Source organism: uncultured Rikenella sp. (genome assembly GCF_947628055.1).
GTDB lineage: Bacteria > Bacteroidota > Bacteroidia > Bacteroidales > Rikenellaceae > Rikenella.
Genome location: NZ_CANQYJ010000004.1, coordinates 1 through 43,649, shown reverse-complemented (window position 1 = coordinate 43,649; position 43,649 = coordinate 1). Strand labels below are relative to the sequence as shown.

The window sequence follows — 43,649 nt, the reverse complement described above, 5'->3', positions numbered from 1 at the left end:
CTCAAGAGATGCGTTAGCATCTCAAAAAGTTTGGCTTCGCCTTCCTCCTGGCGCCTCGGCCATTCGAGCAAGCTCGACGGCACTCGGCTGCTGCGTCGGTTTTCTGGTTCTCTTTGTTCACAAAGAGAACAGTACCCTCAAACATAGGGTAGTGATTAAACGAGCGGATAAACGCGAGGGGTGGGCTGCATGATGCAGCCCACCCCTCGCGAACAGAGCGGAAAAACGACTATTTATTGAAATAGCGGTTATACAACCCCTCGAAACCCTTGCCATGCCGCGCCTCATCCTTGCACATTTCGTGCACCGTATCGTGGATAGCATCCAGCCCCAGCTCCTTGGCCCGCGCAGCGATCCGTTTCTTGTCCTCGCAAGCCCCCGCTTCCGCCTCCATGCGCGCCTTGACATTCGTTTTCGTGTCCCAGACCACCTCGCCCAGCAACTCGCAGAACTTCGCCGCATGTTCAGCCTCTTCCCAGGCATAGCGTTTGAACGCCTCCGCAATTTCCGGATACCCCTCACGATCCGCCTGGCGGCTCATCGCCAGATACATCCCCACCTCGGTACATTCGCCCGCGAAGTGCGCCTTCAATCCCTCAAGCACCTCCGAATCGACCCCCTTCGCCACACCGATCACATGCTCGTCGACGAACGTAAGCCCCCCCTTCTGTTCGACATACTCCTTGAATTTTTCCTTCGGCTGTTTGCACTGCGGGCAGAAATCGGGAGCCTCCTCCCCTTCGTAAATGTAACCGCAGACCGTGCAGATGAATTTCTTTTTCATAACGTGTTGTTTTATGGATTGGGTTTGTAAAAAAGTCGATTATTTTTCCCGTTTGCCGGCGCAAGAGGCACATATACCTTTATAATATATTTGTGCACACTCCGCCGCATGCCCTCCCTCCGGCAGCGGCAGCACCGGAGGCGAGGCGAAAAACACATCGTGCAGCGCACCGCATTTCGTGCAGAAGAAATGGCCGTGCACGCTCGTATCCCCGTCGAAACGCGAGCCCCTCGGGTCGATCGCGATATGCGCCGCCGCCCCCTGCGACACGAACAGATTCAGCGTATTGTAAACCGTGGTCTTCGACAACGTCGGAATGTCCGGCACCAAAGCCTCGAAAACCTCCTCCGCCGTCGGATGCGTCCTGTGCGTAAGCAGGTAATCCATTATAGCGATCCGCTGCACTGACGGCCGGATACCGTGGCTGTGAAGTAATTCTCTTGTATTTGCAGGGGTTTGCAACGCTATTTGTAATAATTACATATTTGGATCGAATGCAAAGATAAAGAGCCGTTTCGGAATTTGCAAACTTTTCGCGATTTTTCTCAGCCTTCTTCCGTCACAGACGCCCGACGAGGCCCGGAAAAAAATTTGTGTAATCCGAAAAAGGGAAATACCTTTGTTAATAGAAAAACAGCGCCGTTTCCTTCTGGTATTTACGGAAAAGGAACCGCCTGCGCGCGCCGCACCCCCATTATTATTTCCCGTACCAATCAGGCTTGCAAAATACCAATCATTCAAAACCATCAAAACTTATGAGTAAACTCTGGAGCTCTTCCATCGGGAAGAAATTAGTAATGAGCCTCTCGGGGCTTTTCCTGATCGTCTTCCTGCTCGTCCATCTGGCGGCCAACCTCTTTTACTACGGCGGTCCGGAGGCTTACAACGCCATGTGCGCCTTCATGGACACCAATCCGTTCATCAAAATCATGGTGCCGGTGCTGGCCTTGGGGTTTGTCATCCATATCGCCTGGGCGACCGTCATCACACTGAAAAACCAGACCGCGCGGCCGGTGAAGTACAAAGTGCAGGACTTGGGCAAATCCTCCACATGGGAATCGCGGAACATGTATGTGCTGGGGATTATCATACTCGGCATGCTGGCGTGGCACCTGACCCACTTCTGGGCAGAAATGCAGCTCCAGCACTTCATCGGCGGCGAAGCGACGGACAGTCCGTATGAACTGTTGGTGCAGACGTTCGCCAATCCGGTGATCGCAGTGCTGTACATCATCTGGGTCATCGCGCTGTGGTTCCACCTGCGGCACGGATTCTGGAGCGCCTTCCAGACCATCGGGCTGGACAACCAGATCTGGATCCGGCGGTGGCAGTGCGCGGCACGGGTCTACGCCTTTATCGTGGCAGCCGGCTTCATCTCGATTCCGGTATCGGTGCTGTTGATCCGCTGCTTCGGGAAGTAAGGATGCGGCGCATTGCGGCGATCAAACCATTCGAATTCACACTTAATTCCGACTGAAAGATATGAGCATACTCGATTCCAAAATCCCCGAAGGGCCGCTGGCCCTGAAGTGGAGCAAACATAAAGCAGAAATCAAAGTCGTCAGCCCGGCCAACAAGCGCAAGTTAGACGTGATCGTCGTCGGGACGGGGCTCGCGGGGGCATCGGCGGCGGCATCATTGGGCGAGCTGGGGTATAATGTCAAGGTATTCTGCATCAGCGACTCGCCCCGGCGCGCACACTCCATTGCGGCGCAAGGAGGGATCAACGCGGCGAAAAACTACCAGAACGACAACGACTCGGTCTACCGCCTCTTTTATGACACCATCAAAGGGGGGGACTACCGGGCGCGGGAAGCCAACGTCTATCGGCTGGCGGAAGTCTCCAACGCCATTATCGACCAGTGCGTGGCGCAGGGGGTTCCTTTCGCGCGCGACTACGGCGGACTGCTCGACAACCGCTCGTTCGGGGGGGCGCAGGTTTCCAGAACATTCTATGCCCGCGGTCAAACCGGGCAGCAGTTGCTGCTGGGGGCCTATGCGGCCTTGAACCGGCAGATACAGAAAGGATCGGTAAAATCGTACCCGCGGCATGAGATGTTGGACGTGGTGCTGATCGACGGCAAGGCGCGCGGGATCATTACCCGGAACTTGGTGACGGGCGAGATCGAACGGCACGGAGCACATGCCGTGCTGATCTGTTCGGGAGGGTACGGGAATGTCTTCTTCCTCTCCACGAATGCCATGAACTCCAACGGGTCGGCGGCTTGGCAGTGCTACAAGAAAGGGGCGATGTTCGCCAATCCGTGCTTTACGCAGATCCACCCGACCTGCATTCCGAAACACGGGGAACAGCAGTCGAAACTGACCTTGATGTCGGAATCGCTGCGGAACGACGGACGTATCTGGGTGCCGAAGAAGAAGGAGGATGTCGAAGCGGTGCGCTCGGGGGCGAAGAAACCGTCGCAGATTCCGGAAGAAGACCGGGATTACTACCTGGAACGCAGGTATCCGGCGTTCGGGAACTTGGTGCCGCGCGACGTGGCTTCGCGGGCGGCGAAGGAACGCTGCGATGCGGGCTATGGGGTGAATGAGACGGGCCTGGCGGTATTCCTGGACTTCTCGTCGGCGATCGCGCGGTTGGGCAAGGAAGTCATTGCACAGCGGTACGGAAACCTGTTCCAGATGTACGAGAAGATCGTCGATGTCAATCCGTACGAAGAGCCGATGATGATCTACCCGGCGGTACACTATACGATGGGGGGCATCTGGGTCGATTACAACCTGATGACGACCATCCCGGGGCTGTATGCCTTAGGGGAGGCGAACTTCTCGGATCACGGGGCGAATCGGTTAGGGGCTTCGGCGCTGATGCAGGGCTTGGCGGACGGCTATTTCGTCATTCCGTACACGCTGGGGGACTACCTCTCGCATGACATCCAGACGCCGAAGATCGATACGAACCACCCGGCGTTCGAGGAGGCGGAAAAGGCGGTGATCGACAAGATCAACCGGCTGTTCGCGATCAAGGGAACGCGTTCGGTGGACGATCTGCACCGGGAGCTGGGGAATATCATGTGGGAGTATGTGGGGATGGGGCGTACGAAAGAGAGCCTCGAAAAGGCGATCGTCGAAATCCAACGGCTGCGGAAGGAGTTCTGGTCGAATGTGCGGGTGCCGGGCAAGGAGGGCGAGTTCAATCAGGAGATCGAAAAGGCGCTCCGCGTGGCGGACTTCCTGGAAATGGGCGAACTGATGGCGCGCGATGCGCTGAACCGCAATGAGTCGTGCGGGGGCCATTTCCGCGAGGAGTTCCAAACGCCGGAGGGCGAGGCGCTGCGCGATGACGACCATTATGCTTATGTGGCGGTCTGGGAGTACAAGGGCCCGGATGCGGAACCGGAATTGCATAAGGAGGAGTTGCATTTCGATACGGTGCACCTGGCTCAACGCAACTACAAAGACTAATTCCGATAACGTTTTAACTGTTTAATCGTTCGTTTATTTTCTACCTTATGTTTGAGGGTACTGTTCTCTTTGTGAACAAAGAGAACCAGAAAAACTTTTTGAGATGCTTCGCATCTCTTGAGCCTGCCGGATACCCTTTTCTTTGATTTGTCGGGGTGCGGGGAATCGGGCCGATATAATGAGGTTCGTACCTAATCGGCCCGATTTCCGCGCCCCGAACCAAACGCAATGCAAGAGGACTGCGGAGCCTAAGGAGTAGCGTAGCTTCACAAAGTTTCTTTGGTCCTTTCTGTTCACAGAAAGAACAGTCACTCACAGTAGGGTACAGAATAAACGAACAGAAAAAAAGATAGAGCTTTATGAATTTGAAGTTAAAGATATGGCGTCAGAAAGACGCCCACGACAAAGGTCATTTTGAAGAATACCACGTCGAAAACGTATCGGAAGGGAGTTCATTCCTCGAGATGCTCGACATTCTGAACAACGACCTCATTCACTCAGGGAAAGAACCCATCGCCTTCGACCATGACTGCCGCGAAGGGATTTGCGGGATGTGCTCCCTATTCATCGACGGGAGAGCACACGGGCCCGACGACGACATCACCACCTGCCAGCTGCATATGCGCAAGTTCAAGGACGGGGATACCATCACCATCGAACCGTGGCGGTCGAAAGCATTCCCCGTGATCAAAGACTTGGTCGTGGATCGGTCGGCCTATGACAAGATTTTGCAAGCCGGAGGATATATCTCGGTGAATACCGGCGGAGTTCCGGACGCCAACGCCATTCCGATTCCGAAGAAAGACGCCGACGAATCGATGGACGCAGCGGCTTGTATCGGTTGTGGGGCATGCGTGGCGACTTGCAAGAACGGGTCCGCCATGCTCTTCGTGGCAGCACGGGTAAGCTCGCTCGCCTTGCTGCCGCAAGGGAAAGTCGAAGCGGCAAGACGTGCCAAAGCGATGGTAGCCAAGATGGACGAACTCGGCTTCGGCGGATGCACCAACACGGGAGCCTGCGAAGCCGAATGTCCGAAAGGGATCTCGATCGCCCATATCGCCAGACTCAACCGCGAGTTCCTGTGCGCGAAACTGAAAGACTAATCTTCTCGGCAGGGGGGCCAGTCCTTCCCTGCTGCTTCCTAACTGATTTCGATAATAAAGCCGTTCCCCCGTTTTTCGGCGGGAACGGCCTCTTTTTTGCAGGTCTCTCACCCGCCGGGCCGCTCGGCAGTTGAAAATAGGCACAGGAATATTAACTTTACGCAAATTAATCTCTCCGAATGAAGACGAAAATACTGCTTTCCCTGACAGCATTCGCCTTGCTGCTGGCCGGATGCAAAAAAGATACGGCCCCCCAGGAGCCCGCCAGCTCCGACATACCGAACGGAACCATTCCCATCGTATTCCACGTACTGTACGAAAACCCGGCCGATCCGATACAAAACCCGGACGCCTCGGTTTTCCGGAAGCGGATCGGACAGATTAACGAATTTTATGCCGCCACATTATTCCCGAATGCCGGGAGCCGGAAAGTGCAGGTTACCTTTACTCTGGCTACACACGATCCGACAGGCCGGCTGTTGGACGAGCCGGGAGTCAACCGCGTCGGGTATGCAGGCTCGGCCAATATGAGCGCCAGCGAATTTCTGAGCGCCAAAAGAACCCTGCAGGCCCGCGACAAAGCCATTCTGTGGGATCCCAACCGATACGTCAACGTCTGGCTGTTCGGGTTTCTGGTCTCGTCCGATCCCGAACAGGACGAAAACAACGTGACCGGCATTTCCTACCTCCCGTATTGTACCACGGCCCATCCGTTGGACTTGCTGGTCAAATGGGACGGCGCTATTACGCAGCAGCCGTATTACATGCATGGAATCACCCTCAACAACCGTTATTTTCTTCCGCATACGAGTGGGGGGAACCTTTTGGACGACGAAGGCATGTTCACCTTCTGCCATGAGATGGGGCATTATTTAGGATTGCGCCACGCATTCAGCGAGCCGAAAGAAGGGGAGGGCGACTGCGACAATCCGGACAACGCCAGCGACGACGGATGCAGCGACACCCCGAAATACGACCGGAAGACCTATCAGGCCTCATTCTATGCCGGCACACTTCCTTATGACCGCTATTATCGCCAGCCGTGCGACGGCGGAGAACTGTGCCTGTCGACCAATGTGATGGACTACTATTACAGCCTGCGTACGAACCTGACAGCCCAGCAGCAGGCCCGGATCGAACATGTGATGGCCTACAGCCCGTGGATTCCGCGAAGCAAAGCCGCCACCAAAGCCCTGCTCGAAAACTTCACCGGCGAAATTACCGACGAGCGGCCCGAACCGATCCTGATGTACTGACCGCCGGCAGCGAACCGAACCCCGACTTCTTCAAACCGATATGTTCAACGCGAAAAGACAAGCCGTCGCCGCACTGTCATTCCTATGCGCCGCAGCCGTTTCTTCCGTCCGGGCGCAGGAAATCGTCGCACCGGCGGGCGGAACATGGAGATGGGAGATCGGTGCGGACGGAACCGCACAGCGGTTGATCTTCGCAGGCGACGGCAGCCGGGAGACCGACACGATCCCGTTCATTATTCGGGAAAAATACCGGGGGCCGTCGTTCTATCTGAAAGATCCTGCGAACGGAGTGGACACCACCGCAGCATGGAACCTCGCGGGGCCGGGGCTGTATCGTTCCGTACCGATCGAAGGGATCGTTTGTACATTGCAGTACCGTGCCGATACGGAGAATCCGACACTGCGGGTCACCTTGAAAAACGAAGGCCGCGCGCCGGTGCAGCCGGAAAAGGCGGGGCTGCGTTTGGGGCTGGACGCCTATATGGATCGCTGGCCGGACTGGTTCGGCCAATATTTCCCGACCCTGTTGCGGTGCGAAAAGACCCACTTCTGGGGCTATTTCCAGGCACCGGGGGCGGGGCGCCCGCTGCTGGGGATCGCGTCGCCGCAGCCGGTGGCCTCGTGGAGCACGGACTTCTCTTTGGGCTATCGAGATCCGGCGCCGCACTGGTTCTGGGGGCACCGCATCGAGTCAGTGAACCTCGATCTGCTGAATGCGCAGCCGCTGCCGGAGAGGCATCCGCAAAACCTGTGGCAATTGAAGCCCGGAGAGGCCAGAACGTGGGACATCGTACTCTTTCCGGTGGCGGAACCGGACGACCTGGAGTTGAAAGTATGCGATATAGCGCAGGCGCCGACGCTTTCGTTTGAAAAGACCTCCTACCGGCCCGACGAAAAAGTTCAGATCGAACTTTACTCCCCATCGGCCAGCGAGCGGCCGAAAGTGACGGTGCGCCGGAGTTCGGACGGGAAAGAGATCGCGGTCTATGCGCGGTATATGGGGCGGGGACAGTTCGTGTCGGACCCGTTCTACCTGCCGCAGCCGGGGCTGTACACGGTGCGGGCGACAGTGGGGGATCGATGTGCGGAAGGGATTCTGAGCGCCTTGCATCCGTGGTCGTGGTACATGCAGCGCGGGCGCGAAGCCGCGTTGAGGCACCGCCAGAAAGCATCGTCGCATGTCGAAAGCTGGATGGGCTTTTACACCGCATTCCTCACGGCGCGCGAGTTCCCGGACGATTCGCTCGATGCAGCCTTGACAGAGCGGTTCGAGCTGCTCTTCGGCCTGCTGCACGATACGGTGAAGATGGAACCGCGCTATTTCCGCTCGCGGATTCAGAATACGGCGGGGACGATCGGCATCCTGTCCGACAAATACGAAGCGTATGGAGATATTCTCGACTTGGAGCGGGCGGCGCGGCTGGCCGACTGGCTGACCCGCACCTCGCAGCGCGAGGACGGGGCGTACTGCAATCGCGGAACGATCTATACGAGCGTCATTTATATCGCCAAAAGCGTGTTGGAACTGGCGGAAATCGAACGGCGGCTGGCGGCTTCGTCGCCGGATTCGGTACGGTGGCGGGAAAGGTACGAGCGGCACTACGCATCAGCCGCCCGGGCAGTGGATCAATTGGTGGCGGCGAGGGGTAATTTCCAGACCGAAGGCGAACATACGTTCGAGGACGGGATGATCTCGTGCTCGGCACTGCAGATGGGACTGATGGCGCTGTGGCAGAGCGACACCGCGGAACGGGCGCGTTATACGCAGGCGATGCTGGAGGTGCTGGACAGCCACGACTGCCTCGCGCAGCTGCGAGTGCCGGATGCGCGCAGGCGTGGGGGCACCATGCGGTTTTGGGAGGCGCAATACGATGTGCAGATGCTGCCGAACATGTTCAACTCGCCGCACGGCTGGAGCGCGTGGCGGGGCTATGCGACCTATTACGCCTATTTGCTGACGGGCGAGGAGCGGTGGCTGCGGGAGACATTCAACGCGATGGGAGCGTTCGCCAATCTGGTGGATCCGGAGACCGGGGACTTGTCGTGGGCGTTCATCTCGGATCCGTATGTGGCGGCGGAGCAGGTCTGCGGGCCGGACACGACGGTGACATTCGAGACTCCTACGTTCGGGAATCCGCATCCGAGACTTTATCCGACGCGCCGTTTCGTGATCGGGGAGCAGTATGTGCCGATGGTGAGCGGCTGGCAGCCGGTCAATACGCAGGACAACGACGTGCACGAGGTGTTCAAGCTGATTGCGGAAGCGGCCCTGAATCATGCCTTTGTCATCGTACGTGCGGACGGGACAGCGGCGGGCTACAACTGCGAAGTGATGCGCAGAGGAAAGAAGAACCTGATCGTGGTGCCATCGGAGCCGCAGATCCGGGCGGTGCATTTCAACGTGCCGGAACCGATGGAGGCGACGGTGGAGTTCTCTTCGGGCACGGTCGAAAGGCAGGTGGGGCCGATGCAGTGGCTCGAGGAATCATTATAATTTATACCCGCGAGGCGCCTTCCTTTTTACGAACGCGATTATAATTGTACTTTTCTTCTCTTTCGAGTTCGGCTCTGCGCCCTCGGCCGTTTTTCACGGCCGGGGGGCGGCGCGAGCCGAAAAATCGGGACAAGGGATGGCTGGTACGATAAAGTATATAATCGCGTTTACGAAAAGGGGCGTGCAGATTTTGAATGTGTCGCCGTTATCCTGCCGACCTTGCGGTTGAATACGGCATGCCAGAAGCCAAGACGTGTCCGGAGCCCTTAGCCCCGGTCAGAACGCCCGGCCCACTACATAGGCCGCATAGGCCTCCAACGCCCGCCGCACCGGCGAATCGGGATAAGGAGCCAGCAAAGCCGCCGCCTCCCGGTGATAACCTTCCATCACCTGCACCGAATAAGCCACCCCGCTGCTATGCCCCACGAAATCGCGCAGCCATTCCACAGAATCCGTGCGTTCAGCGGCGCGCCGCAGGTGTTCCAGCACCTTGCGCCGCTCGCCCGCCGGAATCTCGTCCAAAGCATGGATCAGCGGCAGCGTCATCTTCCGCTCTCTTAAATCATTGCACGACACCTTCCCCGTTTTAAGCCGGCTCCCGTCCTCCGCGAAGCCGAAATCCAGCAGGTCGTCCTTGATCTGGAACGCCAGCCCTAACAACTCCCCGAACCGGTACATATTCCGCACCTGCGGCGCATCGGCATCGTCCCCGAACGCCGGGAGGGCGCCGCATTCCGCCGCCGAAGCGATCAGCGCCGCCGTTTTGTGCCGGATAATATCCGTATACGCCGCTTCCGTCGTATCCATCAACCGCGCATGTTCCATCTGCATCAACTCCCCGTCCACAATCAACTCGATCGCCCGCGTAGTCGAGCGGATCGCTCCGAAACTTCCCGTCCGGGAAGCCTGCGCCAGCCCTTTCGAAAACAGGTAGTCTCCCACCAACACCGCCGATTTCGATCTCAGCAGCGTCCCCGGCGTCCACTGCCCCCGCCGCACATAAGCCTCGTCGATCACATCGTCGTGCACCAGCGTCGACCAGTGGATCATCTCGACCAGCACCGCCGCCGACTGTACTTTCGGGTCTGCCGCGCTCCCGTGCAGCGCCGCTGTCAGCAGCGTCAGCAGCGGGCGCATCTGTTTCCCGCCGCTGTGCAGAATGTCCCGCGTGATCGGCCGCATGAAAGGCTGTTCCGAAACCGTCGCCTCCCTCAGCAACCTTCGGAACGTCTCGAATTCCGCTGCTACGGGAGCTGTTATATCGTCTAAATTCGCCATAGACCCCTGTTATTCCCTGAGTTTGGAGTCGATCACGATCGTCACCGGCCCGTCGTTTACGAGCGCCACCTGCATGTCCGCCCCGAACCGCCCCGTCGGCACCGGGCGCCCGATCTCTGTCGAGAGTTGTTCCGTAAACGATTCGTATAAAGGGATGGCCGCTTCCGGCCGGGCCGCCGCAATAAACGAAGGGCGGTTCCCTTTCCGCGTGGAGGCCTGCAGCGTGAACTGGCTCACCACCAACGCCTCGCCTCCCGCCTCGACTACCGAACGGTTCATCGCCTGAGCCTCGTCGGCAAAGATGCGCATTCGTGCGATCTTGGCCGCCAACCAGCGTGCGTCTTCTTCGGCGTCATCGACCGAAACGCCTAACAATACCAGCAAACCTCGGCCGATCTCCGCCACCGGAACTCCTCCGACAGCCACCGAGGCTTTCGATACCCGTTGAACCACCGCCCGCATAACTCGTTGTATTCGGCTAAAAATTCGACACGGCTCTAAAAAACGCCGCCCCTACGATTCGATAATGACCAATTCCACCCCCAACATCGAAGCGAGGTCGGAAATAAATTCCATGTACCGCATATCCGCCTGCGGCGACATGCTGCCCAGACAGATTTTGGACGGATGCAGCGCGTCGATGCAGTCCTCGATGGCCGCCCGCACTAACCGCATTCCCTCCACCGAAAAGACCGAGTGTCCGAAAGCCGCCGTAAAGGCCCGGTTTTCGGACAATAGCTCGAGAGTGGGTATGATTTCGACATGGCTTCGTTTCGCCGCTGCCGCCACCTGTTGCAGCTGTCGGATCGTGTAGTATCCGTCGGTCGGGTAGAGGCGCGCCGCCGAACCCGCTATTTCCAGCGAAGGACTTTCCATGCGCCAATGGTCCGTACTCACCAAAATGAGATAAACTTCCTTCGAGCGTCCGCCCAACCGTTTGACCACCGTTTCTAAGTCGCCGACCGACCTCAAACTTCCAGCCGCGTCCGTCATGGCATCGTGATCCCGAGACGTTGTGCGCGCCCCCCAGTCGGTCGCGATTCCGCCCGGTATATACCTGTCGCCCGAGGCTTCCCGAACCACCCTGCCTTTCAATATCCCTACCGCATGCCGCAAGGCATTCCCGCTGGTAAAAGCCACCGTGATCCGCCGGGTCTTGACGCTGATCTGCCACGCGTCGTTCCCTGCCGCCCCCTCGATCGCGTTCACTTTGACGAAAGTGATGCGGTTGCGGGCCTTGTTATAGGCATTGGACGCCGCTACGCCCTGTGTGCGGAGCCATTTGGCGAAATCGGCAGCTGTATTGCGATGCTCGAAATCGGAGGTGACGAAGACGCTCTTGTCCAGCATGAACTTTTGCCGGGTCTGCACCGACTGCCTCGGCTTGTGTGCCTCGGCATCGTTTTTCTGCTGCTGGGCGGCGACGGAACCGGAACTTAACAGGATCACCGCGCAGAAAGCTGTGCGTAGCGCCTGCCGCACCGAAAATCCGAGGCGCATATTTTTCGGAAAAATCATCTCCAAAGATAAACAAAAATTCTACCTTTATCATTCCATTCCTATCGAGCCGCAAGATGAAAAAGGTCGTTATCATCCCTACTTACAACGAGATCGAGAATATCGAAGCGATGATCGAAAAGGTGTTTTCGCTCCCCGAAGCATTCGACATGCTGGTGATCGACGACGGTTCGCCGGACGGTACGGCGGAGGTGGTGCGGCGGGCGATGGCGCGGGAGTATGCCGGGCGGCTCCACATGATCGAGCGCAGCGGCAAGCAGGGGTTAGGGACGGCGTATATCACGGGTTTCCAGTGGGCTTTGCAGCAGGGGTATGATTATATTTTCGAGATGGACTGCGATTTTTCGCACGATCCGGACGATCTGGTGCGGCTTTATAGGGCTTGCCGCGAGGGGGGAGCTGACGTGGCGATCGGCTCGCGGTATGTGACGGGGGTAAATGTCATCAACTGGCCGATCGGGAGGGTGATCATGTCGTACTATGCTTCGGCGTATGTGCGGCGGGTGCTGGGGATACCGGTGCGGGACTGCACGGCGGGTTTCGTCTGTTTCCGCGCGGAGGTGCTGCGCACGATCGATATCGGGAGGATTCGCATGAGGGGGTATGGATTCCAGATCGAGATGAAGTATTCGGCGTGGAAGCTGGGATTCCGGATTACGGAGGTGCCGATTATTTTTACCGATCGGACGCGGGGCTGTTCGAAGATGAGCAGCGGCATCTTCGGCGAGGCGTTCTGGGGTGTGTTGCGTATGCGTTTCCGCAAAATACGGCGGGCGGCGGGGCGATAGATTTGTATTTTTCGACCTGGAGTTCCGTTGAGGTTTTGAATGAAAGCGCAACCCACAAGGGCCGGTTCGAGCGCCGGTTGCCGAGTTTTTAGAGTAGAGACCACCCACGGGGAATATAGCACCGGTCCGAACCGAAAAACGGTTGATAAAGAATGCCGCTACAATCCAGATATAAATGGGGCTGAGATTCCATCTGCGTTGATGGGAGTTCGCCGTAAGATCAGTCGGTGTTGCAATACTTCAAGCAGAACATTTGTTACAACCGTTTTTACAATCCTAAAGAAAGCAGGTCGGAAGTCTATTGGATACTTCCGACCTGCTTTTTGTCTGCACCTATCTACTGACAATGCTGTCAATCCGTGAAATTTCTTTGACAGCCATGAAATTATTTTGCTTCTGCGATGATCGCAATCAAGTTGGATTACGGCAGTATATTCGATTGGCAAATGTATCCGAACGGACAAACCGTATCTGCGGATGAGGGTAGGCAGTCGGGATACGAAAATTCCGACGAATCTGGATGTCTGCCCCTGTCTGTGTGACAAACGGAAAAACGAAAGCGGGTTATCAATCCAGATGATTGATAACCCGCTTGCATGGAGGTCGGTAGCAGATTTGAACTGCTGTACGAGGTTTTGCAGACCTCTGCCTAACCACTCGGCCAACCGACCCGACGTAGTGTCAGTGCAAAGATAGCCTTTTTTCCCGAAAACGCAATATTCCGGAAAATATCCCCGGCTGTCGCATTCAAAAAACGATGATTGTCTGTGGCGATTAGATGTTTTATGGTAGGTTTATTTAACACTGTTCTGTATGGAACCGTACCTTTTAATTTCGCTATGCTCGTTTTGCCTCCGGCTTCCTCGCCGCTCTCAGGGTAGAGGCGGCCCGGTTCGAGTGCCGAGCGGCACCCCGCGCGCGACAGCTGGAGAAGGAAATCGTTCAAAAGCAGCTTGCGCTTTTGAACAAGATTTCCGCCAGCGCGCGGACAAAGAATGTTCATCCCGGCACGCGGGCAAAGAATGATTCTATATAGTACCGGGTCGCCGCCAGCGGAAAGAGCAACGAGCACCGTCGAAGTTGCTCGCGCCGCGCGGGGTGGCGGCGACTCGCGCGACCGAGGGGCGCGGTTTACTTGGACTCCAACAGGAAAACGGTCAAAGCTAACGGGGTTGGGGGTAGAGCGGCCAATAAAACCACAAACGACTGGGGCTCGAGTGCCCAGTGGCCCCAGGCTGTCGCCCGGGATGGCTCCGGCCAGATATAGAGAGATCACAGCCGAGGTATTTTTCTGAGCGCGAAAGCATCCCCGGGAATGTCGTGTTTTACCTTGAGAAAGCCGGGCAGAACGACCGGCTTTCGACAAGGTGAAACCGATTCCCGGTGACTTCTTTGCTTCCTTTGACCTGCGGTCTTCCTCACGCTACCTCGGCATAGCCCGCAAGCAGCCTCTGCCCTCGGAACGCTGCTCGGTTGTGAACAAAAGGAACCAGAAAAACTTTCCTTTTCTCGTTTCAAACCGACGCTCTTTTCTTTAAGAAAACCTTTTCTTCGCAGCCCTCATGCCGGGCCGGCACTTACTTTTGGTATGCCCCAAAAGTAAGCAAAAGCGCATCAAAGGGGGGACACCCCCCTTTGCCATCCCCCCGACAAATCTAAAGTGCAAGCGAAAGCGCTTCCGGGAATGTCGCGTTTTGCCTTGAGAAAGCCGGGCTGAACGACTGGCTTTCGACAAGGCGAAACCGATTCCCGGTGACTTCTTTGCTTCCTTTGACCTGCGGTCTTCCTCGCGCTGCCTCGGCATAGCCCGCAAGCGGTCTCTGCACTCGGTACGCCGCTCGGTTCTTGGTCACCCAAGAAAGGAAGTGCCCCGCGGCATGAGCGATAAGAAATGCCTACTTTTTAATCGTATAATAAAAATTCTGCGTGTTCGACCTCGCGCGCCCTAAGGCAGAGCAAACTCCCGGTCAGAGTGCCCGGCGGCACCGCAGAGGTCGGCGGTTCTAAAGGATCGCAATATGAAGAGCGATCTATTCCCCGGCCCAAAGAAAGCTTGATGCAAGAGGACTGCGGAGCGTAAGGATTGGGTAATTACAGCCCGGAAAGCCCTTATGGGGCCTTTCTTTCAAGAAAGCGACAGTCCCATACGGCACAGTGCTAAATAAACATAGGATTATTTAAAAGTCATGATGAAAACCGAGCCAGAGCCTTCCGCCGCCGGCCGGTACTTGAGCGTGCCCCCGTGCAGACGCATGATCTGGCGCGAGAGACTCAGCCCCACACCCGACCCGCCCGTTTTGGTCGTGAAAAACGGGATGAAAATATGCTCCGCCACCTCCGGCGGGATACTCGGCCCATTGTTCGCCACCGTCAGGATCACCTGCTCGCGGCTGTCGATCGTGGCCGTGAAATCGATCCGCGGATCGACCGTGTCGAGCGTCGCTTCGATTGCATTCTTGAGCAGATTGATCGCCACTTGGGACACTAACCCCCGGTCGGCATACAAAATCAAGTCGTCCGGCTCCACCGAAAGCCGTATCTCTACCCGTCGCGCCCCCTCGGGTATCGTCGCCAAAGCCAGCGACCGAAGGCCCTCCATAAATTCCCGAACGTAGAACAGCGTCGGCTGCGGCGCCGGCAGCCGGGTGAACTTCCGGTACGACTCGACGAACGAGATCAACCCTTTGGCCGTCCGACCGATGGTCTCCAGTCCCTGCCGGATCAGTCCGTCGTCTTCGTCTTTTACCCGTTCGACCAGCGAATCGCTGATCGACGTGATCGGATTGATCGAATTCATGATCTCGTGGGTCAGCACCCGGATCAACCGGGTCCACGATTCGATTTCACGATCCGACAGCTCGTTTTCGATGTCCGTCAGGGCCAGAATCTTCAACCGCTCGCCGCGGCGCACGATCGAAGAGGCGTGGACAGAGAAGGTGACCGAACCGCGTTCGTCGCTGCACTCCAGCTGGCGGCTTTCTCCCGCTCCGATGTCGCGCATCAGGGCCGGGAACCGCTCGTCGATCCGCGCCAGCTGCGCGACATGGGTGAACGGTTCGATCCCTAAGAGCCGGATCGCTTCGCGGTTGGTCTGCATCACGTTGCCCCGCTCGTTGACGATGACGATCCCCGTCGTGACACTCTCGAGAATCAGTTGGAAATATTTCTCCTGTTCGATCGTCTCGTCGCGGGCTTTGGCGAGCAGGTCGCGGATCCGGTTCAGAGAGGCATTGACCAGCGTGTCGTGCCGCCCCGGAGTGTGTTCGGTGAACTTGAACGAATAGTCGCCGTTCTCGATGGAGCTGAACATGAACATCAGCTTGCGGACGTTCCTGCGGTTGAAGCGGAGCACCTCCATGACGGAGCCGGCCGACACAGCCGCTGTGAAAAAGGCGAAGGCGTACCAATCGTACAGAATGAACAGCACGGTCGCCCCCGCTCCGGCCGCCACGAGCAGCAGGAGCGCCAGCAATCGGAATGTCACCGGGGCATAGAACATCGTTGCGGATCGTTACAGGTTGTATTTCTTGATCTTGTTGTAGAGGGTCTGGCGCGTGACGCCGAGCTGCGCGGCGACGGCCGACAGATTGCCTTCGTGGCGGTGCATGGCATCGGCGATCATCGTGCGCTCCATCTCTTCGAGGGTCGAAACGGCGATGGCGGGCTTGCTGTCGTTCGCTTCGCGCCGCGAGATCAACAGTTCGTCGGCCGTAATCCGGTCGCTGTCGGCCATGATGACCGCTTTTTCGACCGTATGCTGCAATTCGCGGATATTGCCCGCCCAATCGTGACCGAGCATCTTGGCCTGCGCGTCGTTGTCGAAATCGGCGCAGGGCTTCCCGTATTTGGCGGCGTAGCGTTTCAGGAAAATCTGCGCCAGCGGCACGATGTCTTCGGTACGCTGCGAGAGCGGCGGAAGCTCGATGTGGATGGTGTTGATGCGGTAGAGGAGGTCTTCGCGGAATTCACCCGCGGCTACCATGCGGTTCAGGTCGCGGTTGGTGGCCGAGATGAGCCGGATGTCCACCGGAATGGGGCTGTTGCTCCCCACCCGGACGATACTCCGGCTCTGTATCGCCGTGAGCAGTTTGGCCTGCTGGTGGTAGGGGAGGTTTCCGATTTCGTCGAGGAACAGGGTGCCGTTCGACGCGGCCTCGAATTTGCCGGCCCGGTCGGTGCGGGCGTCGGTGAAGGCTCCTTTGACGTGGCCGAAGAGTTCGCTTTCAAACAGGCTCTCCGGAATGGCTCCCAGGTCGACGGTGACGATCAATTCGTCTTTCCGCCCCGAAAGCCGGTGTATTTCGCGGGCGAGCATCTCTTTGCCGGTTCCGTTTTCGCCGGTGATGAGGATGTTGGCGTCGGTGTCGGCCACTTTCTCGACGAGGGTGCGCAGCCGCTGCATGGCGGGAGATGTCCCCCAGAACATGGAACTCTCGGATGTCCTTTCGGGCGAGAAGGAGCGTTTGATGTCGCCGAGCTGTTTGGCTTCCGAACGCGATTTGCGCAGGGCCAGTGCGGCCTGGAGCGTGGCGACGAGTTTGGCGTTGTTCCACGGCTTGACGACGAAGTCGGCGGCGCCGCGCTGCATGGCTTTCACGGCGAGGTCGATGTCGGCGTAGGCGGTGAAGAGCACGACTTCGATCGAGGGATCGGCTTTCTTGACTTCCGACAACCAGTACAGCCCTTCGTTGCCGCTGTTGATGCCGGAGCTGAAGTTCATGTCGAGCAGCAGTACGTCGGCTTTCACTTCGCGCAGGGTGCTGAGCAGCCGGTTGGGGCTGCCGAGGGTCACTACTTTCTCGAATATGCCGTTCAACAGTATCTCGATGGCGGTCAACATGCTCCGGTTGTCGTCCACAACGACAATAGTCCCTTCTTTCTTCATCTTTATCCTTTTTAACTGTTCGGTTGATCACTACCCTATGTTTGAGGATACTGTTCTTTTTGTGAACAAAAAGAACCAAAAAAACTTTTTGAGATGCTTGCGCATCTCTTGAGCCTGCCGGATACCCTTGTCTTTGCTTTGTCGGGGTGCGGGGAATCGGGCCGATATGATGAGGTTCAGCCCTTAATCGGCCCGATTCCCGCGCCCCGAACCAATGCAAAGAAAGAGGACTGCGGAGCCTAAGGAGTAGCGTAGCTTCACAAAAGTCTTTTGGGTACCTTTTCTTCAGAAAAGGTACGGTTCCATCCAGTAGGGTACAGAATAACCGAACGGTTCAACGGATAAAGGTATAACAATATTGTCAAGAAAATAGACAGTCGTGTCAAAAAAATAGACAATACGTCAGATACAATAGAAAAATAAATATTTGGGAATCAGAACTTTATCTGCTTTGGCACATCCATTGGTCGGAAAAAACAGGTAACGAATCCATTTATATATAGGGCAGAAATACAATCAACGATGAAAAGACCGATCACATTCGCGATTACAGCCACCCTGGCCATCCTCGGGGCACAGGCCCGGCAGGCCGATACCGCACGGATATGGGACCTGCAGGAGTGCATGCGCTACGCCATAGAAAACAGCCCCCGCGCCGTCCGGCAGCAGCTCGCCAGCGCCAACCTCAAAGCCTCGTACCACGAAGCCATCCTTCAGCACCTGCCCTCCCTGAGCGGCAGCGTCAGTGTTTCGACCGGATTCGGGCGCAACGTCGACCCCGCGACCAACATCTACACCACAGTCAACACCCTCAACAACAATTACGGTCTGAGTGCAGGGATCACCATCTTCAACGGGCTGCAGCTCGTCAACAACACCCGCGCGAGTAAAATCGCGAAACTCCGCGGCGACGAAGTGCAGCGACAAGTGGAAGACAACATCTCGATAGAAACCCTGAACGCCTATTTCAATTACAGCTACACCCTCGGCACACAGACCCTGGCCCGCGAACAGTTGGAAGCCTCGCGCGAGAACCTGCGCCAGGGCCGCCGGATGATGGCCCTCGGCCTCAAAGGAGCCGCAGACGTGGCCCAGTTGGAAGCGACGCTGGCCGCAGACGAATACAACCTCACCCGAGTCGAAAACAATGTGAAGACGATGGAGCTCAAACTCAAAGAAGTGATGAACTATCCGCCGGAAGAGCCCATCGCGATCGACACCGCCCAGCGGATCGCCATTCCGGCCCCCGAAACGGCCGGAGTGGCCGGGGTGGTGGACGCGGCGATGGCCACCCTGCCCGACACGCGGATGTCGATGATGGACGTGCGGCTCGCCAAACTCAACCTGTCCACAGCCAAAGCGCGCCTTTTTCCCATCCTGTCCGCCTCCGCCGGGATCGGAACCAACTATTACAAAAACCTCAGGCAGGAAGGCACGCCCTTCTCGAAACAGTTCAAGAACAACCTTTCCAAATCGGTGTCGGCCAGCCTGAGCATCCCGGTTTTCGGCGGATGGAGCCGGCAGACGAACATCGTCCGGATGCGGAACAACCTGCGCAGCAGCGAGCAGGTCCATATCGAGACCCTGCGCAAGGTGGCCATCGAAGTGGAGCAGGCGGTGCTCGACCTGAACGGAGCCTACTCCGAACGGCTACTGGCCGAAAAGCAGGTGCACGCCCGGCTGCTGGCCTACCGGGTGGCGCAGCGCAAATACCAGGAAGGGCTGCTCAGTGCGCTCGATCTTCAGACGACCGCCAACCAGCTGCTCGAAGCTCGGGCGACCCTGCTCCGTGCCGAACTGACCTGGCAGGTCAAACGCAAGTTAGTGGACTACTACAAAGGGATTCCCCTGCTTGCGGAATAGCTGTCGAGCCGGGTGCCGGCCGGGAACCGCAGCGCATCGGCCCGACCGCCCCGACGGGCAACGGACAGAATAACGAAAACAAAAACAACAGGATACAAGATCATGGACAGAGTTTTAGAAAAGAAAAAGGGTCTGCAAAAAAAACACATTCCTTATGTGGCGGGCGGCATAGCGCTGCTGCTGATCGTAGGTTGGCTGATCTTCGGCGACCACAGCTCGTCGCTGAAGGTGGACAGCCGCACGGTGACGATCGAAACGGCGCGCAAAGGGCAGTTCAACGATTTTGTACGGGTGCCCGGGAGCGTGCTGCCGATTACGACAGTGCAGGTCAGTCCGCTCGAAAGCGGCAATGTGGACGTCAAGGTAGTCGAAGAGGGGGCGATGGTCAAAAAAGGCGATGTGATCGTCCGGCTGACCAACCCGCAGCTGAACATGCAGATCCTCACCAGCGAGGCCGACTTAGCCGAAAAGGAAAACCTGCTGCGCAACACCCGCGTGAGCATGGAGCAGGAGAAACTGAACCTGCAAAAGGAGCGGCTCCAGCTGGAAATGGAAGTGACACGCAAAAAACGCAGGTACGACCAGTACGCGGCTTTGCACGAAGAAAAGCTGATCTCGGACGAGGAGTACCAGCAGGCCAAAGAGGATTACGAGCTGGTTATCAAACAGAAAAAGCTGGTCTTCGAGCGTCAGGAGCAGGATTCGATCTTCCGGAGCCTCCAGGTGGTCAATATGGAGATCAGCCTCGAAAGCATGAAGAAAAACATGGAGCTGATCCGCCAGCGGGTGGACAACCTCAACGTCAAGGCCAATATCGACGGCGAGCTGGGGATGTTGGAAGTCGTGTTGGGCCAGTATGTGACGGCGGGAACCAAGGTCGGGCAGATCAATGACTTGAGCGACTATAAAATCGAGGCGATGATCGACGAGGTTTATATCGATCGGGTGAAACCGGGGCTGGGAGGGACGGTCGAACGGCAGGGCAACAAATTCGGTTTGGTGGTCAAGACCGTTTTTCCGGAAGTGCGCAACGGGCAGTTCCGCACGTGGTGCTACCTGACCGGCGAACGGCCCGACAACATCCGCTCGGGGCAGACTTACTACATCAACCTGGAGCTGGGGCAGCCCACCGAGGCGATCATCATTCCGCGCGGCGCGTTTTACCAGACCACGGGGGGCAACTGGATTTTCGTGGTGTCTCCGGACGGGACGAAGGCATACCGCCGCTCAGTGAAGATCGGCCGCCAGAACCCGCAGTATTACGAAGTGCTGGAAGGGCTGGACGCAGGCGAACGGGTGATCGTGTCGAGTTACGAGACTTATGGCGACAACGAAGTGCTGCTGCTCAAATAATCCCGGCCTTTCGTAACGCTCAATCAGAATGGCAGGCTGTTGAAACCGGCATCGGGACACATCCGATTCGGACAGCGAATGCGTCTCAGAAGTGGCAGGGGGAGTTTGACGGTATGGCTTCTTCTGCCACTTTTTTACGATTTTTCCAGGCTCCGGGACTTTCTCCGGAACGGATAACGACCTCCACCCCCGCGCGCGGCGACGGCCAATCCGGCAGCAGCGCTCAAAACGGAATAGAATAGAGGAGGGCCGGTTGTCCAGGGAATGGACACACGGTGTCTGATTTTTAGACGACCGGCTTCGATTCGGTCCTGTACAGTTATTGGTTTACAATCAATTAACTGATACGGCACGGCGTTGGAAAGTTTTTCAGCCCGTAAATAAACGCTAACACATTCCCGATATGTTCAGAAAATTCCTAAACGAGAGCTTCCGCACCAAGAAAAACAGGCCGCTCTCCTTTATGATCAACTGGCTGGGGCTGACCTTCGGTTTCGCCGCTGTGATCGTGACGTACATTTTCATTATGGATCAGGTACGTCACGACGCCTGTTTCACCCGGCCGATGGACGACGTCTGGCGGTGCGAACTCGAATCCGACGAGATGGGGTCGACCTGCCCCGACCCGCTGGCGCAGTTCATGACGCAGTTCCCCGAAGTCGTGGCCGCCACCCGGATCCAAGGTGGAAACGGCATGACCGTCTCCGTGCCGGAGCAGACGGACGGCACACGATTCCACATGAAAGTGATCATGGGCGACTCGACCCTGGTGCAAGTTTTTCCGTTCCGGATGGTGAGCGGCGGCGGGGCCGACGCGCTGGCCGACGCCTCGAAAGGGCTGTTGAGCCGGTCGGCGGCCATGCGGCTCTTCGGCACCACCGACGTGATCGGCCGGCAGATCGAGATCAACAACACCTATCCGGTTACGATTACCGGCGTGTTCGAGGACATTCCGCGCAATTCGGTCTACGACGCCGAGGTGATTCTGACCATGAAGTTGTTGAAAAACATCATGAACGGACAGCCCACTTACCGGGATGACCGGTGGACTTCCTGGATGAGCGAGTGCTATTTCCGCGTCCATCCGGGGACGGACGCGGCGGCGTTCAGAGACAAATTCCAGCGGGCGGTGCTGGAGCGGATGGTCGAGGCCAACTACTACGACAAGCCGACGAGCGACATCGACACGATCATTATGCAGGCCGGCGGGCCGGACAGTCCGGAACTGCTCCAGATACGGGCCTTCGACGACTGCTATTTCACGCCCGAGGTGCGCGCGAACGGAAATGTCTGCGACCCCTCTTCGCTCACGGTGCTGGGGATCATCGCGGCATTGGTGTTGGTGATCGCCGTCATCAATTACGTCAACATCTACACGGCACGCTCGACCGAGGTGATCCGAACGATGGGCATCAAAAGCATCATGGGGGCCAGCCGGCGGAGCCTCGTCGCCTTCATCATCGGCGATTCGGTGGTCATTACTTTCGTCTCGGCCGTGACCGCTTTCGGGCTGGCCTGGCTGCTCCGGCCGCTCTACCCGACGCTGCTCGGCAGCGCACTGTCGTTCTCGCTGAGCTGGGATGTGCTGGCGGTGTTATTCGTCGGGATACCGGTCGTGTGTGGCGTGCTGTCGGGCATCTTCCCGGCTGTCACCCTGACGCGGATGAAACCGTTGGACGCCCTCGCCAACCGGTCGAGCGGCGGGCGGCAGATGTCGGCGGTACGCAATGCGCTGATCGTATTCCAGTTCGTGATCTCGATCGGGCTGATCGCAGCGACGCTTATCATCAACAAGCAGATGCGTTACCTTGCGACGCTCGATCTGGGTTACAGCCGCGAGAATGTGGTCAAAGTGCAGGGCGGGCCGTTCATGAACTCCGAACGGTTCGCCACTTACCGCGACCGGCTGCTGACGTCGCCTGCGATCATCGACGCGTCGCTGATCGGCGGGAATCCGATGAATGTCGGCACCATGAATACGTTACCGATCAACGACCAAGTGGATTTCACGCCGAGATTCCTCTACGGCGACCCGCACACGCTCCACGTATTGGGCGTGCCGATGGTTGAGGGGGATTCGATCTCGGAGACCAACTTCGGGCGGCTGCAATGGAACCAGGTGGTCGTCAACCAGGCGTTCGCCGACTATATCCGCACGGTGGCGCCGGAGGTGCAGATTCCGAACGAGCGGTTTATCGGCGTGTTCCGCGATTTCCAGCACCAGCCGGTGACCGAGAAGGTGACGCCGTTGGTGCTGGCCCGTGTGGGAAGCGGCGATCCGTATATCCGGATCGCCGCGGGGCAGATCGAACCGGCGCTCCGCCATATCGAACGTACGTTCCGCGAGTTCTTCCCGAACGAGATTTACGAATATGAGTTCATGGATGCGCAGTTCGACCGGATGTACAAGCTGGAAAACCAGTTCCGGGCGCGGTTACTGACCTTCAGCGTGCTGGCGATCGTCATCGGCTGTCTCGGGCTGTTCGCGCTGGTGGGCTACTCGGTGGAGCGCCGGCGCAAGGAGATCGCGATCCGCAAAATCCACGGGGCGACGGTGCGCGAAGTGGTCGGGATGCTTTGTGCGAGTTTCCTGCGGTGGCTGGCGGTTTCGTTCGTCGTGGCGGTGCCGGCGGTGTGGTGGCTGATGGACGGCTGGATGAGCCGCTATGCCTACCGCACAACGATGAGCTGGTGGATATTCGCGGCGGCGGGGGCGATTGCGGCGGCGATCGCGCTGCTCACGGTGCTGGGCCAAAGCTACCGGGCGGCGGTCGAGAATCCGGCCCGTGCCGTGAAAAGGGAATAGACGAAAAATAACCTAACCGAAATATGAAAACGATACTAAGAAACTTTCTGAGTACGCTGCGCTGTTTCAAGTTAGCATCCGGACTGAATATTCTGGGGCTGAGCGTGGCTTTCGCGGCCTTTATCGTGATCCTGATGCAGGTGAGTTACGAGCGAGGTTTCGACAAAGGTTACCCGGAGCAGGTCTATCGGGTCGAAATTCGGGACAGCATCAACCATTCGGTCTTGTTCTCGCGGCCGATGTGCGACGTGCTGCTGGACGGGTCTCCGGCCATCAAGGCCGGAACCATGCATACGACGTACAACAGCAAGACCTACCTGTCGGTCGAGAGAAACGGCAACCGGGAGGCCTACAAGGAGGAACTCATGAACGTCTATCCGGACGAAGCGGATGTTTTCGGCTACGAGCTGACGGAGGGAACCGAAGCGGCTTTCGACGACCACACGAAACTGATCTTTCCGCAGAGCCTCGCCCGCAAATTGTTCGGAAATGAGCCGGCGGTGGGCCGCATCGTGACGTTTGAAGACCGGGCTGAAGCGGACGGCCGCAAAAGCATGTTCGAGATCGGAGCCGTATATAAGGATTTCCCGGCCAACAGCTCGGTCTCCAATACGATCAAGCAGAAATTCACGCCGGAGGAGAACAAGAACGCGTGGGGCAACTGGAACTACAACCTGTATGTCACCCTTTATCCGGGCAGCGATCCGGCCGAAGCGGCCCGCCAGATGACCGAGCGCTACAACAGTTTCGGGAAGCCGGACTGGGCGGGGGCGCAGTACACCTTCGTTCTCCAGCCGCTCCAGGATGCCTATTACGACATGACGGCGGAATACGATTATGCGCCGAAAGGCAATCGGGCGACAATGAATCTGCTGTTGGCGATCTCTCTGTTGGTCATCGGAGTGGCGGCGGTGAATTTCGTGAATTTCTCGACTTCGCTGACCCCCTTGCGCATCAAGAGCATCAACACACAGAAAGTATTGGGGTCTCCGATCGGGACATTGCGTACAGCATTGGCGGGCGAGGCCGTGGGGATCGCCCTGCTCGCTTTCGGACTGGCACTGCTGTGGGTCTTTTTGCTGAGCGATACCGGCTTCAATGCGTTGATTTCGGGGGGTATTTCTTTTTCGACCTATAAAGGCGTGATCTTCCTGGCAGCAGGGGCGGCTTTGGCAGTGGGGCTGCTGGCGGGATTGTATCCGGCGTTCTACACGACCTCGTTTCCGCCGGCCTTAGTGCTGAAGGGGAGCTTCGGCCTCTCGCCGCGGGGACGGAAGCTGCGCACGGTCCTGATCGGCTTCCAGTTCGTGGTATCGCTGGCCTTGATCGTGGCGGCCATGTTCCTCCAGATGCAGAACAGGTTCCTGCGGAATATGGACACGGGGATGAACAAAGACAATATCGCGATCGTCACGTTAAGCGGGGAGTTGGCCGAAACCGGCAGGAAAACGATGCTGGTCAGCGAGTTGAAAGCGGATGCGAGCGTGGAGGACGTGGCGTTCGCCATGATGCCGATAGGAACGTCCGACCTTTTTATGAGCTGGGGCCGGAAGACCGGCGAAGGACAGGACATTCACTTCGATTGTTTCCCGGTATCGTGGAACTTCTGCCAAGTGATGGGGCTTCAAGTCATAGAAGGACGGGATTTCAACGAAGAGGATCAGACACGCAACGGCATGTTCATCATGAACCAGACGGCGATGAAGACATTCCACCTGACGCTCGACGACCGGATCGAAGGCCATGCCGGCGATCCGGTTCCAGTGGCGGGGGTGGTGAAAGACTTCAACTACGCCTCGCTGCGCAACACGATCGGCCCGATGTGCCTCTACCAGTTCGGCAGGGAGCCGTGGACAGACCTGAGCATCGCCTTCATCCGGATCAAAGGGAATGCGTTTGTCGCAGCCGATCATATCAAGCGGGTGATGAACCGCCTCGATCCGCTCTATCCGGTGGACATCACCTTTTACGACACGGCGTTCGACACCCTTTATCAGAAAGAGCGCAAGACGACGGCGCTGATTACGATTTTCTCGCTGCTGGCGGTGGTGCTTTCGTTGGTTGGCGTGTTCGGGCTGGTGGTTTTCGAGACGCAGTACCGACGCAAGGAGATCGGGGTGCGGAAAGTCCTCGGGGCGACGGTGGCGGAAATTCTGGCCATGTTCAACCGCCAGTTCGTGGGCGTCGTATTAGTCTGCTTCGTGGTGGCCGCTCCGCTGGCCTGGTATGGCGTTACGAAATGGCTCGAAACCTTCGCTTACCGGACACCGATCTACTGGTGGGTTTTTGCCGTGTCGTTAGCCATCGTACTCTTCATTACCTTAGTCACGGTGACGGTGCAGAGCTGGCGGGCAGCTACGGCCAATCCGGTAACGGCGCTCAAATCCGAGTAGCAATTGTCTAATAATTAGACACTGCATGTCTAATTATTAGACATATTCAGAAATCTCGGAAAATTGTTAGCCGTTGATTCACAGATTCTTGTGCCCTATGGCACGATTTAAGCATAGCAGTAGAACAACCGATTAACCGAAAACAAATCACACGAATCATGGAAAATACCATCCAAACCTCCGATCCGATGCTTCGGGTCGAAAATCTGAGCAAGTACTTCCGCACGGAAGAGGTCGAAACCATCGCCCTGAACCACATTTCGCTGGAGGTGGCCCCCAGCGAGTTCGTCGCCGTCATGGGGCCTTCGGGCTGCGGCAAGTCCACCCTGCTGAACATTCTCGGACTGCTCGACAACCCTTCCGAAGGGAAATACTACCTCCTGAACAGAGAGGTGGGGTCGCTCAAGGAGAAAGAACGCACGCTGTACCGCAAGGGGAACATCGGTTTCGTGTTCCAGAGCTTCAACCTGATCGACGAGCTGAACGTATTCGAGAATGTCGAGCTGCCGCTGATCTACCTGCGCATTCCGGCCAAGAAACGCAAGGAGATGGTGAACGAGATCCTGAACCGGATGAACATCAGTCATCGCGCGGGCCACTTCCCGCAGCAGCTGTCGGGGGGGCAGCAGCAGCGTGTGGCCATCGCGCGTGCGGTGGTGGCGCAGCCGAAGCTGATTCTGGCCGACGAACCGACCGGTAACCTCGACACCAAGAACGGTCAGGAGGTGATGACCCTGCTTTCGGAGCTGAACCGCGAAGGGACGACTGTCATCATGGTGACCCACTCGCAGCGCGATTCGACCTATGCCCACCGGGTCGTCAACCTGCTCGACGGCCAGATCGTGGACAGCGTCAAGAACAACCTGTAACAGTCTCCCGATCTTCATATGGCAGTCGGCCGAATTCCGGTCTTTGCACCCTGAAGGTGCAAAGACCGGAATGTTTTTTGCAAGGCGATTCGATACTTTACCATATCCGCATTTTTCCCTTTTCCGGCTCGCGCCGGTCGCCGATCTTTTTATGGCAGAGGCCGCTCCTGGGAAGCAAAACAGCTGTACAGCCGCGGCGGATTGTCCGCACGGAAATCATATCGCCGCCTGGATTAGGTTACATTTTCATATCTTTGTCCGCATGATCGATCCAGACAAAGTCAAACAACGCGTCCAGGCCGGGCTGGTGATCCTGTCGGCCGGACTGATGGCCGGTAAATTTCTGGCATTCTTCCTCACCGATTCGGTGGGTATCCTGACCGATGCCATGGAGAGCATCGTCAATGTCACGGCCGGGCTGATCACGCTTTACAGCCTTCACCTGGCCGCCAAACCGCAGGATGCGGGCCATCCTTTCGGTCACGGGAAAGCGGAGCTGATCTCCGCTTCCGCCGAGGGGTTGATGATCGCGGCAGCCGGCGTGCTGATCTTGATCGAGGCTGTGCGGCGGTTGTTCGAGCCCTCCATGCCCCAGCGGTTGGATGTTGGCATCGTCGTGGTCGCCGCCTCCGGACTGGCCAACTGGATCGCCGGCTGGTACAGCATACGCATGGGGCGCAGATACGACTCCATCGCCCTGGTGGCGGGCGGGAAACACCTCCAGTCGGACACCTGGTCGACGGTCGGGCTGGTAGCGGGTCTGCTGCTGCTCTATTTTACGCGGATTCCCTGGATAGACAGTGCGCTGGCCCTGATCTTCGGAACGCTGATCGGGATTACGGGGATACAAATCTTGCGCAAAACGATCGGCGGACTGATGGACAAGGCCGACCGGCAAGTGTTAGAGCGGATCGTGAGGTTAGTGTCGGAACACCGGCAGACGGAGTGGATCGACGTCCACAACCTGAAAGCGATCCGTTACGGCAGCCTGCTGTATGTGGACTGCGATCTGACTTTGCCGTGGTACTACAACATCGCGCAGGGGCACGATGCCTCCGAAGCATTGAAAAACACGCTGAAGAACGGCTTCGGAAGCCGGGTGCTGGTTTCGATCCATTCGGATTCCTGCCGGGAGAAGCATTGCGCGCATTGCCAGGTCTGCGACTGCCCTTACCGGCGGCAGCCTTTTCGGGAATTGCAGCCTCTGGATGTCGCGGAGATGACCAAAAACGACGAGACGCGCACGGCGGAAGGCGAAGAATGACCGGCCGCGATCATCGAAAATCAGGGATGAGGGAGTTTCTCCCGCAAAACAAATGAAACCGGACGAAGAGTTCCGCGTGTTTCCGTCCGCTGCGTACAAGAGCAACGGGAACAAAGGGGACAAAGAGGAAACGCGCGGAATCGAAAGTCTGAAGCGCTCCCCTTGTATTCCGGAAACGACAAATTCTACAACTTCTTCCCGTATGCCAGGTCCCCCGGATCGCCGATCCCGGGCACGATATACGACTTGACCGTCATCTCCTCGTCCACCGCCGCCGTCCAAAGGGTCACATGATCCATCGGCAGCCGTTTCTGCACGTATTCCACCCCGTCGGTCGCCGCAATCACTGCCGCCAGGTGGGTGTGCGACGGCACCCCGCCCTTTTCTAACAAAGCGTAATAGGCCAGCTCGATCGAAGCTCCCGTCGCCAGCATCGGATCGACGATAATCAGCACCTTGCCCTCCAGATCCGGCGTCGTGACCTGTTCCAGCACGATCTTCATCGTCCCGTCCTTGCTGTACTTGCGGAATGCCGACACGAAAGCGTTCGAGGCATTGTCGAACACGTTCAGAAATCCGTTGTGCATCGGTATCCCCGCCCGCAGAATGGAAGCGATCACCACTTCGTCCGCTGGCAGCATCATTTCCGCCTCGCCCAGCGGCGTGGTTACCGTCTGAGGTTTGTAATTCAGCGTTTTGCTGATCTCGTAAGCGATCACCTCGCCCGTCCGTTCCAGGTTGCGCCGGAATCGCATCGGGTCGCGCTGCGTCACCTCGTCGCGCATCTGCGCTACATAGCGTGAAAGTATGGAGGCCTGCTGGTCGAGTATCTTGATCATGGTTTTCGGGTATTAGCGCGGGGTTTGTAAAATCATCGGGGCGATAAATGCCGTTCTGCCTATTTCCGTATCAACAGCCGTGCCGGAGCCATCTCCTGCGCAGGTCTGCCCGCCGCTTTTCACCGGCTCCCGTGCGGAGTGCGGACGTGCGGAATAAGCCGATCTTTCTACAAATATAAACTTTTTTACGTGACTGGCAATTCTGCGCCGCCGGGAAACTCTGTTTTCAACAAAACTTCTGCCACGGCCCAGTCCGCCGGGGTCGTGATTTTGATTTTTACGTGACTGGCAATTTCGCGCCGCCGGGAAACTCTGTTTTCAACAAAACTTCTGCCATTGCCAAATCCGCCGGGGTCGTGATTTTGATTTTTACGTGACTGGCAATTCTGCGCCGCCGGGAAACTCTGTTTTCAGCAAAACTTCTGCCACGGCCCAGTCCACCGGAGTTGTGATTTTGATATTGGCGGGGCTGCCTTCGGTCAGCACCACTCCTCGCGGCAGCAAGCCCGAAGCCTCCACCACCGACGCGTCGTCCGTAAACCGCTCGTCGTATGGCCGGGCATAGGCCGCACGGAGCAGATTCCCCTGAAATCCCTGCGGAGTCTGCACCGCCCGGTAAGCCGACCGGTCTGCCGACACGCTTTCCCCGTCCGAACCTGTCATCCGCCGCAGCGAATCGACCACCGGCACCGCAGGAACCGCTGCCCCGTATTCATGCGCTCCGGCGATCACCCGGGCGATCGCTGCGTCGTCCACGAATGGCCGCACGCCGTCGTGCACTAACACGATCTCCGCATCGGGATATGCCGCCAGCCCGTTTTTCACGGAATGGAACCGGGTCGCACCGCCGGGAACTATCTCGTGCGGCAGGTGAAATGCGTGTTTTTCGCACAGTTCCCGCCACAGCGGAATATAGGCCTGAGGTAAAACTAATATTAACTTATGAACACAGTTATCCACATACATGCGGTTTTCCACTATTCCGTCCACATTCCGTGAACAATCTGTTAAATACTTTTCCACTCCTTCGCTCATTCGCCGCAATGTCCGCATCACAATCGGCTCTCCGCTAAGGGGTAAAAATTGTTTAGGCTGTTCGGCGCCCATGCGGGTGCCGGAGCCTGCAGCTACTATTATTGTTAATATCATGTGCATAACTATCGTTGACCGGTCGTTTAATCTTTACCCTGCTGTGAGTGACCGTTCTTTCTTTGAAAAGAAAGGCCCATAGGGGCTTTCCGGGCTGTAATTACCTGACTGCTTAGGCTCCGCAATCCTCTGGCATCGATGCAAACAGTTTAGTTTGAGGGCCGGCGCCAGCGGAGGTGCATGTGAGCGCAGTGAACATTGCGGCCCTCCGCCGGGGGTGGCGTCGGCCCGCAGTGCCTTGCGGCACGCAAAAACATTGATGCAAGCTCAGCCCGTCGCCCGCAGAAATTCATCCGGGTTTCGCAGAAGCGAAACCGTTTGAAATTCTCTTTAAAGCGGGCGGGCGACGGGTATCAGTGCCGCTCGGCACTCGAACCGTACCCCTCGGATGTTCCACTGGCCTGCCGGAAGCAAGAAAACTTGCTCCAAAGAGAAGAACTGCGCTCAGGCCGCGCGGGAGTGTAAACAAGTCCTGGCAAGCTCCAATAAAAGCCCCAACAAGGCCCCCGCCAGGCTTGCGATGCTACGCATCACTTGGACTACCGCAGCCATTCATTCCCTCAAACATAGGGTAACAGATTAACCGAACGATTTAATAGACCTTTGCGACTCCCGAGGCCGTATTGCCCGCCACCAGACCATCGTACATCGCCGAGCAGCGCACCGCCGGCAGCGTGTAGACCCCCGCATAGGCCGCATTCAGCCGCGTGCGCACCACCACGGAACTCCCCGCCGGCAGCAGCGGGATATAGCTGTCCGCCCGGTCATCCCGCAGGTCGCGATACTCCACCCCCGAAGGCAAAGGAGCTCCGTCCGGCCTGATCTCCCAGCCCGACGCCACCGGTTCGGTCAGCATCAGGTCGAACAGCGGCTCCGCCGTCATGTTCCGCACCGTCACCTCCGACACGAAATCCGTCCCCTGCGCTAATGAAGCCGCATCGACCGGACGGCCGTGCCCGTCCGTATAGCGCACCGTCACCTCCAGCCCGTCCGAAGCCGCAGCCACATCGCGCCCCGACGAAATCCCCGACGCCACCGCACGGACATACAACGTTCCGGCCGTCTGATTGACCACCGACATCTTTCCGCTGCCCGGATTGTCCCAGCCCCCCGTCCACAGCATCTTCCCGGCATCGGCCGACACCTGTCCGCGCCGCCCCGCCGCACTCCACTCGAAATCCAGCGCCGCCGCCCGACCGCTGCGCGCCACGTATTCGCCCGTCGCCAGCATGCACCATGCCGTCGTCTGCGTGCTCATCCACTCGTCCGAAGCCAACTCGCGCGAAATCAGCGACGCCAGTTGCGCCGCCTCGCCCCGCAACCCCAACAACGACGAAGCCAGCAACTGCACCGCCTGCGCCCGCTGCACCGACCCGTAGGTCACCGCCCGCTGCACCCGCAGCGCATCGCCCGTCAGGATCGAATCCGCCGCTGCCGTCCGGCCCGCCACCACGGTGCGTCCCAAATCGGCCCTCCCCGCCGCCGCATAAGCCGCCGCTAACATCCAACGCGCCTCCGTCGTCATCTCGCCGCTCTGCCGCAGCCGGTTCATCGCCCCGATCTCCGGTTCGCCCGCCAAGGCCAGCACATACAGCTGGTAAGCCTGCACCAGATTCAGGTCGCCCTGCCGGGCGGCATTCCACCGCACCGCCAAACTCCTCACCGCCGCCTTGAGCCGTTCGTAGACCCCCGTCGGCAGCGTGTACCCCTTGTGTCCCGCCACCGTCATCAAATGCAGCGCATAGGCCGAACCCCACACACTGGGATCCGAATTCCCCGGCCAGTAACCCATCGAACCGTCCGGCGTCGCATACCGTTTGTACTCGTCCAGCACCCGGTTCACCTTCGCCCGCGCCGCGGCCAGCTCGCTCGCCGACAAATCCGCCAGGTCCGGCAGGTAAAGCAGCGGGAACGCCGCCGACGTGATCTGCTCCACACACCCGTAAGGATAGGTCGAGAGGTATTCCATCCGCTGCGCCGCCCCTACCGGCTGCATCGACGAGACCTCCAGCATCAGCCGCTGCGTACCCGGCATCCCGTGCAGATTCGCCGTCCCCTCCCACGTTTCGCCCGCCGCCACCGTATAAGTCCGCCCTTCCGTCACCGGCAGCTCCAACACCCGCACCGGAATATCCATACCGTAGTGCGAAACCTTCCCCGCCCCCGTCGCCGTGATCTCGACATGTCCCCCCGCCGTGCCCGCCGGCACCGCATCTTTCACCCGGAGCCGGAACAGCACGACCCTGTCCCCCTTTCGAGCAAGCGAGACCGTCTGCTTGGCCGCCCCCACCACCGTAAACACATCCTTGTCCGCCGCAATCGAAGCCGTCACGTTCCCGATCCCCTCCTGCGTAGCGATCAGCGTCGCCGGCACGACCAACTCGTCCCCCGGCGCCACCGCCCTCGGCGCCGATCCTAATACCATGAGCGGCGCCCGCACCGCCACCGACCGTTCCGCCGATCCCCACGCTCCGTTCCCGTCATCCGCCTCCTGCGCCACCGCCACCGCCATCACCCGTACGCGCCCCATGTAAGCCGGCAGCTTGACCCGATGCACCGCCCGCTGTCCGCCGCCCAACTCGAACGCCCCTAAATACCTGACCACCGGCGGGAACCGGTTCACGGAAGCCTGCCCCGCCGGGTTCAGCGCGTCGTCCCCCCCGATGGCGAACATCTGCTCGATCCGGCCGCCGTAAGCCCCCAGCACGTCGTTGTAAATGTCCCAGGTCGAAACCCCGAGCGCCACCCGCGCATGGAACGCAGCCCACGGATCCGGCGTGCGGAACCGCGTCAAGTCCAATAGCCCCTCGTCCACCAATGCTAACGTATAGGCACACGCCCGCCCCGAACGCTCCGAGACAGTCACCGTCATTTCCGTCTCCGGCAGCACCTCGGCCGGCGCGTCGATCACCGGTTCCAGTCGGCTCTCCGCCGAAGCCGCCGCGAGCGGCACGATCCCGTACAAGCGTACCGGCAAATCGTTCTCCACCTTTCCATAAGGCTGCAGCAGCGTCACATTCAGGTAAACATTCGGCTGCATCTCCGCCGTCACCTCGAACGAGAACTTCTCCTGCCCCCCGCCGCACTCGACCGGGAATGTCTCCAGCACCCGGCTCCCGTTTTCGACCGAGATGACCGCCCGCGATCCTTTCGCCGCCGGGAAGCTCACCGTCGCCCGATCCCCCACATGATAGGACTTCTTGTCCAGCGACACGCTGAGCCGCATCGCCCCCGCCCCGTCGTTGTGCCGGTCGCCGTAGCCCGGCCAGTCCATATAGACCGCCACCGCCGCCTCATGCCCGCTCGCCACGTCCCGCGCCGTCACGTAGTACGTCCCCCACGCCTCTTTCGGGACATTCAATAGGTAAGACGCCTTTCCCCCTGCCGACGTTTCGATCAGTTCGCGCCGCACCGGGGTCAGATTCCGGTCGGAAACGTAGCGGGCCAGCTCGTTCCGATCCGAGCTCCACCACCAGTAGCCCTCCATCTTGTAAACGCACACCTCCACACGCCGATTCCCCGCCACACTGCCGTCCGGCGTCACCGTCGCGATCCCGAACGCATAGTCCCGCCCCGTGTCCAGCCGATCGTCGGCCCCCGCCGGCGCATGGATTCCCACATAGGAAGCGAACGGAGAATAGAGCATCGTCTGCCCGTCCACACTCGCCTCGCCCGACGGCTCGAACAGCCGCGCGGTGATATTTGCCAGCAGCATCCCTCCCGCCTTTTCGCCGCCGTTCAGCACCGCCGTAATCCGTGCATCGCCCGCCGCATCGGTCGTTCCCGTGATCTCCGGCGCGTTCTCGGGCCGGAAAGATCGGTACGGGTTGTCGAACACATACCCTTTGTAATTCTCGAAAGCACTCCGCACGGAGACGAACTCGGTTTCGATAACGTAACGCAGCCCGCCTGCTCTCGCCCCCGTGAGCCACTCGCCGTGCAAGTCCGCATCCAACGGCCGCCCCCGTTCGATGTATTGGCCCGGAAACCGCAGGTCGATCTTGAGCCGGTTCGGTTTGACCGTCTCGATCCGCAGCCGCTTGCCGAACGTCGCGCCGCCCGCCGTCACCGTCGCATTCCACACGCCGGTCGGCGCCCCCGTATCGGTCGAGAGCACAAAGCTATATATACCCCCCACCGCATGAGTCGCCACCCGCCTCTGATAAAGCTGCCCCAGCGGCGAACGCAGCTCGACCGTCACCGGATGCCCTTTCGGCAGCCGCCCGCCCGCCGTCACAAAGTTCATATAAATGGTATCCCCCGGCCGCCACACGCCCCGCTCCGTCCAGACGAACCCCCGCAGTCCCTCCTGCACCTGCTCGCCCGACACGTCGAACGTCGAGGTCGAAAGCTCCGATCCCGCATTGACTTTCAGATAAGTGCGCTCGTCCCCTTTGGAGACCACCGCATAGTACGGCCTGCCGCCCTCGTATTTCACTGCGACCTGTCCGCCGCCGTCCGTCACGCCCCATCCGACCCGCTGCCCCTGGAAATTCCGCAGCTCGACATGCGCATCTTCCACCGGCTCCGCTGTCGCGATACTATGCACCCAAAAGAGCATCTGCGGCTCGTCCGAAGCCTTGGCGATCGCCCCCAGATCCGTCACCAACAGGTTCCGCTGCGCCGACCGGTTGTAGTAATAGCTCGGTGTACACGGGTCGTTCCGGTCGCGCCAACGGTATTCGCTCCAATCGTAGTCGTTGCCGCTCCAGTAGTAGCCGCCCCGGTCGAACCGCTTTTCCATCGCCTCGAACCGTGCTTTGTCCGCCGCTTGCGCCGCCTGTTCGGTCAGCCGCTCGGAGACCGGGATGCACGGCAAGGCCGCCATCGACCGGTCGAACGACAGCGAAATCCGGTACAGCGCCCCCGGCTCCGGCTTCACCAGTTCGTCGAGGTTCAGCGAGTAGGTTCCCCACTTGCGCAAGCGCTGCTCTCCGCTGCCGTCCAAAAAGATCGTTTTGCAAGCCACCGGCCTCGCCGTCCGCATGATACTCCCCCCCTCGTTGTCTGAAAGGTCGTTTTCTTGCAGGAATTGGCCTACCGAATTTTCCAGAATCCGGAACACTTCGACCCGCACCGCCCGCAGGCCGACCGCCCGGAATGGAATCCCCCGTCCTCCGCCGTCGGAGCCGACCAGCGCCGCCACCGGCGGCATCACCGTCCCGCCGCCGATAAACCGCACCGCCGGATCGCCCCTCTCCAGCACCATCATCTGCCGTACATCGGCCCCCAGTTTCTTCCCCTCCGCCGACCGCAGCGAAGCGTCCACGCACAGCGTCACGCTCATCTCTCCGTTATCGCCCTCTTTCAAAGAGGAGGCGTCCGGATAGACCCGCACTTTGTTCCCCTCGACCTGCCGCACGGAGTTTATCCCGTCGATCCACACCAATCCGTCCAGCTCCTGCGTCGGGTCGAGCCGCCCGGTGAACCGCACTTCGATATATTTTTCCCGGTCGGCGAAATAGGCCGCGGAATGCAGCCCGAAACCGCCTGCCGCCGGCAATGCCACGTTCAGCACTTCCTGCTTCCCGTATCCCGCCTTTTTGTCTTTCACGGTCAGCGTCAGTTCGCCTGCCGACTTTCCGGCCTCGATCCCCGTCGCCACGAACCGGTGGCTGCACCCGTCGGCACTGTGCATCCAATGCACTTTCCCCTGCCGAATCCCGTCCCACGAGACCATTTTGGCGATCTGTGCCGAATCTTCGGTATCCGCTGTGTACAAAGTCCCTTCGACGGTGTAGGTTCCGTCCGGTTCCACGGTGAACGAGCCGAGATCGGCGGAAGCCTCCGCCGGCAGCGTGCGGAACGAGAACGAAAATTCGCGCGCCTCCGGATTCCCTGGAAGCAGGCCTTCCAATTCTATCGTAACGGTATAAGCCGTTCCCCGCCCGAATTCCGGATCGGGCGTGAAAATCAGCGTCCGGGCATCTTCGTCCGAAATTGTCCACAACCCTTTGGCTTTGGGCGATATTTCGATGTATTTCCCCAATCGGGCATCTTGCGCCACCGGTTCGGCCAAGGTCACGGTCACGTTGTCCCGGCGTCCGATCGTCCCGGCGGTGAAGCTCTCTACCAGGGGATTGTATACGATCTCTACGGGCGTTGCACCTGCGGTGTTTTTCGCTTTGCTGCCGCAGGAGACTGTGCCTGCAAGTGTCATAACTGCGGCAGCGCATGCCGCAATCCATACAGCCTTGTTTCCCTGTCGTTTCATATTTTGCATCTTGTTCGTTCGGCTAAAAGTAAGGACTTCGTGTCTTTGTTCCGCCGCTTCTGCCGGGGGCTCTCTGGCGGAAGGTTCTGCGCCCGACATTGGGAGAGCACGGTCAGGCTGCTCGCTTTGTCGTTTTCGGCCTCGCGCCCATCCCCCGAGCGGCTTCGCTGCCGGGCTGTTACAGTCCGCCTCGAGTGCGGGCAACGCCAGGTCTTTGCGGGAAGGGGCTGCGGCATGCACAAAAACTGTTTGTGAAAACCGTATGGTTAAATGTCCTGCGATACGTAGTATCGCCCGCCCGGCGCGGGCACGCGCGGCCTGCCCGGCCCGAGGGCAGTTTCCTCCTTTGGGTAGTTTATCTTGCTGCCGGCAGGCCAGCAGAACACCCGAAGGGTGCGGTTCGAGTGCTGAGCGGCACTGCGTGCGCTACGCCGAGAAAAGAAAATCGACGGTTTCAACGGAAGTTGAAAACGAACGATTTTCTCGGCGCTCGGGTTTTGTTCGGGATAGTTCCGACCATAGCAAAACGAAGTTTTGCAAGCCCACCGCGGGCACGCGGCCCCGCGCGGGAGCGCAGTTTCCTCCGGTTAAGGTGTAACATCCCCCGGCTGGAGTACCCAGCGGCACCGGCACCCGCGCACGACGGATAGAGTAGGAAATCGTTCAAAAGCAGCTTGCGCTTTTGAACAGGATTTCCGCCAGCGCGCAGGACAAATACAGTTTCGGTCGCAGCCCGCGGGGTTAGGGTAGTTCCAGCCCGGTTCGAGTGCTGAGCGGCACTGCGCGCGCTACGCCGAGAAAAGAAAATCGACGGTTTCAACGGAAGTTGAAAACGAACGATTTTCTCGGCGCTCGGGTTTTGTTCGGGATAGTTCCGACCATAGCAAAACGAAGTTTTGCAAGCCCACCGCGGGCACGCGGCCCCGCGCGGGAGCGCAGTTTCCTCCGGTTAAGGTGTAACATCCCCCGGCTGGAGTACCCAGCGGCACCGGCACCCGCGCGCGACGGCTGGAGTAGGAAATCGTTCAAAAGCAGCTTGCGCTTTTGAACAGGATTTCCTCCAGCGCGCGGGATAAAGTACAGTTTCGGTCGCAGCCCGCCCCGTTCTGCGAACCGGATTTTCGCCAGCGTGCAGGCAAAACCCATCTTCGGGGTGCAGCCTGCGGAGTTGGGGGTAGTTACGGTCCGGCTCGAGTGCTGAGCGGCACCGGGCCTCCGCTGCGGGAGGCTGCGGCCCGACATAGGGAGATTCCGGTCGAACCGGATTCCTCCACTGTGTAGGGCCGCCCGCTTCGCGGAATGACTTTTCTCTTTGTCGCTCATGCCGTGGGGGCACTTTTTTAGTCGCCTCAAGCCGGCGGGGCTCTTACTTTCTTTGATAGCAAAGAAAGTAAGCAAAGAAACTACCTCCAGCCGGTTCCGCCTTGTCGGGTGTCCGCGCGTCCTGCGCGTCCCCCTCAAGGCAAAACAAGACGCTTCCGGGAGGGCTTTCGCGTGCGGAGAAAACAGTTTCCCGCGTCCGCGGGCGGGCCGCTGTGCCTAACGGCACCCAAGAGGTTTTTTCGGCTATGATCTCTCTATGTCAGGCCGGAGCCACCCCGGGCGGAGGGTGCCGCTCGGCACACGAACCGGGCTGGAACTACCCTAAATGTCTCCGCTGGCTCCGGCCTTTTGGAACCGAAAACCGCAATCATGCTTGCTCCGCGCGCTGGCAAAATTTTGTTTGGCTGCCATCTCTCTTTGTCGGGCCGCAGCCCCCCGGCGGAGGCCCAGTGCCGTTCGGCACTCGAAACCTGGCCGTTGCGCGATAACAACCTACCCCCTTTTAGCCGGACGCTTTAAAAATAGACCTTGCCATCCTTCGGATAGCGCACCGTATAGCCGAACTTCAAAATCCGTTCCGCACCCGGAGCCAGATCCAGATTCCAAGTCAACATGCCCGTAGCCGCATCCGCCCGCGCCCCCGAACCTTCCGTCAGCGTCACCTCCACCTCGTCCGTGTTCGACACCGGGTACTGATCCTTCACCGTCAGGTTCACCGGAAACTCCTTGTTATTCTTGATCCGGATTTCATACGACCGCGTGCGCTCCTTCTTCGAGCCCGAAACCCGTTCCCTGTAATCCCCCGCCTCCGTGCGTTCCACCGCCACCAGCGGCTCGGACGTCAGCGGCAACGTCAGCGTATCCTGCGTACTCCGCACCGACAAACTCGACTGCCCCAGCATCCGCCCGTCGCAGAAAACATTCACCCGGCCGTCCGCCAGATGCAGCTGCTGCCAATTCGGAATCCGCGCCAGCAAAAGCACATCCGTGCTCACCTTCGGAGTCACCTCGTACTCATACAGCACCGGGATCGTATCCCGACGCACCCGCACCGTCTGGTACGTCTGCGCCCCGTCCGACGACGACGCCAGCGTCAGCGGCCGCGCCAGCCGATACCCCACATTGTTCTCCGAAACATCTAAAGCCGCCGGAGCCGCGTACGTATTCTCCGTCACCACCTCCTCCGCCATGTAAGTGCCGCCTAAACGCGAGACATCCACCATCATTTCCTGAGGGGCATTCAAATCCAGAACCTGCACTTTGTCCCGTTTGACCGGTGTCGGCGCCGGCGCCCGATAATCTACGATCCGGGGATATAACTTCGGTCTCCGCAGCGCCCGCATCGGCGTGCTGTAACTCAGCACCGCCGGAACGCTGTTCCACGGAAACTCCGTCCATTGCCGGACCGCAGCCTGATATTCCAATTCCGCCCGCTGCCGCTCCGAATCGAAGCGGAAAAAATAGATCGGCTTCCACTCCGCCGCCTTGGCATAATAAGAGACCTCGAACTCCACCTTCCCCGGCCCCGGAGCCTCCACCCAGGCCCAAGCCAACGTGACTTTTGAATACTTTTTGCCGATCGAAGCGATCACGCGCTCATCCTCCTTCAGCAATTTGTGCTGTTCCCGAATCGCTTCCCGTATCCGGCGCTGCCGTTCATACAGATCGGGGAAACGCTCCTTCATCCATTTCTCCACCGATTTCGCCTCCTCCAACGATTTCCACGAATGAGACGTCTGAGTCTTCAGAAAATCCATTTCCCGCTCGAGCGCCATACTGTCCGACCGAAGCCGTCCCAATTGCTCCAGTTTCGCATCCCGCTGCTTCGTCCACAGCCGGTACAGCCTCACATTCTCATTCTGAGCAGCGGGCGAAACTTCCGGAATAAACGTGATCCCTTTTCCGCTTCCCGTCGGCATCAGCCGGATTTCGACCGTCTCCCGGTCGGCATACCACAAATCGGGGAATAAGATCCGTTCCCGCGCCGCCCCCTTCAGCGACGCTTCGACCGACAACGTCACATACACCCCCGAAGGATAGATTTTGACACTCTTGACCCGTGCCGTACCGAGCTGCTGTACAGGCTCCGCCGCCACGGCGCCCCCGCCGAAAAGCAGGGCAGCCGCAATAAAACCGAAACGTTTCATAACAGTCTGTTTTCAAAAAAAAGCTCTTGGCAAAAACAGCCCGACCCGCAGGAACCGGTTCGCCCTCCGCCTGACAGATCGGTTATTTTCTCCAAATATAACATTCCTGCACCACAAATCCCGCTTTCCCTGCGAAAAACATTAATTTTGAGCATCATGAACCGGAACCCGCGACATAAGCGGCATATAGCGCTGACAATCACCCTGCTGACCGCCGCGGTCGCAGGATACGTCCTCCTTTTGCCCCGCCCCCTGTTCCGCACCCCGTACTCTACCGTACTCTACTCCCGGCAAGGTGAACTCCTCGGCGCCAAAGTCGCCGAAGACGGACAGTGGCGCTTTCCGCCCGGCCGTTCCTTGTCGCAGAAATACGTCCGCGCCGTGATCGAATACGAAGACCGGCGGTTCTACCGGCACGGCGGAGTGTCGCTGCCCGCCCTCGTGCGCGCCGCCCTGCAAAATTATCGACAGGGCAAAGTGGTCAGCGGCGGATCGACCCTCACCATGCAGCTCGTGCGGCTGAGCCGCGGGAACCCGCCCCGCACGGTGGGCGAAAAGCTGCGCGAAATGCTGATCGCCACCCGCATCGAATGGAGCTACACCAAGGAAGAAATCCTGAGCCTTTACGCCGCCCATGCCCCTTTCGGCGGAAACGTCGCGGGAGTGGAAGCCGCCGCCTGGCGCTACTTCGGCCACGATCCCGGCCAGCTTTCGTGGGCCGAGGCCGCCACGCTCGCCGTGCTGCCCAACTCGCCCGCCCTGATCCACCCCGGCCGCAGCCGCGAGGCCCTGCTCGACAAACGCAACCGGTTGCTCGGAAGACTGCTCCGCACCCATGCGCTCGACAGCACCGAATACGCCGCCGCACTGATCGAGCCGCTGCCCGCCGCGCCGGAGCCGCTGCCCCGGCAGGCCCCCCACCTCATGGACAGACTTCCGGCAGGCACGGCCCTGCGCTCCACCCTCGACAACACCTGGCAGCAGCGGGTCCGCCAGATCGTGGACAACTACGGCCGCCGGACGCTCGCCGCCAACCGCATCCGCAACGCCGCCGCCTTGGTGGCCGACGTGCAGACGGGCGAAGTGCTGGCCTATGTCGGGAACATCACCCCCCTCGACAGCCCCGAAGATGCCGGAGACGGCCGGGCCGTGGACATCATCCGCTCGCGGCGCAGCACGGGCAGCCTCCTTAAACCGATCCTTTACGGCGCGATGCTCGGCGAAGGACAGATTCTGCCCCGGACGCTGGTGTTCGACACCCCGCTGAACATCGCCGGCTTCACCCCGTCGAATTACAGCAAAACATTCAGCGGCGCGGTGCCCGCCGGCGAGGCGGTGGCGCGGTCGCTCAACGTACCGGTCGTGCGGATGCTGACGCAATACAACGCCAGCCGTTTTCTGAGCCTGCTGCGGTCTATGGGACTGACGACCTTCGACCGCAGCGCCGACAATTACGGCGCCACGCTGATCCTCGGCGGAGCCGAAGGAACGCTTTGGGAGATGACCGGACTTTACGCTTCGCTGGCCCGCTCGCTCGAAACCTACAACCACACGGGGCATTACGAGGCAGGGGATATGCGGCCTTTGAGCTTCACCTCGGCACAGGATGGCCCTGCGGCGGCGGACCGGGGCGGAAGCGGCGGAATCTGCCCTCTCTCGCCGGCCGCCCTGTGGTTTATGTTCGAGGCCATGAGCGGCGTGAACCGTCCCGAAGAGGAGGCCGCGTGGCAGGAATTCAGCTCCATGAAACAGATCGCCTGGAAAACCGGCACCAGCTACGGCAATCGCGACGCCTGGGCCATAGGGCTGACGCCGCGGCATATCGTGGGGGTCTGGGTGGGGAATGCCGACGGCGAGGGGCGTGCGGCGATGACCGGCGTGGGATACGCCGCACCGATCTTGTTCGACATTTTTTCGATGCTTCCGGCGGCCGACGGCTGGTTCGCCGAGCCATTGGACGACATGGAGACCGCCGCCGTGTGCCGCCGCAGCGGCCACCGGGCCACGGAGTGGTGCCGCTCGTCGGGCGACCCGATCGACACGGTGCACATTCCGCGGGCGGGAATTTCATCGCCGCTTTGCCCCTACCACAAACCCGTAACGGCGGACGGTGTCACGCGGGGGTGGTTCGTGCTGCCCCCGGCAGCGGAATATTACTACCGGCAGACGGCTTCGGACTATGCCGTGCCTCCGGCGGTGACCGGCTCGTGTCCGTTGGAACTGATCTATCCGCAGCCGGGCGCCGTGCTTTACCTGCCCAAAGGGTTCGCCGGAGGGGAAACGGCTGCCGGGAGGTTCATTTTCCGGGCCGCCCACCGGTCGGACAGTGCCACCCTATACTGGCACCTCGATCAGACTTATTTGGGATCGACCCGTTCGGCTTCCGCAGCGGGACACGCTGTCGCCGTGTCGCCGGCAGCCGGGGAACACCGCCTGACCGTAGTGGACGACCGGGGTAACAGACAGCGGATCCGCTTTACCGTCCTTCGCTCGGACGAGGGCGGCCGGCGGCCGTAGCCGGAGCGAACTGCCGCGGTTCGCAGCCGATCGGCAAAATCGCGGAGGCGGAAAACCGGGCGATTGCACAAAACTCCGAAATTCGCTGAAAATATATATCTTTACAGTTTAAAAACAGACCGATGGCACTTTACTTTCCGAAAAACTACCGTCCCAGGCTGGTGCCCGAGACTCAAGAACAAGCGATCAAAGAGATCAAAGACACTTTCCAGACCTGTCTGAGTGCCGAATTGGGTCTGCGGCGCGTCACCGCTCCCCTGTTCGTCCTTTCCGGAACCGGAATCAACGACGACCTGAACGGCGTGGAGCGGGCGGTGGGTTTCCCGATCAAGGATATGGGCGAGGCCCGGGCCGAAGTCGTGCAGTCGCTGGCCAAATGGAAACGCATCAAACTCGGGGCCTACCAGATCGCGCCGGGGTACGGTCTTTACACCGACATGAACGCCATTCGGGCCGACGAACAGCTGGACAACCTCCACTCGCTGTACGTCGACCAGTGGGACTGGGAGCGGACGATACGGCCCGAGGAGCGGACGATCGCTTTCCTCAAGCATATCGTGCGGAAAATCTACAGTGTGCTGCTCGAAGTCGAGCAGGCCGTTTATCGCACCCATCCTCACATCACGCCGGTGCTGCCGGAAACCATTACGTTCATCCATTCCCAGGAACTGCTCGACCGCTACCCCGCTCTCAGTGCCAAAGAGCGCGAGAATGCCATTGCAAAAGAGTGCGGAGCGGTGTTTATCATCGGGATCGGGAACAAACTCTCCGACGGGGCGCCCCACGACCTGCGGGCTCCCGACTACGACGACTGGATCACCCCGAACGAAGAGGGATTCACCGGGCTCAACGGCGATTTGATCCTTTGGAATCCGGTACTGGAATCGGCTTACGAAATTTCGTCGATGGGAATCCGCGTCACACCGGAATCGCTGGAACAGCAGCTCAAAGCCAGCGGAAAGTACGACGAACGGAAAGGGCTGAAATACCACCGCATGCTGCTGGACGGCGAGCTGCCGCTGTCGATTGGCGGGGGGATCGGGCAGTCCCGGCTCTGCATGTTCTTCCTGCGGTGCGCCCATATCGGCGAGGTGCAGGCCAGCCTCTGGCCGGAAGAGATGCGGGAAGCATGCCGGGCACACAACATCGAACTCAAATAGGAATAAAAAATAAAACGATACGACCCATGTCATCACTTCGATTTCAAGTCGTTCACGGAGCGATTCGCCGGAAAGCCTTGGAGATAGATTTGCCTAAGGATCGGCCGTCGGAATACTTCGGCAAATACGTCTTCAACCAGGATCGGATGCGGAAATACCTACCCAAGCACGTGTACGAAGCTCTCGCCGACACGATGGACAACCGGGCCCCGTTGAGCCG

The 43,649-nt window shown here is 59.1% G+C and carries 27 protein-coding genes and 1 tRNA gene; 15 read left to right on the top strand and 13 right to left on the bottom strand.

The window, feature by feature from the left end:
* Positions 1–229: 229 nt before the first annotated feature.
* Positions 230–784 (bottom strand): NADH peroxidase, encoded by a 555-nt coding sequence (locus Q0Z93_RS00840; RefSeq protein WP_298061612.1) that lies wholly within the window; start codon positions 782–784, stop codon positions 230–232.
* Between the two features lie 39 nt (positions 785–823).
* A complete protein-coding gene (locus tag Q0Z93_RS00835) occupies positions 824–1,246 on the bottom strand; it encodes a Fur family transcriptional regulator (protein WP_298061610.1) in 423 nt (140 codons plus the stop codon).
* A gap of 293 nt (positions 1,247–1,539) precedes the next feature.
* Between Q0Z93_RS00835 and Q0Z93_RS00830 the strand changes: the two genes are divergently transcribed.
* From Q0Z93_RS00830 to Q0Z93_RS00810, 5 genes are all read left to right on the top strand, one after another.
* Positions 1,540–2,205: a succinate dehydrogenase cytochrome b subunit gene (locus tag Q0Z93_RS00830; RefSeq protein WP_298061608.1), complete on the top strand. Its 666-nt coding sequence runs from the start codon at positions 1,540–1,542 to the stop codon at positions 2,203–2,205.
* 61 nt (positions 2,206–2,266) lie between these two features.
* On the top strand, positions 2,267–4,210 hold the full coding sequence (locus Q0Z93_RS00825; RefSeq protein WP_298061606.1) for a fumarate reductase/succinate dehydrogenase flavoprotein subunit: 1,944 nt from the start codon (positions 2,267–2,269) through the stop codon (positions 4,208–4,210).
* Between the two features lie 359 nt (positions 4,211–4,569).
* Positions 4,570–5,313 carry a succinate dehydrogenase/fumarate reductase iron-sulfur subunit gene (locus tag Q0Z93_RS00820; RefSeq protein ID WP_298061604.1) on the top strand — a complete coding sequence of 248 codons (744 nt, stop codon included), beginning with the start codon at positions 4,570–4,572 and terminating at the stop codon, positions 5,311–5,313.
* 179 nt (positions 5,314–5,492) lie between these two features.
* Positions 5,493–6,569, top strand: a complete 1,077-nt coding sequence (locus Q0Z93_RS00815; protein WP_298061602.1) for a M43 family zinc metalloprotease — start codon at positions 5,493–5,495, stop codon at positions 6,567–6,569.
* Positions 6,570–6,609: 40 nt separating this feature from the next.
* Positions 6,610–9,063 carry a hypothetical protein gene (locus tag Q0Z93_RS00810; protein ID WP_298061600.1) on the top strand — a complete coding sequence of 818 codons (2,454 nt, stop codon included), beginning with the start codon at positions 6,610–6,612 and terminating at the stop codon, positions 9,061–9,063.
* Positions 9,064–9,339: 276 nt separating this feature from the next.
* Here the strand turns inward: Q0Z93_RS00810 and Q0Z93_RS00805 are convergent, their stop codons facing one another.
* The 3 genes from Q0Z93_RS00805 to Q0Z93_RS00795 are packed head-to-tail and all read right to left on the bottom strand — an operon-like array spanning position 9,340 to position 11,841.
* A complete protein-coding gene (locus Q0Z93_RS00805) occupies positions 9,340–10,341 on the bottom strand; it encodes a polyprenyl synthetase family protein (protein ID WP_298061598.1) in 1,002 nt (333 codons plus the stop codon).
* Between the two features lie 9 nt (positions 10,342–10,350).
* Positions 10,351–10,803, bottom strand: coding sequence for a D-aminoacyl-tRNA deacylase (dtd, locus tag Q0Z93_RS00800; RefSeq protein WP_298061596.1), 453 nt, complete (start codon positions 10,801–10,803; stop codon positions 10,351–10,353).
* Between the two features lie 51 nt (positions 10,804–10,854).
* The gene (locus Q0Z93_RS00795) at positions 10,855–11,841 is read right to left on the bottom strand and encodes a hypothetical protein (protein WP_298061594.1); all 987 of its coding nucleotides are present in this window, start codon (positions 11,839–11,841) and stop codon (positions 10,855–10,857) included.
* A gap of 74 nt (positions 11,842–11,915) precedes the next feature.
* Between Q0Z93_RS00795 and Q0Z93_RS00790 the strand changes: the two genes are divergently transcribed.
* On the top strand, positions 11,916–12,647 hold the full coding sequence (locus tag Q0Z93_RS00790) for a polyprenol monophosphomannose synthase (protein ID WP_298061592.1): 732 nt from the start codon (positions 11,916–11,918) through the stop codon (positions 12,645–12,647).
* Between the two features lie 597 nt (positions 12,648–13,244).
* On the opposite strand, the gene Q0Z93_RS00785 is transcribed toward Q0Z93_RS00790, so the two are convergent.
* The 4 genes from Q0Z93_RS00785 to Q0Z93_RS00770 form a co-directional block, all read right to left on the bottom strand.
* Positions 13,245–13,318, bottom strand: a tRNA-Cys gene (locus Q0Z93_RS00785).
* Positions 13,297–13,650: a hypothetical protein gene (locus tag Q0Z93_RS00780; protein WP_298061590.1), complete on the bottom strand. Its 354-nt coding sequence runs from the start codon at positions 13,648–13,650 to the stop codon at positions 13,297–13,299. The genes Q0Z93_RS00785 and Q0Z93_RS00780 overlap by 22 nt, the downstream gene beginning before the upstream one ends.
* 1,170 nt (positions 13,651–14,820) lie before the next feature.
* Complete coding sequence (locus Q0Z93_RS00775; protein ID WP_298061589.1) at positions 14,821–16,146, bottom strand: ATP-binding protein; 1,326 nt, start codon at positions 16,144–16,146, stop codon at positions 14,821–14,823.
* A 12-nt stretch (positions 16,147–16,158) separates the two neighbouring features.
* Complete coding sequence (locus Q0Z93_RS00770) at positions 16,159–17,532, bottom strand: sigma-54 dependent transcriptional regulator (RefSeq protein ID WP_298061587.1); 1,374 nt, start codon at positions 17,530–17,532, stop codon at positions 16,159–16,161.
* 522 nt (positions 17,533–18,054) lie between these two features.
* Here Q0Z93_RS00770 and Q0Z93_RS00765 point away from each other — a divergent pair.
* The 6 genes from Q0Z93_RS00765 to Q0Z93_RS00740 all read left to right on the top strand — a co-directional run bounded on the left by Q0Z93_RS00765 (position 18,055) and on the right by Q0Z93_RS00740 (position 28,080).
* A complete protein-coding gene (locus tag Q0Z93_RS00765; protein ID WP_298061584.1) occupies positions 18,055–19,395 on the top strand; it encodes a TolC family protein in 1,341 nt (446 codons plus the stop codon).
* A gap of 102 nt (positions 19,396–19,497) precedes the next feature.
* Complete coding sequence (locus tag Q0Z93_RS00760; protein WP_298061581.1) at positions 19,498–20,748, top strand: HlyD family efflux transporter periplasmic adaptor subunit; 1,251 nt, start codon at positions 19,498–19,500, stop codon at positions 20,746–20,748.
* A 403-nt stretch (positions 20,749–21,151) separates the two neighbouring features.
* Positions 21,152–23,554 (top strand): ABC transporter permease, encoded by a 2,403-nt coding sequence (locus Q0Z93_RS00755; protein ID WP_298061578.1) that lies wholly within the window; start codon positions 21,152–21,154, stop codon positions 23,552–23,554.
* 23 nt (positions 23,555–23,577) lie between these two features.
* A complete protein-coding gene (locus tag Q0Z93_RS00750; RefSeq protein ID WP_298061576.1) occupies positions 23,578–25,947 on the top strand; it encodes an ABC transporter permease in 2,370 nt (789 codons plus the stop codon).
* 188 nt (positions 25,948–26,135) lie between these two features.
* Entirely contained in the window at positions 26,136–26,816 is a 681-nt protein-coding gene (locus tag Q0Z93_RS00745) for an ABC transporter ATP-binding protein (RefSeq protein ID WP_298061616.1), read from the top strand.
* Between the two features lie 262 nt (positions 26,817–27,078).
* Positions 27,079–28,080, top strand: a complete 1,002-nt coding sequence (locus tag Q0Z93_RS00740) for a cation diffusion facilitator family transporter (protein WP_298061574.1) — start codon at positions 27,079–27,081, stop codon at positions 28,078–28,080.
* Between the two features lie 185 nt (positions 28,081–28,265).
* On the opposite strand, the gene upp is transcribed toward Q0Z93_RS00740, so the two are convergent.
* The 4 genes from upp to Q0Z93_RS00720 all read right to left on the bottom strand — a co-directional run bounded on the left by upp (position 28,266) and on the right by Q0Z93_RS00720 (position 39,752).
* Complete coding sequence (upp, locus tag Q0Z93_RS00735; RefSeq protein ID WP_298061572.1) at positions 28,266–28,919, bottom strand: uracil phosphoribosyltransferase; 654 nt, start codon at positions 28,917–28,919, stop codon at positions 28,266–28,268.
* A 369-nt stretch (positions 28,920–29,288) separates the two neighbouring features.
* Positions 29,289–30,068, bottom strand: coding sequence for a 2-C-methyl-D-erythritol 4-phosphate cytidylyltransferase (locus Q0Z93_RS00730; RefSeq protein WP_298061613.1), 780 nt, complete (start codon positions 30,066–30,068; stop codon positions 29,289–29,291).
* Between the two features lie 592 nt (positions 30,069–30,660).
* Complete coding sequence (locus Q0Z93_RS00725) at positions 30,661–36,282, bottom strand: Ig-like domain-containing alpha-2-macroglobulin family protein (RefSeq protein ID WP_298061570.1); 5,622 nt, start codon at positions 36,280–36,282, stop codon at positions 30,661–30,663.
* A gap of 1,838 nt (positions 36,283–38,120) precedes the next feature.
* Entirely contained in the window at positions 38,121–39,752 is a 1,632-nt protein-coding gene (locus Q0Z93_RS00720; protein ID WP_298061567.1) for a DUF4139 domain-containing protein, read from the bottom strand.
* 156 nt (positions 39,753–39,908) lie between these two features.
* Between Q0Z93_RS00720 and pbpC the strand changes: the two genes are divergently transcribed.
* The 3 genes from pbpC to Q0Z93_RS00705 all read left to right on the top strand — a co-directional run.
* A complete protein-coding gene (gene pbpC, locus Q0Z93_RS00715; RefSeq protein ID WP_298061566.1) occupies positions 39,909–42,269 on the top strand; it encodes a penicillin-binding protein 1C in 2,361 nt (786 codons plus the stop codon).
* A 122-nt stretch (positions 42,270–42,391) separates the two neighbouring features.
* Complete coding sequence (gene asnA, locus Q0Z93_RS00710) at positions 42,392–43,429, top strand: aspartate--ammonia ligase (RefSeq protein ID WP_298061564.1); 1,038 nt, start codon at positions 42,392–42,394, stop codon at positions 43,427–43,429.
* A 26-nt stretch (positions 43,430–43,455) separates the two neighbouring features.
* The coding region (locus Q0Z93_RS00705) for a glutamine synthetase III (RefSeq protein ID WP_298061562.1) at positions 43,456–43,649 on the top strand (194 nt) is incomplete at its 3' end.

Bases quoted from the DNA above. Each gene is read 5' to 3' on its own strand.
- pbpC (WP_298061566.1), top strand. From the start codon at position 39,909: ATGAACCGGAACCCGCGACATAAGCGGCATATAGCGCTGACAATCACC.
- Q0Z93_RS00830 (WP_298061608.1), top strand. From the start codon at position 1,540: ATGAGTAAACTCTGGAGCTCTTCCATCGGGAAGAAATTAGTAATGAGC.
- Q0Z93_RS00775 (WP_298061589.1), bottom strand. From the start codon at position 16,146: ATGTTCTATGCCCCGGTGACATTCCGATTGCTGGCGCTCCTGCTGCTC.
- Q0Z93_RS00760 (WP_298061581.1), top strand. From the start codon at position 19,498: ATGGACAGAGTTTTAGAAAAGAAAAAGGGTCTGCAAAAAAAACACATT.
- Q0Z93_RS00825 (WP_298061606.1), top strand. From the start codon at position 2,267: ATGAGCATACTCGATTCCAAAATCCCCGAAGGGCCGCTGGCCCTGAAG.
- Q0Z93_RS00795 (WP_298061594.1), bottom strand. From the start codon at position 11,841: ATGCGCCTCGGATTTTCGGTGCGGCAGGCGCTACGCACAGCTTTCTGC.
- Q0Z93_RS00765 (WP_298061584.1), top strand. From the start codon at position 18,055: ATGAAAAGACCGATCACATTCGCGATTACAGCCACCCTGGCCATCCTC.
- Q0Z93_RS00750 (WP_298061576.1), top strand. From the start codon at position 23,578: ATGAAAACGATACTAAGAAACTTTCTGAGTACGCTGCGCTGTTTCAAG.
- asnA (WP_298061564.1), top strand. From the start codon at position 42,392: ATGGCACTTTACTTTCCGAAAAACTACCGTCCCAGGCTGGTGCCCGAG.
- Q0Z93_RS00810 (WP_298061600.1), top strand. From the start codon at position 6,610: ATGTTCAACGCGAAAAGACAAGCCGTCGCCGCACTGTCATTCCTATGC.
- Q0Z93_RS00780 (WP_298061590.1), bottom strand. From the start codon at position 13,650: ATGAACATTCTTTGTCCGCGCGCTGGCGGAAATCTTGTTCAAAAGCGC.
- Q0Z93_RS00725 (WP_298061570.1), bottom strand. From the start codon at position 36,282: ATGAAACGACAGGGAAACAAGGCTGTATGGATTGCGGCATGCGCTGCC.
- Q0Z93_RS00730 (WP_298061613.1), bottom strand. From the start codon at position 30,068: ATGATATTAACAATAATAGTAGCTGCAGGCTCCGGCACCCGCATGGGC.
- Q0Z93_RS00755 (WP_298061578.1), top strand. From the start codon at position 21,152: ATGTTCAGAAAATTCCTAAACGAGAGCTTCCGCACCAAGAAAAACAGG.
- Q0Z93_RS00840 (WP_298061612.1), bottom strand. From the start codon at position 784: ATGAAAAAGAAATTCATCTGCACGGTCTGCGGTTACATTTACGAAGGG.
- Q0Z93_RS00820 (WP_298061604.1), top strand. From the start codon at position 4,570: ATGAATTTGAAGTTAAAGATATGGCGTCAGAAAGACGCCCACGACAAA.
- Q0Z93_RS00740 (WP_298061574.1), top strand. From the start codon at position 27,079: ATGATCGATCCAGACAAAGTCAAACAACGCGTCCAGGCCGGGCTGGTG.
- Q0Z93_RS00745 (WP_298061616.1), top strand. From the start codon at position 26,136: ATGCTTCGGGTCGAAAATCTGAGCAAGTACTTCCGCACGGAAGAGGTC.
- Q0Z93_RS00770 (WP_298061587.1), bottom strand. From the start codon at position 17,532: ATGAAGAAAGAAGGGACTATTGTCGTTGTGGACGACAACCGGAGCATG.
- Q0Z93_RS00805 (WP_298061598.1), bottom strand. From the start codon at position 10,341: ATGGCGAATTTAGACGATATAACAGCTCCCGTAGCAGCGGAATTCGAG.
- Q0Z93_RS00790 (WP_298061592.1), top strand. From the start codon at position 11,916: ATGAAAAAGGTCGTTATCATCCCTACTTACAACGAGATCGAGAATATC.
- Q0Z93_RS00720 (WP_298061567.1), bottom strand. From the start codon at position 39,752: ATGAAACGTTTCGGTTTTATTGCGGCTGCCCTGCTTTTCGGCGGGGGC.
- dtd (WP_298061596.1), bottom strand. From the start codon at position 10,803: ATGCGGGCGGTGGTTCAACGGGTATCGAAAGCCTCGGTGGCTGTCGGA.
- Q0Z93_RS00815 (WP_298061602.1), top strand. From the start codon at position 5,493: ATGAAGACGAAAATACTGCTTTCCCTGACAGCATTCGCCTTGCTGCTG.
- upp (WP_298061572.1), bottom strand. From the start codon at position 28,919: ATGATCAAGATACTCGACCAGCAGGCCTCCATACTTTCACGCTATGTA.